This is a genomic window from Achromobacter spanius, from assembly GCF_039673305.1.
Classification (GTDB): Bacteria; Pseudomonadota; Gammaproteobacteria; order Burkholderiales; family Burkholderiaceae_B; genus Achromobacter; species Achromobacter spanius_F.
The window spans coordinates 1-52,427 of record NZ_JBDJLJ010000036.1; the positions used below are offsets into that span (position 1 = coordinate 1).

The following is a 52,427-nucleotide window of genomic DNA, read 5'->3' on the forward strand; positions in this document are numbered from 1 at the left end:
CCGTGGCTGCGAGCAACCTCGATGCGCCCGAGGGAATCTGAAGGAACGGCCGCAGGCCGTGACGAAGATGACGAGGGGGAAGTCCGGAGCGAACGCTCCGGACCGCAATCGTGGGCGCTCGCAGCCACGGCGCCCGCGACGCCGGGCGACCTACGAAGATCTCGGGCCTATGAAGACGCCACGCCCCGAAAGAACTCGGACCTAGACGAAGACCTCAAACCCACAAAATTCATCCGCACTTCATCAAGAATCGCCTAATTCACCTTGGCCCCCGACACCTCCACCGCCCGCTTCCAAGCCACAAGCTCCCTCTCGATATGCGCCTCAAAATCCCCAGGCGTAGACCCGACCACCTCATACCCATATCCCGCCAGCTGCCGCTTCACCTCCGGCGCCGACACCACCTCCGCAATCCCCTTGCTCAACGCATCCACGACCGCCTGCGGCGTGCCCGCCGGCGCCAGCACCCCGTACCAGCCGTTCACCACGAAGCCCGGCACGCTTTCCGCCACCGTCGGCACATCGGGCAGCAACGGCGATCGGCGTTCGCCGGTGACTGCGATCGCTTTCAGCTTGCCAGCCTGCACCTGGGGCAGCGACGTGGAGATGCTGTCAAACATCAGCGACACCTCGCCGCCCAGCAGGGCCACGACCGCGGGGCCGCTGCCTTTGTAGGGGACGTGCATCATGTCAGCGCCTGTCTGGTTCTTGAACATCTCGGCGGCGAGATGACTGGTGTTGCCGTTGCCCGCCGAGGCAAAGCTGAGCTTGCCGGGGTGGCTCTTGCCGTAGGCGATCAGTTCGGGAATCGTGTTCGCTGGCGTGCCCAGGGGTGCGGCCACCAGCATCGGAAGCGTGGCGACCAGCGAGACCGGCGCGAAGTCCTTGCGCGTGTCGTAAGGCAGCGAGGGATAGAGGCTGGGGTTGATGGTGTGCGCCGCCAGCACCATCAGCAGCGTATAGCCGTCGGGCTTGGCGCGCGCCAATTGGGCGGAGGCAATGGCGCCGCCCGCGCCGGGCTTGTATTCCAGCACCACCGGCTGGCCCCACTTCTTCTGCAATTCAGCACCCAGCGGGCGCGCCAGCATGTCGGCGCTGCCGCCGGGGGGATAGGGGATCAGCAGGGTAATGGGCTTGTCGGGGTAGTTCTGCGCGGCGTGCGCCGCGCCCAGGCACAGCATGCCCATCGAGACGGCGGCCAGGATCGATCGGATCATCGGAAGCTCCTTTGCCCGAAACCGGGCGCAAGACGTCATTCGTATCGCGGCACCCCCGCGCCATCCACCACGATGATGCGAGGCGCCTGCGGAAAATGCAGCGGCGCGTCGGTGACCGAGCGCAGGAACGCCTCGCTGACGCCCTGCTTCATCGCATGCACGTGCAGGCCGGCGGGCGTTACGTCGATGACGGCCAGGTCGGTGTAGATGCGCGACACCACGCCCTTGCCGGTCAGCGGATAGGTGCATTGCCTGAGCACCTTGGACGTTCCGTCGCGGCCGCGGTGCTCCATGGTGACCAGCACCTGCCTGGCGCCGACGGCCAGGTCCATCGCGCCGCCCACGGCGGGGATGGCGTCGGCGGCCTCGGTCTTCCAGTTGGCCAGGTCGCCCTGCTCCGAGACCTGGAAGGCGCCCAGCACGGCGTAGTCCAGGTGGCCGCCGCGCATCATGGCGAAGGACACGGTGTGCTCGGTGATGGAGGCGCCTTGCAGCAGGGTGATGGGCTGGCGGCTGGCGTTGATGAGGTCGGGATCGATCTGTTCGCCGACGGCGGCCGGCCCCATGCCGAGGATGCCGTTCTCGCTGTGCAGCAGGATTTCGCGGTCGGGCGGCAGGTAGTCGCCCACCAGGGTCGGCATGCCGATGCCCAGGTTGACGATGGCGCCGTCCGGGATGTCGCTGGCCAGCAGCTGCGCGATCTGCTGGCGGGTCAGGCCGATGGTCTCTTGCATGTCAGGCCTCCACGCGCGCCACGGATTTCACGAAGATGCCCTGCGTCATGATCTGCTCGGGCGCCATGGAGCCCAGCGGCACGATTTCGTCCACCTGCGCGATCGCATGGCGCGCCGCCATGCACATCACGGGATTGAAGTTGCGCGCCGCGTGGCGGTACATCAGGTTGCCCCAGCGGTCGCCCAGGTGCGCGCGGATCAGGGCGTAGTCGCCGCGCAGGGGCTGCTCCAGCACGTAGCCCACGCCGTCGATGATTTCCTGCCTGCGACCCTGCGCCAGCTCGGTGCCATAGCCGGTGGGCGTGTAGAACGGCCCCAGGCCCGCGCCCGCGGCGCGCAACCGTTCGGCCAGGGTGCCCTGCGGCACGCATTCCAGTTCCACCTCGCCCGCGCGGTAGGCCCGGGCGAAGGCTTCGGAGTTGGGCGGACGGGGGTGCGAGCAGATGATCTTCCTGACCTGCCTGCGTATCAACAGGGCGGCGATGCCGCGTTCGAACGTGCCCGCGTTGTTGGAGATGATGGTCAGGTCGCGCCGCCCCGATTCCGCCAGGCATTGCAGCAGTTCGTAGGGCACGCCCGCTTCGCCGAAGCCGCCGACCAGCACCGATGCGCCGTCCGGAATCACCGCCACGGCCTGCGCCATGGATGCCTGTATCTTGTCGATCACTTATTGCTCCTGCACGAGGCCCGCCGCATCCACGATGGACTTCCAGCGCGCGCGTTCCTGGTCGATGAAGGCGGTAAATTCGGCGGGCGTGTTGCCGCCGGCCTGCCCGCCCATGGCCCGGAAGCGTTCGCTGATCTCCGGGCTGCGCACCACGTCGCGCGTGGCGGCAAAGAGCTTGTCGATGGCTTCTGGCGGCGTGCCGGCGGGCGCGACCAGTCCGAACCAGGCGGTGACCACCATGTCCTTCACGCCGGCCTCGGCCATGGTCGGCACGTCCGGCAGCTCGGCCAGGCGCTTGTCGCTGGTGACGGCCAGCGCGCGCAGCTTGCCGGACTGGATGTACGGCATGGAGCTGGGCAGGTTGTCGATCATGAAGGTGAACTGCTGGCCCAGCAGCGCGGCCACGGCGGGGCCCGCGCCCTTGTAGGCGACGTGGGTGCCGGCGATGCCGGCGCGCTGCTTGAACAATTCGGCGGACAGGTGCGGCGATTGGCCCGCGCCCGAACTGCCGAAGGAAACCTTGGCCGGATCCTGCCTGGCCTGCGCCAGCAGGTCGGATACCGAGCGCGCCGCCGAGGCTTCGTTCACGACCAGCACGTTGGGCACCGAAATGACCAGCGTCACCGGCGCGAAGTCGGACGGTTTGTAAGGCAGCGTCTTGTAGAGCGCGTAGTTGATGGCGTTGGGGCCGATGTTGCCCATCAGCAGCGTGTAGCCGTCGGGCTTGGCACGCGCCAGCGCCTGCGCGCCGATGATGCCCGCCGCCCCCGCGCGGTTTTCCACGATGACCTGCTGCCCAAGCCTGGCGGACAGCTTGTCCGCGATCAGGCGCGCCGAGATGTCGGTGGTGCCGCCGGGCGCGGCGGGAATGATGAGGGTGATGGGCCGTTCAGGCCAGGCCGCCTGCGCCGGGTTCGCGATGGCGACGGCCACCGCGCCGGCTGCCAGCCAGCGATGCGCACACATCATGCTTGTCTCCCTGCGTGATCATTGATTGATCAACTTGTGAGCATGAGTGTGGGCGCGGCGCGGTCAAATGCCTATTCTGGAATCCGGAGGTGTGGGTTCGCCTGGGCTGAAGAGCGCGGACCCGCGCGGGGGTGCCGCCGCGTGGCCGGGCAGCCCGGGAAAAAGCGGCTACTCGCCCGCCCGCTCCCAGCGCCGCTGGATAGCCTTGGCCGCCACCACGCCGTCCGCCATCGACGTGACCACGCACGGATGCATGCGGTGCGCGACCTCGCCGATCGCGTAGATATCGGGCACGCTGGTCTCGGCGGTGGCGAAATCGGTGCGGATGTAGCCGCGTTCGTCCCGAGCCAGCCGCAGGCCATCGGCAAACGCCGCCTGGGGTTCCCAGCCGTAGAAGACCAGGATCAGGTCGTATTGCTGGCCGTCCACGCTGCGGGTGGCCGGGTCCACCTTGTACGGCCCGATGCGCACGCCCTCGCGGCCGGCGCGCGTGACCCACTGCTGCTGGGCACGCACGCTGCGCGCGTACAAGTGGACGGCGCGCGCGCCGCGGTTGCGCACGTAGACGTAGTTTTCGAAGGCGTTGTCGCCCCCGCCCAGCACCGCCACGGACAGGCCGGAATAGTCCTGGGCGACGATCGGCGACCCCGGGCCGATCAGCACGCCCGGCCAGGAGGCCCCCGCGGGATGGTCGGGCAGGCCCTTGGCGCGCACGCCCGAGGCGATGACCAGCGTGCGGGCGCGGACCAGGGATTCGTCGCCCGCCGGACCGGCCAGCGTGGCTTCGATGCCGCCTTTACAGGGTCTGACGCCCGTCACGCGGGTTTCCAGCCGCAGGGGCACGTTCGCGGCGCGCACGCTGGTGTCGATGTTGGCCGCCACCTGCTGCCCAGTCACCCCGGGCAGGACGGCAATCCAGTCGTCGGCGAACGGATTGTCATTGCCCAGGCCGCCCAGGCGGGGGCTGGCCTCGACCAGCAGCGGGGACAGGCCCAGGCGCGCCAGCCAAAGGGCGCAGGAGGCGCCGGCCGGGCCGCCGCCTACAATGACCGAATCGTGCATCTGTTGCATTTCACCCCTTAATGACAGCGCCGGCGCCTCGCGGGCGCCCGGACATGGCCGGATTGTAGCCAGCGCGCCCCCCTGTCCCGCCGCCGCCTTACAATTCCGGCTATTCCACCCAGGTTTTCATCATGCCCACTCGCCGCATCATTCTTTCCGGGCTTGCGCTCGACGCCCGCATCGGCATCCTCGAGCACGAGCGCCGCGCCACCCAGCCCCTGCATGTCGACGCCGACTTCGACGTGGACATCCAGCGCTCGGTCGACGACCACGACATCCACAGCGTGCTGGACTATCGCCGCCTGCGCGAGGCCATCGTCGAAGAATGCACGCAGGCGCACGTCAACCTGATCGAGACGCTGTCCGAACAGGTGGCTGCGCGCCTCCTGGCGGATTTCCAGGAAATCCGCGCGCTGCGCCTGCGCATCAGCAAGCCCATGGCCTTCTCCGACTGTGCGGCGGTGGGCGTGGAAATCCAGATTACCCGCTGACCATGAACGATATCGCTCCCCCCGGCGTGCAATTCCGCACGCCCGCCGACGAAAAGGCGCGCTTTGAAGCCAACAAGCTGACCAAGCGCCTGGCGCGCGAGACCACCCGCGCCCTGTCCGACTACAACATGATCGAAGGCGGCGACCGCGTGATGGTCTGCCTGTCGGGCGGCAAGGATTCGTACGCCATGCTGGACATCCTGCTCCAGCTGCAGAAGCGCGCGCCGTTCAAGTTCGAGCTGATCGCGGTCAACCTGGACCAGAAGCAGCCGGGCTTTCCCGACCACATCCTGCCGCAGTACCTGAAAGAACTGGGCGTGCCCTTCCACATCGAGACGCAGGATACGTATTCCATCGTCACGCGCGTGCTGGAAGAAGGCAAGACGATGTGCTCGCTCTGTTCGCGGCTGCGCCGCGGCATCCTGTACCGCGTCGCATCGGAACTCGGCGCCACCAAGATCGCGCTGGGCCATCACCGCGATGACATCCTGGGCACGTTCTTCCTGAACCTGTTCTACGGCGGCAAGGCCAAGGGCATGCCGCCCAAGCTGGTGTCCGACGACGGCCGCCACACGGTGATCCGGCCGCTGGCCTACATCCCCGAGACCGACCTGATCGCCTACGCGGAACTCAAGCAGTTCCCCATCATTCCGTGCAACCTCTGCGGCTCGCAAGAGAACCTGAAGCGCAAGGAAGTGGGCCGCATGATCAAGGAATGGGACCGGCAGCACCCGGGCCGTTCGTGGAACGTCTTCAATGCGCTGTCGCGCGTGGTGCCGTCGCACCTGATGGACCGCGACCTGTTCGACTTCGTGGGTCTCAAGCCCACGGGCGTGCCGGACGCCAATGGCGACACGGCGTTCGACGCGGTCGATCCCGACGACGACGCGGACGAGGCCTGCGGCGACACGCCGCAAGCGCTCGAGCCCGGCGCGATCATCGAGAAGAAGGTGGTGTTCTCGCGCGGCTGAGCACGACCGCCGACGGACGAAAAAAAAGGGCTGCCCGTGCAGCCCTTTTCATTGCGGCCGGCCTTGTCAGCCGTTCAGCACGCGGATCGGCTTGCCCGCCGCCCAGGCCTTCACGGCTTCCAGGCAGTTCTGGTAGAAGGCCTCGAAGTTCTCGCGGCTGACGTAGCCCAGGTGCGGCGTGAGGATCACGTTGTCCAGGTCGCGCACGCTGTCGGTCGGGGACAGCGGCTCTTCGGGATAGACGTCCAGGCCCGCGCCGGCGATGCGGAACTTCACCAGGGCGTCCATCAGCGCTTCCTGGTCGACCAGGCCGGCGCGCGACGTGTTCACCAGGTAGGCGGTGGGCTTCATGGAAGCCAGCGCCGTGGCGTCCACCACGTGGCGGCTGCGCTCGGACAGGATCAGGTGCAGGCTGACGACGTCGGACGTGGAAAACAGTTCGTGCTTGTCCACGCGCGTGACGCCGGCGGCCTGGGCGCGCTCGTCGGTCAGGTTGGGGCTCCAGGCCACCACGTCCATGCCGAAGGCCTGGCCGACCTTGGCCACCGCGGCGCCCAGCTTGCCCAGGCCCACCACGCCCAGGCGCTTGCCCGCCAGCGGTTCGGGCATGCCCGTCTGCCACATGCCGCGGCGCATGGCCGCGTCTTCGGCGGGCAGGTGCTTGAACAGCCCAAGAATGTGGGCCCAGGCCAGTTCGGCCGTGGCGGTGTTGGCGTCGGCGCTGCCTGGCGCGCCGGACACGGTGATGCCCTGTTCGGCGCACGCCTGCATGTCGATGGCGTTGTTGCGCATGCCTGTCGTGACCAGCAGGCGCAGCTTGGGCAGGGCCTTGATGCGGGCGGCCGGGAACGGCGTGCGCTCGCGCATGGCGACGATCACGTCGAAGGACTCGAGCGAGGCCTCGACCTGGTCGTCGGGAATGAAATTGTTGAAGATCTGAACCTCGGCGTCGCCGCCCAGCGAGGTCCAATCCGCATAGCGCCGGGCTACGTCGTGGTAATCGTCGAGTATTGCGATTTTCAAGTCTTGTCTCCGGGTGGGATGGCGCAATCCGCGCCACCCACCCGGGCCGGCGCGCGTTGCGCCGGTCAGTTCAAACGGGCCTTGAGCTGGTCCAGGGGCATCGCGCCGCTGATGCGCGAGCCGTCGGCAAAGAACAGGGTCGGCGTGCCGCGGACCATGAGCTGCTGCCCCAGGGCCAGCAGCTTGTCTTCGGGCACGTCGCAATTGGCGGTGGCGGGCTTCTGGCCGCGCAGCATCCAGTCGTCCCAGGCCTTGCCCGGGTCCTTGGCGCACCAGACGTCGCGCACCTTGACCTTGGAATCAGGCGACAGGATGGGATACAGGAAGGTGTAGACGGTCAGGTTGTCCACACCCTCGAGCGTCTTGCGCAGCTGCTTGCAGTAGCCGCAGTTGGGGTCTTCGAAGATCGCAACCTTGCGCGAGCCGTCGCCCTTGACCTGCTTGATGGCCAGATCCAGGGGCAGCTGGTCGAACGTGACGGCGCTGAGCTTTTCCTGGGATTCGCGCGTGACGTCGCGGCGCGTCATGGCGTCGATCAGCGGTCCTTCCATGACCCAGTTGACGCCTTCGTCGGTGTAGATCAGGTCCATGCCGAGCTGCACTTCGAACAGTCCGTACGGCGTGCGGCGGACAGTCGTGACGTTCATGCCGGAAAACCGCTGCTGGAAGCGCTCTTTGACGGCAGCCGACTGCGGATCCAGTTCGGTGGTGGAGACGCTTTTCTGACCCTTGTCCGCCTGGCCCACGGACGTCGTGGACACGGACTTGCCATCCTGGGCCGCGGCGGACGCGGACAGGCCCATGCCGGCGGCCAGGAAACATGCCGCCAGCGTGGCGGATATGCGGAATTTCATCAGTACTCCTGAACTTGTCTATCGTGTTCTCTGGCGGAAAGCGTAACCGATTCGGCGTTGCGTCCCCGGTGAGCAGTCCGGGTGGGCGATGTCTATCAGACGGCCGCCCACCCTTCAAGGTTCCGCCAGGCGCCCCGAGGGCGCGACTAGTTGGCGGATGCCCCGGCAATCAGGCGGCGCTTGATCAGCGGCGCCCGCTCGACCCAGTGCATGCCCGCGTTGCGCAGCCAGACCAGCGGCGTGGCCTTCGATCCGAACAGCTTGTGCAGGCCGTCGGTGGCCAGGCGCATGGCCAGCACCGGCTCGGCGCGCGCGCGCTGGTAGCGGTGCAGGACGCGCAGGTCGCCAGCCTGGCGGTAAGGCTCACGCCCCGCGACGATGCGGGCCAGCGTTTCGACGTCGCCCAGCCCCAGGTTCAGGCCCTGCCCCGCCAGCGGGTGCAGGCGGTGCGCGGCGTCGCCCGCCAGCGCGATGCCGGGCGCCACCATCTGGGCGCGCTCCAGCGTCAGCGGAAAGCCGTGCAGCTTGCTGCGCACTTTCAGGCGGCCCAGCCGGCCCTCGGCGGCCTCGGCCAGCAAGGCTTCCAGGCGGGCGGCCTGCGCTTCCTGCGGCAATGCCAGCAGTTCCTGCGCGCGTTCGCTGCGCATGGACCAGACCATCGACACCTGCGGACCGTCCGCGGTGTCGGGCAGCGGCAGCAGGGCCAGCACGCCGTCGTCGCGGAACCACTGGAAGGCCGTGCCATGGTGCGCGAGTTCCGCGTCCAGGTGCACCACCAGGCCGGTGTCGTCGTAGGACACGGATTCGTGCTTGAGCCCCGCGGCGGCGCGCAGCGGCGACGCGGCGCCGTCGGCGCCCACGAACAATTCGGCCTGGATGCGGGCGCCGCTTTCGGTCTGGATGGCGCCGGCGTCGTAGCCCGTGCAGCGATCTTCGAGCCAGGCGATGCCGAACATGCGCACGGCCTGGATCAGCACGCGCTCGATTTCGCCGGACTCCACGATCCAGGCCAGCTGCGGCAATGCCGCCTGCCAGGCGTTCAGGTTCACCTGTCCGTCGGCGTCGCCGTGGATTTCCATGGCCTGGACCGGCATCAGGCGCGACGCAGGCATCGCGTCCCACACGCCCAGTTCGGCCAGGAAGCGCTGGCTGGCGGGCGAAATGGCGTAGACGCGCGGGTGATAGCGGTTGGGATCGGCGGGGGGCACGGCGGCGCGCGGCGCCAGCACGGCCACGCGCTGGCCGCGCCGGGCCAGCGCCAGGGCGGTGGACAGGCCGACGATGCCGGCCCCGCAAACTACGATCTGATGGCTCATCTTGCGGAAGGCTCCCCGGCTTGTTTGGGCCACAGCAGCCACATCTGGCCGCGCTGCTTCATGCGGCCGGCCTGCTGGCCGGCTTCTTCGCCGTAACCCCAGTAGAAGTCGGCGCGCGCGGCGCCCCGGATGGCCGTGCCCGTGTCCTGCGCGAACACCAGGCGCTGCAGGGGCCGGTCGGAGGCCGGGAAGGTCGTGGCCAGGTACACCGGCGTGCCCAGCGGCACGAAGGTCGCGTCCACGGCCACCGAGCGCTTGGGCGCCAGCGGAATGGCATACGCGCCCTTGGGGCCCTGCTCGGGATCGATCACCGGCTCTTCGCGGAAAAACACCACGGCCGGGTTGGCACTGAGCATTTCGGGAACGCGCTTGGGATTGCGCTGCGCCCAGGCCCGGATGTTCTGCATCGACGCCTGGTCGGCGGTGAGCTCGCCGCGGTCGATCAGCCAGCGGCCGATGGACGCGTACGGCTGGCCGTTGTGGTCGGCGTACGCGACGCGGATGGTCTTGCCGGCGTCGGGGCCGTCGGTCAGCTGCACCCGGCCCGATCCCTGCACCTGCAGGAAGAAGTTGTCCACGGGGTCGTCCACCCACACCACCACTGGCGGACGGCGGCCGGACGAGGATTCGATGGCGGCGCGGGTGTCGTAGGGCACCACGCGCTTGCCGTCCAGCTTGCCGCGCACCCGCTTGCCGGCCAGGTCGGGATAGATCGAGCCCAGGTCGATCGTCAGGAGGTCGGCGGGCACCGCGTACAGCGGCCATTGGTAGGGTCCGCCCTGGCGGCGCGAGCCGCGCACCAGGGGCTCGTAGTAGCCAGTCACCGTATTGGCCGCCGGCTTGCCGTCGTCGGCGTTCAGGCGCCACGGTTGCAGATAGGTCTGGAGGAAGCGGCGCACGGCCTCGACGTCGCCGGCAGCGGGCGCGCGCGCCGGGTCGACGGCTGCGGCGCAAACCGGCTGCCAGGCGCGCGGCGTGGCGCGCGCGGGCGCAGCCAGGTTGCCGCTGGTGGGGCGCATCAGGCCCTTGCAGTTGCGCAGGAAAAGGGGCCAGAACTGGGAAAGGTCGTCCGCGGTCCAGCCGGGCATCTCGGACCAGTTTGCCGGCTTCAGTTTGCCCGCGAGCTTGCGCGGCGCGGTGTCCGGCAGCGCCGCCAGCGACGGCACCACGAGCGGACCGTCAGCGGCCGGCGTGCGGGTGCCGGGAGTGCCGGGAAGGCCGGATTCAGGGGGAATATCCGAGGGGGTGGAACATGCCGCCAGCAGGACCGACAGCACGGACAGGCTAAGAATGCGCTTCATGAGCAGATGGAAAAACGTGCAACGGGATGGCCGGGCCAGGCTCAGTGCAGGGTGCGCGGCATGGCCAGGACGAATTCGGAGATCGGCACTTCGAACGGGATGCCGTTCTCGCCGACGCAGTGATAGATGCCGCGCATCGTGCCCACCGGCGTGGGCAAGGGACAGCCGCTGGTGTATTCGAAGGTCTCGCCCGGCGCCAGCAGCGGCTGCTGCCCGACGATGCCCAGGCCGCGGACTTCCTGCACGCGCTGGTTGCCGTCGGTGATGATCCAGTGGCGGCTGATCACCTGCGCGGGATGTTCGCCGGTATTGGTGATGCGGACGGTGTAGGCGAACACGAACTGCTGTTCGCCGGGATCGGACTGTTCGGGCACGAAGCGCGGAGAGACGGTGACGCTCAGGTCGTAAGGTTTCACAGTCCTTCCCTGTGTGGCTGCAGGCAGGCGGCCGGATCCCGGCGCCGACGCTTGAAAAAACGCAGTTTTGCGGCCGCCGGAACGGGCCGTTCCCGATACCGCGGCTCAAACTGCAATAATGGCACATTATGCCCTTCCCGACCCCGAACATCATGTCCAAGCAAACGGCCTCCACCCGCATTACCCCCAGCATCCTGTCGGCTGACTTCGCCCGGCTGGGCGAGGAAGTCCGCAACGTCGTCGCCGCGGGCGCCGACTGGATCCACGTGGACGTGATGGACAACCACTATGTCCCCAACCTGACCATCGGCCCGATGGTCTGCGCGGCGATCCGCCCGCACGTCCAGGTGCCGATCGACGTGCATCTCATGGTCGAGCCCGTGGACGCGCTGGTGCCCCAGTTCGCCAAGGCCGGCGCCGACTACATCAGCTTCCACCCGGACGCCAGCCGCCACGTCGACCGCACGCTCTCGCTGATCCGCGAGAGCGGCTGCAAGGCGGGCCTGGTCTTCAATCCCGCCACCCCGCTGTCCTACATGGACTACGTGATGGACAAGATCGACCTGGTCCTGATCATGTCGGTGAACCCGGGCTTCGGCGGCCAAAGCTTCATCCCCGGCGCGCTCACCAAGCTGCGCGAAGCCCGCGCCCGGATCGACGCCTGGATGCAGGCCGGCGGCCAGGAAATCGTCCTGCAGGTGGACGGCGGCGTGAAAATCGACAACATCGCGGAAATCCGCGCCGCGGGCGCGGACACGTTCGTGGCGGGCTCGGCCATCTTCGGCAAGCCCGACTACGCCGGCATCATCAAGGCCATGCGCGATCAGATCGCCATCGGCGAAACCACCGCCATCTAAGCTCAGGAAACCGACATGACCGCCTTTCGCGCCGCACTGCTGGACCTGGACGGAACCCTGCTCGACTCCATTCCCGACCTGGCCTTTGCCGCCAACGCCATGCGCGTCGAACTGGGCATGATCTCGCTGCGCGAAGACGTGGTGGCCACGTTCGTCGGCAAGGGGGTGGACAACCTGGTGCGCCGCAGCCTGGCCGGCTCGCTCGACGCCGCCGACCCGTCCCCCGAGGAATTCAGCCGCGCCCGCGAGGCCTTCTACCGCCATTACCACCTGGTCAACGGCGAGCGCGCGCAGGTCTACCCCGGCGTCCTCGAAGGCCTGAAGCTCATGCGCGAACAGGGGCTCAAGCTTGCGGTGGTCACCAACAAGCCCACGGAATTCACCCTGCCGCTGCTGCAGCGCACGGGCCTGGCGGGCTTTTTCGACGCCGTGGTCTGCGGCGACACCTGCGAGCGCCGCAAGCCCGATCCTGACCAGGTGCACCACGCGTGCGACCTGCTGGGCGTGACCCCCGCCGAGGCCGTGACAATCGGCGATTCCATCAACGACGCGCAGGCCGGCCGCAGCGCCGGCACGCAGGTGCTGGTGGTGCCTTATGGCTACAACGAAGGCCGCGACGTGCGCGAGCTGGATGTCGATGGTATAGTTGACACGCTTGTCAACGCCGCCCAGTGGGTTGCGCTCTGGAATCAGAACCAGAACGCAGCAAAAATCCCCGCCTGAAGCGGCTGCGCAAACCGATACCGCGAATTCACTGAATACCCGTCAATGAACGTTTCCATCCAGAACCAAATGCTCGGCGCCTCGTGGCGCTGGTGGCGTTTGTCTTCCGGGTGGCGATGATTCCCTTCCCGGCCCTAGACGCGACCTTGCCGCCTAGCGCCGACACTGTGTAAACAGCGCCCAACCCGGAACCAGTTACCTGGACCGGGTTTTTTGTTGCGTGCCCGGTCCGAAAGCAAACACCGCTTACGAGACCCGACATGACCGAAATCGAATTCAAGGCCCTTGCGGCACAAGGCTACAACCGCATCCCGCTGGTCGCCGAGACGTACGCCGACCTGGACACGCCGCTGGGCATCTACCTGAAGCTGGCCCATTCGGGCCCCCTGGCCGGCCGCATGACCTGCCTGATGGAATCGGTGGTGGGCGGCGAGCGCTTCGGCCGCTATTCCTTCATCGGCCTGCCCGCGCGCACGGTGATCCGCGCCAGCGGCACCCGCACCGAAGTGCTGCACGACGGCAAGGTCGTGGAAACCTACGACGGCGATCCGCTGGCCTTCATCGAGCAATACCAGAGCCGCTTCAAGGTGGCGCTGCGTCCGGGCATGCCGCGCTTCTGCGGCGGCCTGGCCGGCTATTTCGGCTACGACACGGTGCGCCACATCGAGCCCTGCCTGGGCCCCGCGGTCAAGCCGTTCCCGGCGGGCATGGAAGGCGGCACGCCCGATCTGATGCTAATGCACGTGGACGAACTGGTCATCGTCGACAACCTGGCCGGCCGCATCTACCTGATGGTCTACGCCGATCCGGGCCAGCCCGAATCCTACAGCCGCGCGCAGCAGCGCCTGACGGACCTGCGCGCGCGCCTGCGACGCCCCGTGGAAATCCCCTACAGCCACGCCAGCATGCAGACCGAAGAGCGGCGCGACTTCAAGAAAGAGGACTACCTGGCGGCGGTCCTGCGCGCCAAGGAACACATCGCCGCCGGCGACCTGATGCAGGTGCAGATCGGCCAGGTCATCGCCAAGCCCTTCCGTGACTCCCCCCTCTCGCTCTACCGCGCCCTGCGGTCGCTCAATCCCTCCCCCTACATGTACTTCTGGAACTTCGGCGACTTCCAGGTGGTGGGCGCGTCGCCCGAGATCCTGGTGCGACAGGAGCGCACGGTGGAAAACGGCGAACCGAAGTCGCAGATCACCATCCGCCCCCTGGCCGGCACCCGCAAGCGCGGCGGCACGCCCGAGGAAGACGCGGCGCTGGCGGCCGAACTGAAGGCCGACCCCAAGGAGATCGCCGAACACGTCATGCTGATCGACCTGGCCCGCAACGACGTGGGCCGCGTCGCCCAGGTGGGCAGCGTGAAGGTCAGCGACACCATGGTCATCGAGCGCTATTCGCACGTGATGCACCTGGTGTCCAACGTCACCGGCACCCTGAACCCCGGCATGAGCAGCATGGACGTGCTGCGCGCCTCGTTCCCCGCGGGCACCCTGACGGGCGCGCCGAAGGTCGAGGCCATGAAGATCATCGATGAGCTGGAACCCGTGCGCCGCGGCATCTACGGCGGCGCGGCCGGCTACCTGAGCTACGGCGGCGAGATGGACGTGGCCATCGCCATCCGCACCGGCGTCATCAAGGACGGCACGCTGTATGTGCAGGCGGCCGCCGGCATCGTGGCCGATTCGAACCCCGAAGCCGAATGGGCCGAAACCGAAGCCAAGGCCCGCGCGGTGCTGCGCGCGGCCGAACAGGTGCAGCACGGCCTGGACGAACCCATCTGAGACTGGCGGCAACCGCCCCCCGCTTACCGCCCGGGCCGCAGGACGGCCCCGAGGAGAAAAAAATGCTGTTGATGATCGACAACTACGATTCCTTTACCTACAACCTGGTGCAGTACTTTGGCGAACTGGGCGTCGACGTGCGCGTGGCCCGCAACGACCAGATCACGCTGGAGGAAATCGACGCCCTGAACCCCGACCAGATCTGCGTGTCGCCCGGTCCCTGCTCGCCGGCCGAGGCGGGCATCTCGGTGCCGCTGATCCAGGCATATGCCGGCAAGAAGCCCATTCTGGGCGTCTGCCTGGGCCACCAGGCGATCGGCGCGGCCTTCGGCGGCGACATCGTGCGCGCGCAGCAAATCATGCATGGCAAGACCATTCAGCTCTCACACACGGGCACCGACATCTTCGAAGGCCTGCCCACGCCTTACACTGTCATCCGCTACAACTCGTTGACGATCGACCCGGCCACGCTCCCGGACTGCCTGGCCGTCACCGCCACGGCGCCGGATGGCGACATCATGGGCATCCGCCACAAGACCCTGCCGCTTTACGGGGTACAGTTCCACCCCGAATCCGTGCTGAGCGAGCATGGCCACGCCCTGCTGCGCAATTTCCTGAACCTCGCCTAAGAAGGACGCATCGTGACTATTTCCCCCACCGAAGCGCTGACGCGCTGCATTGAACACCGCGAAATTTTCCACGACGAAATGCTGCATCTGATGCGCATGCTGATGCGCGGCGAGATGTCGCCGCAGATCGCCAGCGCGCTGCTGATGGGCCTGCGCGTCAAGAAAGAAACCATCGGCGAGATCACCGCCGCGGCGCAGGTCATGCGCGAGTTCGCCACGCCCGTGGTCACGCCCAACCCGAATGACCTGCTGGACATGTGCGGCACGGGCGGCGACGGCAGCCACACCTTCAATATCTCGACCACCGCCATGTTCGTGGCAGCCGCGGCGGGCGTGCCCATTGCCAAGCACGGCAACCGCAGCGCCTCGTCGTCCAGCGGCAGCGCCGACGTGCTGGAAGCCCTGGGCGCCAATCTGGTGCTGACGCCCGAGCAGGTGGCCGAGTGCATCCAGGCGACGGGCATCGGCTTCATGTTCGCGCCCGCCCACCACGGCGCCATGAAGAACGTCGCCGCCATCCGTAAAGAGCTGGCCGTGCGCACGATCTTCAACATCCTGGGCCCGCTGACCAATCCGGCCGGCGCCGCCAACCAGCTGATGGGCGTGTTCCACCCCGACCTCGTCGGCATCCAGGTGCGCGTGCTGGAGCGCCTGGGCTCGCGCCACGTGCTGGTCGTGCACGGCAAGGACGGCATGGACGAAGCCTCGCTGGGCGGCGCCACCATGGTCGGAGAACTGAAGGACGGCAAGGTCCGCGAATACGAGATCCATCCCGAGGACTACGGGCTATCCATGATGTCCAACCGCAGCATCAAGGTGTCCAATCGCGAGCAGTCGCGCGAGCTTGTCATAGAGGCGCTGGAAAATGTCGAGGGCGCAGCCCGCGACATCGTCGCCCTCAATGCCGGACTTGCCATCTATGCCGGCAATAAAGCCGATTCCATTCCCGAAGCCTTAGCGCTAGCATTTGAACTAATTTCCACCGGCGCGGCGCGAGCCAAGCTGGAAGAATTCTGCGCATATACCCGGACTTTCCAGAAATGAACGATATTCTCGCGAAGATCCTCGCCGTCAAGGTCGAGGAAGTCGCCGCCGCCCGCCAGATGCGCAGCGAAGCCGAAGTCCTGCGCGAAGCGCAGGCGCGCCAGGACGTGCGCGGCTTCGCCCAGGCCATCGAAGACAAGATCTCGCAGGGCAAGGCCGGCGTCATCGCTGAAATCAAGAAGGCATCGCCTTCCAAGGGCGTCATCCGCGACGCCTTCGCGCCCGCCGAGATCGCGGCCACGTATGCCGTGCACGGCGCGGCCTGCCTGTCGGTGCTGACCGACGTGCAGTTCTTCCAGGGCTCGCACGACCACCTGCGCCAGGCGCGCGCGGCGTGCTCGCTGCCCGTGCTGCGCAAGGACTTCGTGATCGATCCCTACCAGATCATCGCCGCGCGCGCGATGGGCGCGGACTGCGTGCTGCTGATCGTCGCCGCGCTGACGCCCGCGCAGCTGCGCGAATACGAAACGCTGGCCATCGAGCTGGGCATGGACGTGCTGGTAGAGGTGCATGACGCCCAGGAACTGGAGATCGCGCTGACCCTCAAGACGCCGCTGCTGGGCATCAACAACCGCAATCTGCGCACGTTCGAGACCAGCCTGCAGACCACGCTGGATCTTCTGCCGCGCATTCCGGCGGGCAAGCGCGTCGTGACCGAAAGCGGCATCCTCAAGCCGGAAGACGTGAAGCTGATGCGCGATCACAAGGTCGACGCCTTCCTGGTGGGCGAAGCGTTCATGCGCGCCAAGGATCCGGGCGCCGAACTGGCCCGCCTGATCGGCTGATGCACTGAGCGGCACGCGCTGCCCAGGCGGGCAAGCGCCGCGCGCTGGCCTGGGGCCGAACCGCGGCAGTCAGCGCGGACGCGTCAGCCCCAGCGCTGCGGCGCGACGGTAAACCGTGCTGCGGTGCACGCCCAGCGCGCGCGCCGCGCGGCTCACGCTGCCGCCGTGTTCGGCCAGGGCGTTGCGGATCGCGGCGTCCGTCATGGCCTGCAGGTCGGCGCCGTCGCCTGCCGCGGGCGCGGCGGTTGCCGCACCGCGCAATTCCGCGGGCAGCATCTCGGCGTCCACCCTGCCGGCGGGACCCGCCAACACATGCAGGGTGCGCAGCACCGACACCAGCTGACGATAATTGCCCGGCCACGAATACGCGGCCAGCACGGCCTCGATGACCGGCGGCAAGGCCGGCCCCGCGCCCTGCGCGGCCCACAGGCCGCGCAGCAGCTCCAGCCGGTCCGCGCGCGCGCGCAGGGGTTCCAGCGTGACCGTGTACTCGGCGATACGGAAGTACAGGTCGGGACGCACCGGCGCGTCGGGTCCGTCATGGACCAGCGGCCGATGCGTGGCGCACACCAGCGTGAAATCGACCCGCACGGGCCGCGCGGCGCCCAACGGCGAGACCTCGCGCGTCTGCAGCACGCGCAGCAGGCGCGATTGCAGCAACAGCGGCATGTCGCCGATCTCATCGAGGAACAGCACGCCCCCATGCGCCTGGCGCAACAGGCCCTTGCTGCCCTGTCGGCGCGCGCCGGTGAACGCGCCTTCTTCGTAGCCGAACAGTTCCGATTCGATCAGGCTTTCGGGCAAGGCGGCGCAGTTCACCGCCACGAAGGGGCCTGACGCCCGCTGGCCGCGCGCATGCATCTGGCGCGCGAACACTTCCTTGCCCACGCCGGTCTCGCCCTGCAGCAAAATCGACACGCCGGCGTCGGACAGGTGCACCGCGCGCGCCAGCGCGCCCAGGGTGGCGGCGTCGAAGCTGAAGGTGGTCGCGGGCCCGGCGCCGACAACCGGCGGCGACGCCGGCACGGCCGGCGATTTCGGGGCCCGCGTGCGCGGCCAGCGCAGCCGGGCGTGATACACCGCGCCCAGCCGCGTGTGCACCCGCCCCGCCGCGTCGGGGCAGCGTTCGATCTCGCCGTCGAAGACATCGGCGTAGCGGTACACGCCCAAGGCGGTGGCGGCCAATCCCAGCGCCTGCAGCGCGTGGCGGTTCGCCCCCACCAGCAGGTCCCCCTGGAACGCCAGCAGCGCTTCGCCCGGTTCGCCCAGGCCGGAATGGTTCGCGTGCAGGCGCAGCACGGCGCACTGTTCATAAGACTGTTCGAACAGCTGGTGCTCGATGCGGTCCACGGCGTCGCGAACCAGCGCCAGGACATCGGGACGGATGTCGCGCGCCTGGCTGGACAGGTCCAGCACTCCCAGCGTGCGTCCCTCGCTGTCGGTAATGGGAACGGCCGCGCAGGTCAGGATGCGGTTGGGTTCGAAATAGTGTTCCGCGCCGTGCACGGCGATCGGCCGGCCTTCGACCAGCGCGGTGCCGATGGCGTTGGTGCCGGCGGCGGCTTCGTCCCAGGGCGCGCCCGGCATCAGCGCCACCCGGGAGGCTCGATGCGCGAAGCCGGTATCGCCATCCGAATCCAGCACCAGGCCCTGCGCGTCGGACAGGATGACCAGGTTGCCGCTGCCGCCGGCCTGGCGGCGCAGGTACGACATGGCGGGTTCGGACATCCGGCGCAGCGCTTCATTGCGCTGCTGGGCCTCGCGCAGCTCGCCCTGCGTCATGAGTTCGGCGCGGCGCACGCCGCGCATGTCGAAGCCCAGGTCGGCGCAGCGGCGCCACGAGCGCAGGATGGGTTCGGCGACCATGCCGCCGGGCACCGCGCCCTGCTGGTTGAACAGCAGGCGCGCCTGCGTCAGCGTCTGCCGACGGGAATGAGAGGCCATGCATGTCTCCTTGGACGGGCGTTCTGCGACACCTGTTCCGCGACACCGTCGCAAAAAGCGACGATGAGGGTGCGGGCCTGACAGGGAGCTGCTGTGCCCAAGGGGGCTGCCTGCCTTGGGGCGGCCCGGCGGCAAAGCCTTCCGCACACGGAAGCCTACTTTCGCACGCGTGCGGCACGCTGTCCAGCGGGGTTGGCCCGACTGGCATGCGGTTTGCTTGATACAGGGCAGGCAGCCCACTGCCGCCATCCCAACAATACGGAGACAAGCATGGACATCGCGACCCGCGTTACCCCGGAAACCTATGGCACCCGCCTGGACCTCAAGACGCAGTACGACAATTTCATCGACGGAAAATGGCAGTCGCCCGCGGATGGCGAATACTTCGACAACGTCACGCCCGTCACCGGCCAGACCCTGACCCGCAACGCCCGCTCCAAGGAGCGCGACATCGAACTGGCGCTAGACGCCGCGCACCGCGCCGCGCCGAAATGGGGTTCGACCCCGGCGGCCGAACGCGCCCGCATGCTCATGAAGATCGCGGACGTGATGGAAGCCAACCTGGAACGCCTGGCCACGGCGGAAACCTGGGACAACGGCAAGCCCATCCGCGAAGCCCGCGCCGCCGACATCCCCCTGGCCATCGACCACTTCCGCTACTTCGCCTCGTGCATCCGCAGCCAGGAAGGCTCGCTGTCCGAGATCGACCACGACACGGTGGCCTATCACTTCAATGAACCGCTCGGCGTGGTCGGCCAGATCATTCCGTGGAACTTCCCCATCCTGATGGCCGCATGGAAGCTGGCGCCTGCCCTGGCCGCCGGCAACTGCGTGGTGCTCAAGCCCGCGGAGCAGACGCCGCTGGGCATCCTGCTGCTGATGGAACTGATCGGCGACATCCTGCCCCCGGGCGTGGTGAACGTCGTGACCGGCTTCGGGCTGGAAGCCGGCAAGCCGCTCGCCTCCAGCAAGCGCATCGCCAAGATCGCCTTCACCGGAGAAACCACCACCGGGCGGCTGATCATGCAGTACGCGTCGCAGAACATCATCCCGGTCACGCTGGAACTGGGCGGCAAGTCGCCCAACATCTTCTTCGCGGACGTGGCCGCGCAGGATGACGACTTCCTGGACAAGGCCGTCGAAGGGTTCGTCATGTTCGCGCTGAACCAGGGCGAAGTGTGCACGTGCCCCAGCCGCGCGCTGATCCAGGAATCGCTCTACGACAAATTCATGGAGCGCGCCCTGAAGCGGGTCGCCGAAATCAAGCAGGGCAATCCGCTGGATGCCGACACCATGCTGGGCGCGCAGGCCTCCACCGAGCAGCTGGAAAAGATCCTCTCGTACCTGGACATCGGCAAGCAGGAAGGCGCCGACGTGCTGGCCGGCGGATCGCGCGCGCAGATGCAGGGTGCGCTGGAAGGCGGCTACTACGTGCAGCCCACGGTCTTCAAGGGCCACAACAAGATGCGCGTGTTCCAGGAGGAAATCTTCGGACCGGTCGTGGCGGTGACGACGTTCAAGGACGCCGACGATGCGCTGGCGCTGGCCAACGACACGCTCTATGGACTGGGCGCGGGCATCTGGTCGCGCGACGCCAACACGTGCTACCGGATGGGACGCGCCATCAAGGCCGGCCGCGTGTGGACCAACTGCTATCACGCCTATCCCGCGCATGCGGCGTTCGGCGGCTACAAGCAATCCGGCATCGGACGCGAAAACCACAAGATGATGCTCAACCACTACCAGCAGACGAAGAACCTGCTGGTGAGCTATTCGCCGAAGAAGCTCGGGTTCTTCTGATCCGCGATTTGCGGCAATCCGCGCGCCGGGCCCCGCCCGGCGCGCCTGCGAGGAATCCGTCCATGCCAGAGCACACGCCACGCGTGGTCGCGACCGACGAGGCGCGCCACCTGATCGATACCTTGCGGGCCAAGCACGGCCCGCTGATGTTCCACCAGTCCGGCGGCTGCTGCGACGGCAGCTCGCCCATGTGTTATCCCCAGGGCGAATTCATGGTGGGCGGCTCGGACGTGCTGCTGGGCGAACTGGAAGGCTGCCCGTTCTACATGGGCGAGGACCAGTTCGCGTATTGGGAGCACACCCAGCTCGTCATCGACGCCGTGCCGGGTCGCGGCGGCGCCTTTTCGCTGGACAGCGCCGAAGGCAAGCGCTTCCTGCTGCGATCGCGGCTGTATTCGGATGAAGAGTGGGCGAACATCGCGCCCGTGACGAAGGGATGAACGCCTGATGCGGACGGCGGGCGCCCGCAGCGGCGTTCCGCCGTCACCCGCGCTTGCCGTGGCTGACGCGCTTGGGCAGGCCGTCATCCTGATCGCCGGCGCGATCCGCCTGCTTCCACTGGAACGACACCCGCCGGATGCGGGCGGCGCGGAATTGCGTGAACGAGCGGCCGCCCGGCATGGGCGCGCCGCGATAGGCGCTGCTTGCGTTTTTCATTGCTGAACTTGCGTTGACGAAAAAACCTGCGATGCGTGGGAGTTCAAGCGCGGGCGGCCGGCGCCCAGGCGCTGGAGGGCGCCGCGCGGCGCGTCCAGTCCAGCGCGTCCTCGAGCCGGTCATTGCCCCAGAACATTTCACCTTCCACGAAAAAGGTGGGCGCGCCGAACAGGCCCAGGTTGCGCGCGCGGTCCACCTGGCGGCGCAGCGCTTCCTTGGCGGCTTCGGACTTGCCGCGCGCAATCAGCGCATCGGCGTCCAACGACAGTCCGGTCAGCAGCTGGTGCACGACGTCTTCCGCCTGGATGTCCAGGTCGTCCTGGAAATTGGCGCGGAACACGGCCACGCAGAAATCCCGGCCCCAGGGTTCATCCTGACCCAGCAGCGCGATGCGCGCGGGCAGCACGCTCATGCGCGGGAAGAGGCGCGGGCGGTTGTAGACCACCCCGTACTTGTCGGCCAGGCGGGCGATATCGCGCATCATGTAGGCGCCCTTGCCGGGGAACAGGCGAAACGGCGTGTCGTTCCAGCCCTGCGCCTGGAAGATCGGGCCCAGCAGGAAGGGCCGCAGGTCGACGCGCACGCCGGCCGCCCGCGCAAGGCTGTCGATGCGCTCGATCGCCAGGTAGCTGTAGGGGCTGGCGAAATCGAACCACATTTCGATGCGGGGCGAATCGGGCAAGGACGCGGTCATGACTGGAACTCCGGATGGCCTGCGGGGCCAGGGCAAGGACGCTTCGACATCGGGTCGCGCCCGCCCTGGGAAAGTAGCGCGACCTGCGCATCCGGCAGGCCGCTGAGGACGACGTCGCGATTGCTGCCGATGGTCAGGGATTCGCCCGCCTGCAGCACGCTGTCGTCCAAGCGGCGGTATTCGGATATCCACAAGGCGCCGGCGTGACACACGATGCGGACGCCCGAAGCGCGCTTGAGCAGCATAGTCGAGCCGCCGGCCAAACGGAATGACATTCCCGCAGTGCAACATAACTGGATCATGGCGCGCCTCCTGGCCGCGGCAGCGGCTATCGCGGCGAATCAGAGTCATATTGGACGCCTCGTCGTACTATTGCTCAAGCGACATTTCCGCCCGACTCGCATGAGTTTTACGAATGCCATATCCCCTTGCGAAGCTCCCCCCGCTTGATCTCGTCCGCGGCTTCGTCGCCGTCGGCCGCCGCATGAGCATCACGCTGGCCGCGCAAGACCTGCACGTCACGCAATCCGCGGTCAGCCGCCAGATAAGGGCGCTGGAGGCGCACCTGGGGGTGCCCCTGCTGGTGCGCGGCTTTCGCAGCGTGACCTTCACGTCCGAAGGGGCGCAACTGTTTCGCATGGCCGACGTCTGGCTCAGCCAGCTCGGGGACCTGACCGAACAGTTGCGCGCGCCCGAACGGCGCACGCCCGTCACCGTCACCACCACCATCGGCGTGGCCTCGTTGTGGCTGCTGCCGCGGCTGGGCGATTTCCAGGCGGCCCATCCGCAGATCGACGTGCGCGTGGCGGCCGACAACCGGCTCATCGACATCGACCGCGAGGCCGTGGACATCGCCATCCGCTATAGCGAGCGAGCCACCGTGCCCGACGGGGCGGTGTGGCTCTTCGGGGAATCGGTGGTGCCGGTGGCGCATCCGTCGCTCAAGGCGCGCGAACTGGATGCGCGCGAACTCCAGCGCCACGTGCTGCTGGAATTCGACGACCCCACGCGCCCGTGGCTGCAATGGTCGGAATGGCTGAGCGCGCGCGGACTGGGCCGTGTGCGCGCCAAGGGCATGCTGCGCTTCAACCAGTACGACCAGATCGTGCATGCCGCGCTGGCGGGCCACGGCATCGCGCTGGGCAGGCTGGCTCTGATCGCCCCCATGCTGGCGGACCGGCGGCTGGATATCGTCGGCAGCCAGGAGGCCAGCGCCACCGAACACGCCTACTGGCTGGTGCGCAATGCGCGCCGCAGCACGCCCGACGCGGACGTCGTCACGCAATGGCTGGTGGCGCAGGCGGCCGGCACGGCGCGCGACTTGAGCAACTGAGGCGGGGCAGTCGCCGCGCGTCAGTCCACCCGCACCTGCGGGTCGCCTGCCGTCATCTCGCCGATCACGGCCGCCTGGTCAAAGCCCTGGCTGTGGAAGATCTCCAGCACCGCGTCGGCCGCCTCCGGCGCGCACGACACCAGCAGGCCGCCCGACGTCTGCGGGTCCGTCAGCAACGCGCGCTGCGTGTCCGACACGCCCGCCCCCAGCCGCACGGACTCGCCATAGGACGCCCAATTGCGGCCCGACGCGCCGGTGATCACGCCGTCCGCGGCGAACTCCTGCACGCCCGGCAGCCAGGGCAGCGCATCGAGCCGCAGCCGGGCCGTCAACGTTGCGCCGCGCGCCATCTCCAGCGCATGGCCCAGCAGGCCGAAGCCCGTCACGTCGGTGATCGCGTGGACGCCATCCAGCGCGGCCAGCGCGGGCCCCGGCCGGTTCAGGCGGGTCGTCGTGTCGATCATCACGCGGTAGCCGTCGACATCCAGCCGGTTCTTCTTCAGCGCCGCCGACAGGATCCCCACGCCCAGGCCCTTGCCCAGGATCAGCACGTCGCCCGCGCGCGCATCCGCATTGCGCCGCACCTTGGCCGGATGCACCAGCCCCATTGCCGCCAGCCCGTAGATGGGTTCGACGGAATCGATGCTGTGCCCGCCGGCCACCGGAATGCCCGCGTCCGCGCAGACCGATTCGCCGCCCCGCAGGATCTCGGCGATGACGCTGTGCGGCAACACGTTGATCGGCATGCCGACGATGGCCAGCGCCATGATGGGCGTGCCGCCCATCGCGTACACATCCGACAGCGCGTTGGTCGCCGCGATGCGTCCGAAGTCGAACGGGTCGTCCACGATGGGCATGAAGAAGTCGGTGGTGGCGATGAGCGCCTGCTCATCGTTCAGCCGGTACACCGCCGCATCGTCGGCGGTTTCCGTGCCCACCATCAGGTTGGGATAGCTGGCCGCCGGCCCGAAGCGCGCCAGCAGCGCCGACAGCACGCCCGGCGCGATCTTGCAGCCACAGCCGCCGCCATGGGAAAGCGAGGTCAAGCGCGGCGCGGCCGCGGACGCAACATCCTGGGTCATCTGAGTCTCCATGGGTCAGTCGAAAAAGGATAGCACCGCCCCCGGAATTGGCCCTATGATGAATCGCAGCAAGCAGCAACGGACGGCCGCCCGGCCACGGGCGTACCGACAGCCAAACTTCACCGTGCGTGAGGGCTCTATGGACCGCCGACACTTCCTCCGTTTCTCGGGCGCCCTGTGCGCCGCCACCGCCGCGCTGCCGCACGCCGCGCGCGCCCAGCAAACCCCCGTCACCACGGCGTGGCGCGCCTTCGAGCTGACCACCACCGTCAGCGTCAAGGACCCCGGCGCCCACACCCGCATCTGGCTGCCCGTGCCCTACGCCACCGACACGTCCTACCAGCGGGGCGTTCGCAACACCTGGCAGGTCAGCGGCGGCGGCGCCGCGCAACTGACGCAGGCGCCCGGCTACGACGTGCAGATGCTGGCGGTGCAATGGCCCGACGCGCAGGCGCCGCGCACCGTCACGATGACCAGCCAGGTCCAGACCCGCAACCGCCGCATCGACCTGACGCAACCGCCAACCGCCGGGGCCGGAGCCGAAAGCCCCGCCGCGCTGCGCGAATTCCTGCAGCCCACGGCGCTGCTGCCCACCGACGGCATCGTCAAGACCACCGCCGACCAGATCACGCGCGGCCACCAGGGCGACCTGGCGCGCGCCCGCGCCATCTACGACTGGGTCGTGGAAAACACCTGCCGCACCGCCTCTACCCGCGGCTGCGGCGTCGGCGACGTGCGCTACATGCTCACCGCCAACGACCTGAACGGCAAATGCGCCGACATCAACGCCCTGTTCGTGGCGCTGGCCCGCGCCGCCGGCATTCCCGCGCGCGACGCCTACGGCCTGCGCGTGGCCAATTCCGAACTGGGCTACAAGAGCCTGGGCAAGGCCGGCGATGTCACTCGCGCCCAGCACTGCCGCGCCGAGTTCTACGCCGCGGGCTATGGCTGGATTCCGGTGGACCCGGCCGACGTGCGCAAAGTCATGCTCGAAGAGCCTCCCGGCGAACTGCCCCTGACCGACGCCAAGGTGCGCGCCGCGCGCGTGATGCTGTTCGGCGCGTGGGAAATGAACTGGGTCGCCTACAACCATGGCCACGACGTCGCCCTGCCCGGGTCGGCGCACGACCCGGTGCCCTTCCTGATGTACCCGAACGGCGAAACCGCGGACGGCCGCCTGGACAGCCTGGATCCCGACGGCTTCAGCTACAGCATCGCAGCGAAACCCCTCTCCATCTGATCCCCATCCGCGCAGGGACACGCCTTGTTCAGTCGCCGCCGCCTCCTGCAATCCGGCTTGTCGCTGGCGGCCCTGCCTCTCTGGGCCCGGGCCGCCAGCGACTCCGCCCTCAAGACCGCCACCGGCCCCGACTGGGCGCCCTGGACCGGCCCCACGCCGCCCCTCGCCCTGCCCGACTTGTCCGGCCGCGAACAGAAGCTCTCGGCCTGGCGCGGCAACGTCGTCATCGTCAGCTTCTGGGCCACCTGGTGCGACCCCTGCCGCGACGAAATCCCCATCATGTCCACCATGGCCAAACGCCACCGCGAAGAAGGGCTGCGCCTGGTCGCCGTGAACGTCGGCGAATCGCAGGCCAAGATCTCGGCCTTCCTCAAGAAGTGGCCCGTCGCCGGCACGGTCCTGCACGACCGCAACAGCGCCGTGTCAAAGAAATGGGAGGCCTTGGGGCTGCCGGCCAATTACCTGGTGGATCGAGGCGGGTCGATCAGGTATTGGCACCTGGGTGAGCTGGACTGGAAGTCGAATTCCGTGGGCGGGGTGGTGACGCGGATGCTGCGCAGTTGAGGTGTGCAGCGGCGCCGGCACACCGGCCGGTGTCTGACACCCGGGCAGGGATGCGGTGACTCGGAAAAGTGTCTCGTCAGGGTGTCAGACACCTGCGCAGACACCAGTAGAGCGCGCACACTCTATGACGCAAGACACCACGTAAGCCAAAAGCGGCGGCTGGGAGGGCCGCCGCTTTTGGCGGGCGACGCACACTTTCTCCATCAGCAGACCTTCCGCCCACAAGAATGCCAAGCACACCGCTCGCCCCGGCAATCGGGCAAGTGAACGCCGACCGAGCCCGCTGTGTCGCGGGGGCTGCGTTGCGGGCCGTTCAGATAGCGCCCGACGGAATCCGAAGGAGTCGCCGAAGGCGAGGACGAGGATGAGGATGGGGCAGTCCGGAGCGAAGGCTCCGGACCGATATCGGAGGCCCGCAACGCAGCCCCCGCGACGCAGCGGGCGGCCCAAGAACTACGCCCGTCCCATAACAGCGGGCGGCCCAAGAACCACGCCCGTCCCACAGCAGCGGGCGGCCCAAGAATCAGCCCGTCCCAAAGCACCCGACATCCCAAAAGAAACTGGCGGAAGGCAGCAGGAGTCGAACCTACCTGGGAACGTCTGACGCCCCCAACCGGGTTTGAAGCCCGGCCGTGCCGCCGGGCACGAATGCCTTCCGTGGCGGACCGCCTATGATACCGGCTCGGCGGGCCGCTGCATCGCCGCGTAGGCGCTGTCCGCGCGCAGCACATGCGTATCCCGCACCCGCCGCGTATATCCCACGCGATCGAAGAACTCCAGGATCTGGATCGCCCGCTTGCGCCCCAGTCCCGTCGCATCCCGGAACACCGCCGCGTTCAGGCCTTCCGGCCGTCCCGCCAGGTCCGCCGCCAGCGCCGCCAGCGTGCGCACCTGGTCCCGGTGATAGAACAGATCCTTCACTACCTGCGCCACCTCGCCGCGCCGCAGCAGCTTGCGCAGCAGCTGACGCACCGCGTCTTCCGGTTCGCCCTGCGCCCGCGCCAGGTCCCGCACCCACGGCGGATCGAACGCGCCCTGCTCCAGCAGCGGCAGCAGCCGCGCCGCCAGCGCCGACTCCGCATCGGCCAGCGTCGACGTATGCGACGGCAGATGCAGCCATGGGCCATTGCGCACGATCCGCCCGTCCCGTTGCAGCTGATCCAGCACCGACGTCCAGAGCGCGTCCGGCCCCGCGGGCATCGCCATCCGGCGCAGCCGCGCGCTGTCCGGGCCGGGTTCGTCCGGCGCCCCCTGGTGGAAAGCCGCCAGCGCCTGTTCAACGCGAGCGCGCAGCGCGTCCCACTGCGCGCCCAGCATCAGCGTGCGAGGCGCCTGCGCATTGCGCGGTTCGATCCACAACGCCCCATGCGGCGCCGCGATCTCGCTCACCGGCCTGCCCGTCAGCCGCTGCAGGGCCGCTTCATCCAGGCCCAGCGGCGCATGCTCCAGCACGGGATACAGCCCGCCGCCGTCCAGCATGTCCGTCAGCGCCTGCAGGCCCTGCAGGCGCGCCGCCGCGCGCCGCTTGCGGTCGGGCGCGTTAGGGTCCAGCACCCGGCCGCCGCCCACCGTGCGCGTCGCCTGCGCATTGCGCACGATGTAGCGGTCGCCCGGCATCGCGCACACGGGTTCGTCGAACACCAGTTGCGCCCAGCCCGACTGCCCCGGCGCCAGCGACTCCGCGCTGATCGGCACCACGTGCGCCACATGGCGCGCCGCGCCGATGTGCACATGCAACGGCGCCCAAGCGCGCACCGGCGCATCGGCCGAAGGCAGCAACGTCAATGCCACGTCCACATGCCGCGACGGCAGGAAGCAGCGCGCGTCGGCAATCCAGTCCCCGCGCGCGATCGCGTCCTTGTCGATGCCCGCCAGGTTCAGCGCGCAGCGCTGCCCGGCCGCGCCCGTCTCGCTTTGCCGGTTCTGCGCGTGGATGCCGCGCACCCGCACCCGCGTGCCGGCGGGCATCAGCCGCAGATCGGCCGTGTCGTCCGCGGCCCGGACCTGCCCGGCGTGCGCCGTGCCGGTCACCACCGTGCCGTGGCCCGTCAGCGTGAACACGCGGTCCACCGCCAGCCTGAAGAGGCCCGTCGCATCGCGCCGCGCCAGCGCCTGGGCCTCGTCGTGCAGATAGGCCTTGAGTTGCGCCACGCCCGCATCGTCCGCCTGCGACGCGCTCGTACCGAACACCGGCGCGCCTTGCAGGAACGTGCCGGCCGTCAGCGCCGCGATCTCGCCCCGCACCGCCGCCTGTTGCGCGGCATCCGCGCGGTCGGCCTTGGTCAGCGCCACCGCCCCCCGCGCCACGCCCAGCATCGACAGGATCGCCAGGTGCTCGCGCGTCTGCGGCATCACGCCGTCGTCCGCGGCCACCACCAGCAGCCCGAAATCGATGCCGCTCGCGCCGGCCGCCATCGTGTGCACCAGCTTTTCATGGCCGGGGACGTCAATGAAGCCCAACACATCGCCGTTGGCCAGCGGCGTATAGGCGTAGCCCAGTTCGATCGAAATGCCGCGCGCCTTCTCTTCCTTGAGCCGGTCGGTGTCCACGCCCGTCAGCGCGCGCACCAGCGTGGTCTTGCCGTGGTCGATATGGCCGGCGGTGCCGATGATCATGCCAGGGGCTCCGCCAGTTGACCGGCGAAGGCGGCTTCGTCGCGCGTTTCCAGGCAGCGCAGGTCCAGCCACAGCGTATCGTCCGCGATGCGGCCGATCACCGGCACCGGCAGCCGCCGCAACTGCGTCTCCAGCTTGTCCAGGTGGCGCCCGGGGCGACCGCTGCCCGCGTAGCGCACGGCCAGGCCATGGCTGGGCAGCTGGTCGACGGGCAAGGCGCCGCTGCCGATCTGGCTGAACATCGGCACCGCCTCCACCGCGTAGTTCGGCCCCGCCGCATGCGCCAGCGCGCCGCGCAGCCTTTCGGCCTGCGGCTGGATGTCGCGCTGCGGGCGCGTCAGCAGGCGCAGCGTGGTCAGCCGCTGCGCCAGGAACTCGGGCGCCCGGTACAGGTTCAGCACCGGCTCCAGCGCGGCCAGCGTCAGCTTGCCCACGCGCAGCGCGCGCTTGAGCGGATTCTTCTTGATCTTGCGGATCAGGTCCGCGCGCCCCACCAGCAGGCCGGCCTGCGGCCCACCCAGCAGCTTGTCGCCGCTGAACGTGACCAGGTCCGCTCCCGCCGCAATGGTCTCGCGCACGGTGTCTTCCTTGGGCAGGCCGTGCTGCGTCAGGTCCACCAGCGTGCCGCTGCCCAGGTCCACGGTGGCCGGCAGGCCGCGCGCATGCGCCAGCGCCGCCACCTCGGCGATGCCGACGCTCTTGGTGAAGCCCGTCACGGCGTAGTTGCTGCAATGCACCTTCATCAGCATCGAGGTGCGCGGACCGACGGCGTTTTCGTAGTCGGCCGCATGCGTGCGGTTGGTGGTGCCGACCTCGACGAGCTTGGCGCCCGCGCGTTTCATGATGTCGGGAATGCGGAACGCGCCGCCGATCTCGACGAGCTCGCCCCGCGACACCACGACCTCGCGGCGGTCCGCCAGCGCGTTCAGCATCAGCAGCACGGCGGCGGCGTTGTTGTTGACCACGGTGGCGGCCTCGGCGCCGGTCAGCTCGCACAGCAGGTCGTCGATCAGGTCGTCGCGGTCGCCGCGCCCGCCGGTATCGAGGTCGAACTCCAGGTTGGCGGGCGAGGTCAGCGCGCGCAGCACCGACGCCACGGCCTCGTCCGGCAGCAGGGCCCGGCCGAGGTTGGTGTGCAGCACCGTGCCCGTCAGGTTGTAGACGGCGCGCAGGCGCGGCTGCGCGGCCTTGTCCAGCGCCGCCGACGTACGCGCCGCCACGGCGGCGGCGTCCAGTTCGCCGCGGGCGACCCCGTCGTCCAGCGCACGCCGGCGCAGCGCGTCCAGGTCGCGGCGCAGCGCCGCGACCACCTGGGTGCGGCCGTGCGCCTCAAGCGCCGGACGCAGCGCCTCGGCATTGAGCAGGCGGTCGAGCGAAGGAATGTCGGACGCGGCCGCCGGGCCGGCGTCGGACGAGTGATCTGCCATGCAAGACTCCGTAGTCAACTTGGGAGGCAACCGACCTGCGCCCACGGGTTCTAGTCCTGGTCCCCGTGCCACAGCAGCGGATTGCCGCTGGAACGCGAATAGCCGGCCTCGCCCACCAGCACGTCCAGCATCAGGCTGGCCAGGTCGTCCGCCACCGGCTCCACGTACAGGTCCTTGTCCTGGTAGAAGATCTTGCGGTAGGTGTGGCAGTGGTCGCAGGTTTCCGCCTTGATGGCGGGCGAGCGACCCTCGATGGCCTGGTAGGCGACATGCTCGACGTCCTCGCAGTGCGAGCATTTCACGCGCACCATGTGCCACTGGGTCGAACAGAGGCTGCAGCACAGGTAGCGGTAGCCTTCGAACTGGCCGCCCACGCGCACGATGCTGGCGACCGGCAGGCTGCCGCACACGGGGCACACGCCGAACGGGCTGGCGACGGGAAGCTGCCTGGGATCGAAGCGGCTGGCCAGGTCCGTCCAGTACACCTGCAGGGCCGCCATGACGAACGGGGCGGCGGCGCTGTCCACGCCCTGGTCCTGTTCGGACAGCACGGCTTCGGCCAGGTCTTCAAGGGATTCCGTGTCCTGGTCCAGCGCGCGGCGCAGCGCGGCGCAGACCTCGACGGCTTCGGCGGGCACGCCCTGGGCGCGCGACACGTCATCCACCAGTTGGCCCAGGATGCGCCGCCACAGCGCGTCGCGCGGCCAGCCCACGGCCTGCAGCGGCGGCATGCCGTGCGCCTGGGCCAGCGAAATGCGGTCTTCGGAGGCTGGCGGCGCCGCGCAGTCCGCCAGGGCCCGGTGCTGGGCATCGACCAGGTGCGCCATCAGCAGCAGGTAGTCGGCGACGGGATTGCCGTCCGCCAGCTTGCGCAGGCGCGCAGCCCGCGCGGCAAAGACTGTCTGGCGCTCGGGCAGGGCGATGCGGGGAATGGCGTTGTGGTCTAGCGCTTCGATTTCGCCGCGCGGAAGAATTCGCTGCAAGTCTCGTCTCCAGAGAAACAAACACGGCTGCCAGCCTCGGAAAGAGGATAGCAGCCGTGCGATCACTACAGGACGGCCCGGAAAAAAGGGCCGTTTGGGGCAAAGCGCGCCCGCGCCGTTTGCGGACTGACGTGCGGACGAGATACGCGGGCTATTTCTTCACCTGCTCCCGGAACCAGGCGCGGTGGTGCTTCCACGCCCAGCCGGCGGTGACGTAGCCACGCAGCATCGCCGTCAGCGAACCCTTTACCCAGATCGCCGCGTAAATATGCACAATGATCGCGCAAATCAGCACCAGCGCACAAACCGCGTGCAGCACCGAAGCGGCCCGGACTACCCAGATCGGGAAATAAAACGCGAAGTACTCGCGCCAGATCACGATGCCGCTGACCATCAGCCCCAGCATGCACAGGATCAGCACATAGAACAGCAGCTTCTGGCCGGCGTTGTACTTGCCGACCTCGGGCAGCTTTTCCTCGCGGTTCTCGACCACGTCGTCGAGCTGCCTGAGCCACTGGCGGTCTGCCTTGGTCATGAGGTTGTGGCGCCACATATGGCCGGCGAACACGGCGAAGCAGGCGAACATCACCACGCCGATGAACGGATGCAGGATCCGCGTCCAGGGTCCGCCCCCGAACAGGTTGGACAGCCAGTACATGGCCGGGTGGAACAGCGCCAGTCCCGACAGCGCGAGCAGGATGAACGTCAGGGCGATGATCCAGTGGTTGGTGCGTTCGCCCGGCGTATAGCGCCGGATGCGGCGATAGTGGCGGTCTTCATTCATGGCGCGCCTCCTCTTCGGCCCTGCGTTCGTCTTCCTCGGTGACCTCGTTGCGGCCGACCCGGGCGTAGTGGAAGAAGCCCGCCAGCGCGGTCAGCGCCATCGCGGCCAGCCCCAGCGGCTTGGCCAGCCCCTTCCACAGCGACACCATGGGGCTGATCTGCGGATCGGCCGGCAGGCCGTGGTACAGCCCTGGCTGGTCAGCGTGATGCAGCACGTACATGACGTGGGTGCCGCCCACGCCCGGCGGGTCGTACAGCCCGGCCTGCTCGAAGCCGCGCGACTTCAGGTCCTCGATGCGTTCGGCGGCATGCTGGTGCATGTCGTCCTTGGTGCCGAAGACGATGGCGCCGGTGGGACAGGCCTTGACGCAGGCCGGCTCCATGCCCACGGCCACGCGGTCGGAGCACAGGGTGCACTTGTACGCCTTGTGGTCCTTCTTGGAAATGCGCGGCACATTGAACGGACAGCCGGTGATGCAGTAGCCGCAGCCGATGCAGTTTTCCTCGTGGAAATCCACAATGCCATTGGTGTACTGGATGATGGCGCCGGGCGAGGGACAGGCCTTCAGGCAGCCCGGGTCCTCGCAGTGCATGCAGCCGTCCTTGCGGATCAGCCATTCCAGGTCGCCGGCGGGATTCTCGAATTCCGAGAAGCGCATGACGGTCCAGGAATGCTCGGTGAGGTCGGCCGGGTTGTCGTAGACGCCCACGTTGAAGCCGATCTCGTCGCGCAGGTCGTTCCATTCCATGCAGGCGCTTTGGCACGCCTTGCAGCCGATGCACTTGGAGACGTCGATCAGCTTGGCCACCGAGCCCGTGACAGGCTCACGGATGCCAGGCGGCGGCGTGGTCGTGGCGGAGCGCCGCCGGATGTCTAGGGATTGCATGGACATGTCGGTTCTCCTATGCCTTCTCGACCTTGACCAGGAACGACTTGAATTCCGGCGTCTGGGAATTGCCGTCGCCCACGAACGGTGTCAGGGTGTTGGTGAGGAAGCCGGGCCTGGCGACGCCCACGAAGCCCCAGTGGATGGGAATCCCCACCTGATGCACCGTCTTGCCTTCGATGGTCAGGGGACGAAGCCGCTTGGTGACCAAAGCCACCGCCTTGATGTAGCCGCGGTTGGAAGACACCTTCACGCGCGATCCGTTGGGGATGCCGATTTCCTTGGCCAGCGCCTCGCCGATTTCGACGAACTGCTCGGGCTGCAGGATGGCATTGATGCGGACGTTCTTGGTCCAGTAGTGGAAGTGCTCGGTCAGGCGATAGGTGGTGGCTACGTGCGGGAAGTTTTCCACGGTGCCCATCGCGGCCAGGTCATCCTTGAAGATGCGCGCGGCCGGATTGCTGGTGACGCCCTTTGCCTTGGGGTGCAGCGGGTTGTAGCCCAGCGGGTTCTCGAAGGGTTCGTAGTGTTCCGGGAACGGTCCTTCGGCCATGCCCGCCCGCGCGAAGAAGCGCGCCACGCCTTCGGGGTTCATGATGAACGGACCCATGCCGCCCGCGGGATTTTCATCGCCCTTGAAGTCGGGGATGTCCGCGCCGGCCCAGATCTTGCCGTTCCAGGAGATGAGCTTGCGCCGCGGATCGAACGGCTTGCCTTCCAGGTCGCACGAGGCGCGGTTGTAAAGAATGCGGCGGTTGGCCGGCCACGCCCAGGCCCAGTTCAGGGTCTGGCCGATGCCGGTGGGGTCGCTGTTGTCGCGGCGCGCCATGAGGTTGCCGCCCGGGCCCCAGGCGCCGGCGAAGATCCAGCAGCCGCTGGACGTGGAACCGTCGTCGCGCAATTCCGCAAAGCCCGCGAGCTGCTCGCCGCCCCTGCGCGTGATTTTCGTGGGGTCCTTGGGATCGACCAGGTCCACGAGCGCCCTGCCCGCGTATTCCTTGGCCAATTCCTCGGCGGAGGGGTTTTGCGGATTGGAGTAGGGCCACGACAGATTGACGATCGGGTCGGGGTACTTGCCGCCCTCGTCCTGGTACATCTTGCGCAGGCGCGTGAAGATGAGCGCCATGATTTCGATGTCGCTCTTGGCTTCGCCCGGGGGTTCCGCGCCCTTCCAGTGCCATTGCAGCCAGCGGCCGGAATTGACCAGGGCGCCGTCTTCCTCGGCGAAACAGGTGGTGGGCAGGCGGAAGACCTCGGTCTGGATCTTGGCGGGATCCACGTCGTTGGCCTCGCCGGCGTTGCGCCAGAATTCCGAGGTTTCAGTGACCAGCGGGTCCATGATGACCAGGAACTTCAGCTTGGCGAAGCCGTCGTTCAGCTTGGCCTTGTTGGGCGCCGCGGCCAGCGGGTTGAAGCCCTGCGCGATGTAGCCGTTCATCTTGCCCTGGACCATGAGCTCGTAGACTTGCAGCATGTCGTAGAGCTTGTCCAGCTTGGGCAGGTAGTCGAACGCCCAGTTGTTCTCGGCCGTGGCGGCGTTGCCCCACCAGGCCTTCATCAGGCTGACGTGGAACTTGTTGTAGTTCTGCCAGTAGCTGAGCTGGTTGGGGCGCAGCGGCTTGAGCGTGCGCGACTCGATGTACTTGCCGAAGTCCTGCTCGGGTTCGTTGGGCAGCGTCATGTAGCCCGGCAGCAGGTTCGACATCAGGCCCAGGTCGGTCAGGCCCTGGATGTTCGAGTGCCCGCGCAGCGCGTTCATGCCGCCGCCTGCGATGCCGATGTTGCCCAGCAACAGCTGCACCATGGCGCCCGTGCGGATGATCTGCGATCCGATCGAATGCTGCGTCCAGCCCAGGGCGTACAGGATGGTGGCCGCGCGGTTGGTTGTGGCCGTGGAAGCGAGCATGTCGCACACCGTCAGGAACTTGTCCTTGGGCGTGCCGCAGACGCGCTCGACCATTTCAGTCGTGTAGCGCGAGTAGTGCTTCTTCAGGAGCTGGTAGACCGTCCGCGGATGCTGCAGCGTGGGGTCGGTCTTGACGAAGCCGTCATCGCCGCGCTCGTAGTCCCAGCTTGCCTTGTCGTAGGTGCGCTTTTCGGCGTTGTAGCCGGAGTAAAGCCCCGCGTCGAACGTGAAGTCCTCGCGCACGATGAAGGAAAAGTCGGTGTAGTTGCGCACGTACTCGTGCTGGATCTTGTCGTGATCCAACAGGTACTTGATGACGCCGCCCAGGAAAATGATGTCGGTGCCGGTGCGTATGGGCGCGTAGAAGTCCGCCACGGATGCCGAGCGCGTGAAGCGCGGATCCACGACGATCAGCTTCGCCTTGTTATGGGCCTTTGCTTCCGTGACCCATTTGAACCCGCAAGGGTGGGCCTCGGCGGCATTGCCGCCCATGATCAATACTATGTCCGCGTTCTTGATGTCGACCCAATGGTTCGTCATCGCTCCACGGCCAAACGTCGGGGCAAGACCTGCCACCGTCGGGCCATGTCAGACACGGGCTTGATTGTCGAACGCCAGCATCCCCATGCTGCGCACGGTCTTGTGCGTGATGTAGCCGACCTCGTTGCTGCTTGCCGAGGCCGCCAGCATGCCGGTGGTGAGCCACCGGTTGACTGTCTTGCCGTCCGCGGTCTTCTCGACGAAGTTGGCGTCGCGGTCGGCTTTCATGAGCTTGGTGATGCGGGTCAGGGCGTCGTCCCACGACATCCGCACCCACTTGTCCGACCCGGGCGCCCGGTATTCCGGGAACTTGAGGCGGTTGGGGCTGTGGATGAAGTCGATCAGGGCCGCGCCCTTCGGACAGAGGGTGCCGCGGTTGACGGGGTGGTCCGGATCGCCCTCGATGTGCATGATGCTGGCGCGGGCATTCTTCGAGCCGTCGCCCAAGCCGTACATCAGCAGACCACAGGCGACCGAACAGTAGGGACAGGTGTTGCGCGTTTCTGTCATGCGCGCAAGCTTGAACTGGCGTACTTCGGCCATGGCCGTGCCGGGGGCAGCCCCCAGCAAAGCCAGGCTGGAGCCTGCCAGCGTCGCACCGGTCACCTTGAAGAACTGGCGGCGATTCATGTTGACCATGAAGCACTCCTCTCCTGGTGAATGAAGAAAGCCGGACCCGAATTCAGGAAAGGCCCTACGGCTTCCACGGATATGGAAGCTAGTATATGCCCACGATTCGGCGCGCGCCATGCGGCGTCCGGCTGACGCAGTCTGAAATCTGGCGTCAAAATCCGCTTTTTTCGGGGATTTTGCGCGAATGCCGCGCTGCTACCATGGCGGGCGGCGATGCCATTGCGGCGGCGCCGCACTGCCCGGGCCGCCGCTGCCGCCGCCCCTTGTCTATGCATGACCGTTGGAGCGCCGATGCGCCGCCTTGCCCCCCTGGCCCTGTTCCTGGCCTGCGCCATGCTGGCGTTGACGTCCCCTGCCGCGCTGGCGGCCCCCGCCGCGCTGACGCCGGCCGCCGCGGCGACCGAGTCTGCCCAGCAGGCGGCCATGGAGGGCTACCTGTACTTCTATCCGCTGGTCGCCATGGACCTGACCCGGCGCCAGTTCACGCACCCGGCCCGGGGAGCCCAGGGCGCGTCCGCCAATACCTTCCTGCATGGGCGCACCCTGCCCCAGGCCGGCGCCGCCACGCCCTGGGCCAATCCGGACATGCTGCGCAGCACGGCGTGGGTGGACCTGACGGACGGGCCGGTCGTGCTGTCCGTGCCGGATACGCAGGGGCGGCTGTACACGCTGACGCTGCTGGACATGTGGACGGACGTATTCGCCACGCTGGGTAAGCGCAGCACGGGCACCGGCAAGGGCAACACCGTGATCGTGCCGCCGGGCTGGTCGGGCACCCTGCCGTCGGGCATGGCGCGTCTGGACGCGCCCACCACCCACGTCTGGGCCAAGACCCTGATCCAGGCCGCCGGCGCCGCCGACTTGCCGGCGGTCAACGCGCTGCAGGACGGCTTCGTCCTGACCCCGCTGGCGCAGTGGAACCTGCCCGCGCAACCGCCGCGCGTGAGGCCGGACCCGTCGCTGGACCTGAAGATCCCGGTGCGCGAGCAGGTGGACTCCATGCCCACCGAAGCGTTCTTCACCTATGCCGCGGAGCTGCTGCGCAAGCATCCGCCCCACGCCACGGACCAGCCGGTGCTGGCCCAGCTGCGTCGCGTGGGACTGGTCCCGGGCCGCAATTTCGAAGTCGACAAGCTCGACCACGCCGCCACGCAGGGCATGCGGCGCGGCGTGCGCGCCGCGCGCGAACGCATGGACGCCGCCGCCGGCAACTCCCTGCGCGGCGCGAACGGCTGGCAGCAGGAAACGGCCAGCATCGGCGTCTATGGCAACGCCTGGCTGCGCCGCGCGCTGACGGCCCAGGCGCAGCCGGGCGCCGGCCTGCCCGAAGACCTGACCGTGTTGCTGCTGGCTGCCGACAGCCAGGGCGCGCTGCTCGATGGCGCGCATCGCTATGCGCTGCATTTCGAGCGCGAACAGTTGCCGCCCGCGGACGCGCTGTGGTCGCTGGCCGCCTATGACCCGCAGGGCATGCCCGTGCCCAATCCGGTCAACCGATACGCGCTGGGCGACCGGGATCCGCTGCGCTACAACCCCGACGGTTCGCTGGACCTGGTGTTCAGCCATGCCGCGCCCGCGCCCGATGAGCAGTCGAACTGGCTGCCGATCCCCGCGGCGGGGCCGGTGGGCGTGCTGCTGCGCGTCTATTCGCCCGGTCCGGCCGTGGTGGACGGATTATGGGCGCCGCCCGCCGTGCGCCGGGACGAACCGGAAGCGGCGGCGGATACGGCGCCCGCGCCGCAGGCTCCGGCCGAATCGCCAGCCGCCGCGACTCCCTCGCCCCCTGCCGCTGCCCCGGCATCCGCTGCTTCGGCCGCTGCCGCCCCCGCCCGCGCCGCGCCGGCGGCGGCCGTCAAGAAACCCTGAACACCGCCCAGGAGTTGGCGCCATGTCAGGCGCCAGCCGCTAACATTGGCGTTTTATTCAAGAATGAGCCGCCCGCCATGGACGACGCCTTTAGCCACCAATTGTCGATGACCATCCTGATGACGCCGGACATGGCGAATTTCTCGGGAAATGTGCACGGCGGAACCATCCTCAAGTATCTGGACCAGGTGGCCTACGCCTGTGCCAGCCGGTACGCCGGCCAATATGTCGTGACCCTGTCGGTCGACCAGGTGGTCTTCCGCGAACCGATCCACGTCGGCGAACTGGTGACGTTCCTGGCGGCCGTGAACTACACGGGCCGCACGTCGATGGAAATCGGCATCAAGGTGGTCACCGAAGACATCCGCAAGAAGCTGGTGCGCCACACCAACAGCTGCTACTTCACGATGGTGGCGGTGGACGAACAAGGCGCCCCCACCGCCGTGCCGCCGCTCGAGCCCCGCACGCTGGAAGAGAAGCAGCGCTTCAAGGCGGCCGGCCTGCGCCGCGAACTGCGCCAGGAAATGGAACGCCGGCACGGCGAGATCAAGCGCGAAACCACGCACGACGCGCCCGACGCCTGAGTCCGCGGCCGGAATGAAGCTTCCGGCCTGCCCCAAAAAAAAGAAGGCTGGATCACGTCCAGCCTTCTTTTTTTTCAGGCGCGTTCCACGCCGGCGGGCGGCGCGGGCGGGGCTGCGGCGGGTTCGCGGTCGCGGCCCAGCATGCGCTTGATGCCCAGCCACTGCTGCGACCAGAAGCCGCGGCCGTAGTCGCGTCCGCCCAGTTCGGCCTGCTGGTCGTGGATGCCGGTGGGACCGTAGCCCACGCCGAAACGGGCCGTGCGGAACAGGACGTCCCAGATGGGGAACAGCGCCGCAAAGTTGTAGCCCCCCACCGGCCCCGGCGACGAGGCGTCGTAGGCGATGGAGTGGTGGTGGCGGTGAAAGCGCGGGCTGACCAGCAGGCGTTCGCCCAGCGCGCCGAAATGCATGCGCAGGTTGGCGTGCGAGAAGCTCTGCGCCAGCTGGGTGATGGCCACCACCATGACGAACTGCGCGGGCGGCACGCCCACCAGCTGCGACACGAATACGACCAGCACGTCGCGCAGCATGTCGTCCAGCAGATGGTTGCGGTCGTCGCTCCAGATGGTCATCTGGCGCTGGCTGTGGTGCACGGCGTGCAGCGCCCAGAGCCAGCCGAAACGGTGCTGCGCCCGGTGGTAGAAGTAGTCCACCGCGTCGAACAGCAGCAGGTAGATGATGAGGCTGACCCAGGCCTTGTCCGTTACGCCGGGCCAGTACTGGTCCAGCTGGAACGGCGCGAAGCCCCAGACGTGCAGCTGGCCGAAGATGCTGTCCCAGAACGGATCGATGGTAAAGAACAGCACCAGCCGGAACGCGCCCAGGCGGTGGATCAGGGTGTACAGGACGTCGATGCCGATCTGGCGGCGGTCGGTGACGGGTTCGACCGGACGCAGGCGCTGCAGCGGGCCGAACACCAGCACCAGCACCGCGACCTGCAGCAGCCCGACCAGCAGCCACATCGTGGCGTCATAGCCGTCTTCGATGAAGTTGCTCAGGCCCAGGTGGAACAGCGCGGGCTGAATCGCCGTCTCGAAGAGCCATTGCTGGCAGTCCCCGAAGAGTTGGCTAAGCGTATCCATGATCAATGATGCGTGGCGATCCAGTCGCGATAGGCCGGATGGGTGTTCAAGGTAGCGAAACAATAGCCCTTGCGCTGCAAACCTACAATCAGCGGCTCGAGCACGGCGGGCGCCCAGGGATCCTGGCGCGACCAGATGCCCAGGTGGGCCAGCAGGATGTCGCCTGGCTTGATGGTGCGCAGCGCCTGGTCCAGCAGCTTGGCGTTGGGGTATTTGTCGCTGGGCAGTTCGTCGCCCAGGAAGCCGGCCTGGGCCCAGCCCACGTGCTCGAAGCCGCAGGCCTTGGCCGCCTTGAGCAGGGCCGGCGAGGTCTTGCCTCCGGGTGCGCGGTACAGCGGCAGCATGTTCTGGCCCGTCATCTGGTGAAAGCGGCTGACGGAGCGCTTGATCTCGGCGCAGTACTGTTCAGCGGTCCATTCGGCCCGCTTGCCGGCATCGGGACCCGCGCTGGGCTTCACGCGGAATTTGCCGCCCGGCAGGTCGCCCTGCCAATAGACGTGGTCGTAGGTGTGCGAGCCGAAGGCATGGCCTTCCGCGGCGCGCGCCTTCCACCAGGGCGCCCACACGTCGTCCAGGCTGGACCCGTCGGTCAGCGTGCGCTCGTTGGCCAGGAAGAAGGTGACCTTGACGTGATGCCGGGCCAGCACGTCGGCGATCAGCGGCGCGACGCCCATGTGGCCGGTATCGAACGTCAGGTAGACCGGCTTGTCGCAGGTGGCGGCCGCAGGGGCCGCGCCGGCGGTTGCGGTTGCCGTCGCCAGCGTCAGGCACAGGGCCGCGTGGGGGATCCTACCGGGTAGGCGCATGGTTCAGCGTCCAGACGCCATGCGGCGACTTGCCCACGGAAACCTGATTGACGACCTTCTTTTGCTCCAGGTCGACCACGGTGAGCTTGCGCGCCCAGCGCGAGGTGACCAGCAGCGTCTTGCCGTCGGCCAGCACGTCCATGCAGTCGGGGCCGCCAGGCACCGGGAAGGTGTCGACGACGGCGAGCGTCTGCAGGTCGATGCGGCTGATGGAGTTGGCGGTGCGGTTGCTGACGAACAGGTGGCGGTGATCGCCTTGCGCGCGGAACGCGTGCGCGCCGGCGGCGGTCTGGATGCGCTTGACCAGCTTGGCCGGGCCGTTGCTGACGTCGTAGGCCTCGACGTAGGAATCGCCGGTCAGCGCCACCAGCAGGGTCTTCTGGTCGGGCGTGAGGAACACGTCGGCGGGCGTCTTGCCCACGGACACCGTCCATTTGGGCGTCTGCGTGGCCAGGTCGATGGCGATCAGCTGGTCGCTGTCCTGCAGCGTGACGTAGGCCGTCGTGCTGTGCTTGTCGATCATGATGTGGCTGGGCGTCTTGCCCGCCTGGATGCGTTTGACCAGCTTCAGGTCAAAGCCTTTTTCCAGCGGCTTCCAGGCATAGATGTCGATGTGGTCCAGGCGGTTGGCCGCCGTGACGAACCACTTCATGTCCGGCGAGAACTGCAGCTGGTAGGGATCGACGATGCCGGTCAGCGTGCGCTGCACTTCGCCCGTCTTGGGATCCATCAGGGTGATCGTATCGCCGGTGGCGTTGGCCACCATGAGCGACTTTTCATCGGGCGTCAGGTACAGGTGATGCGGCTCTTTGCCGGTGGGCACGCGCCGCAGTTCCTTGTAGGTGGCCGGATCGATGATGCTGACGTTGGCGTCCAGGGAATTCAGGACGAAAATCGGGGCGGAGGCCGCCGCTGCGCTAAGCGCCATCCCTACGCCGAAAAGGGCGTAGCGGACAAAATGCATGGGGTTCAATTTGAAGATCCGGCAAGGGGAAATCGGGCGGGGTCCCGGTGCTCGCCATTTTATGCACAGCCGCCTGACAAATGGGCCACAACGGCGACCCAAAACAGGCTTTGGCGACAAACGCACACGCCTGTTGCGAGGTCGCAACAGGCGTGCAATTCGGCCCTGATCAGGCCCCCATTCAAGCCCGCAAAATCAATTGGCGGCGGCGGCTTGCGCGTTCGCGTCGACCCAGCTTCCGTCGCGGATGTCGCGGTCGCGCAGCGCCGCCGCGCGCGCGGCGGTGGACGGGCCCAGATCGCTTTCCAGAACGGCGCCGTCGGGGCCGACGACGAAGGTTCCGATTCCTGTCTGGCCATACCGCGCGGGCCAGGCGACGATGCGGTACGAATTATCCTGTGCGCCCGGAATCACCTTGTAGCGGTAGCCGTAGTAGGCATCGTCCAGCGGCACGTCCGGCCCCATGGCCAACGCGTCCGGACCGAAGGCCTGCTCCGGCGCGCCGGGCAGCTCGGGCCAGTAAAGGCCGTCCCGGTAGCCGGGGCGGCTGACCAGGCGGCCCGCATAACGGCCCTGCCCCACGCCATCCCGATAGCGGGTCTGGGCGGCCTGAAGCTTCTCCAGGGTTTCAATGGCGGTGAGCTCGTTGCGGTCGATGGCGCGGCGGCGGATTTCCGCTTTGCCCGCAACCGGATCGAAGCGCCATCCCTGGCCGGCGCGCACGATCGGCACTGGCAGCGTCCATCCGGAATCGCCGACCGCCACCCAGGAGCGGCCATCGTCGGCCACGATGTCGTGCTTGCGCGACCAGGCCGCGAGGTACTTGTAGATATCTTCCTGGTCCACGCCGCCCGGCACGATCTGCCGGTGGTTCGGGCCCAGCACCTTGGCCAGGGCGTCGACGTCATTGAGGGCCAGCGCGTCGGTGAATGCCTGCGCGGCCGCCTGGGCGCTGGGATACACGCTTTGCGCCATGACGGGGGCCGCGAAGCCGAGCGCAAGCACCGACGCGGCGCAAAGCGCGCGTAAACGAGCAATCGTCATAGGAACTCCGTTGTCCATGGTGCTTATCTCCGGCCGCCGCCACCGCCCCGTCCGCCGCCGCCGCCGCGATGCGCCGCGCCGCCGCCGCGAGATGGCGCGCTCATGCCCGTGCTGCGATGGGAACCGCCGCCCCGGCTCATTTCGCCGCGCTGGTTCTGCTGCCGCATGCGGTCGCCATCGCCGGCGCCGCTCAGCGCGTTATGGCTGTTGGAGGCGCGGGCACGGTCGCGCGCGGCCGATTCGTCGGCGCGCTGGCGCTGGGCCGCGGCCTGCCGGTCCTGTGTGGAGACGCCGGAGGCGCGGTCGCCGGCCCGGTCCTGGGTGGACGTGCCGGTCGACCGGCCTTGCGCCCTGTCCTGGGTGGAAACGCTGGATGCGCGGTCGCGGGCGCCCTGGCCGCCCTGCGGCCCCTGGCCCTGCCCCCGGCCAGCCGCGCCTTCGCCCCTGCCCGCGCCCTGTCCGCGCCCGCCATCCGGACCGCTGTGGCCGGCAATGGGTTGCCCGGTCCGGCCTTCGAAGGACTGCGCGGCGCGCTGGCGTGCGGCGTCGCGCGAACCCGCTGCAGGCGCCGCGCCAGCCGCACGTCCGCCCTGTCCCGCCACCTGCGAACGGTTCTGCAGACCGGCCTGCCGCTGACTGTCGAAACGCTGGCGGCTGGCCTGGTCGGCATAGGGCGTATTGCCGCGATTGGCGGCATTGTGCTGCCAGGTGGACCGGTTATTGGTGACGTTGTTGCGGTCCATGCGGTTGTTGACATTGATGTTGTTGTAGCGGTCGACGTCGATATCGATGTCGCCATGTCCCCAATTGACGTCGCCCCACATGGAGTTGATGGCCGCGACGCCCAGCCCGAATCCGATGCCGGCGACCAGCGAGGTCGCGAACATCGACCCCGGCGGCGGCGGATAGTAGTAAGGGGGATAAGAGGGATACGCCCAGGCTCCGTAGACCACCGTCGGGTTGTAGCTGGGCACGTAGACCACCTGCGGGTCCGCGGGCTCGATCACCACGACGGTCTTTTCGTTTTGGGTCGTGGTCTTGACCGTCTGCTGCGGCGTGCTCTTCAGGTTGCCCGCCTTCTGGGCCTGCGTGCGCAGCCGCTGGACGGAATCCATGACGCCGTCGGGCTGCGCCAGGAAGGCGTCGCCGACGGACTTCACCCAGGCCGGCTCGCGGCCCATCATGTCCATGACCGAAGGAAAGGCGACCAGCGACTTGACGCTGGGATCCCAGGCTTCGCCTTCGGCCGCCTTGACGGCGTCGTCGCCCGATTGGCTGGTGTGCGCGGCCGACCATTTGGCGGCGGCCGCGATGTCGTCCGGGTAGGTGGCGCCCATGAGGATCTGCGACAGCAGCGAATCCGGGTAGAGCGCCACGGGCGCCATCAGCTGGTCCAGTTGCGCGTTGGTCAGCTTGGTTTGCGCCGCGGCCGGGAAGCAGACCGCCAGCCCCAGGCACATCAAGCCGATGAACCACTCTTGCAGTCGCCGCATTTCCGTTCTCCGTTCGCAAAGCATGTAACTACAAGCCAGGAGGAAACCGCCGGATATCGCGAAGACAATATATGCCTAACGCCGGCGCTTTGGAAGCGCCGACGGGGTACAACTTTCCTGCGCTTTTCGGCCTACAGCTTGGCGACGGACACTTCGGTCGCCTTGACGAAGGCCAGGACTTCGGTGCCCACCTGCAGGTCCAGCTCCTTGACCGAACGCGTGGTGATCACGGACGTGACGATGCCCGCCGGGGTGTCGACGTCCACCTCGGACACCACCGGTCCCAGGATGATTTCCTTGATCTTGCCGCGGAACTGGTTGCGTGCGTTGATGGATTGGATGCTCATGGTCTTGCTCCTGAAGTGAAGGGCGGCGCCGGGAATGGCGCCTGGATGGGTGAGCCGGCCCGCGACCTCACACCGCGAGCCTCAGATGACGGATCTGGATGACCGGCGCCAGGGGCCTGTCCGGGTCCGGAGTGTCCTGCTGGCGCAGCGCGGCACGCAGCACCCGTGCTTGCAGCGCCGCGAACGCGGCGGAACCGCGCGCGCGCGGCCGCGCCAGATCGACGCGTTCGTCCAGCACCACGCCGCCCTCGTCCAGCACCAGGATCCGGTCCGCCACGGCCACGGCCTCGCCGGCATCGTGGGTCGCCAGCACGGCCGTAAAGCCCTGCCCGCGCCAGGCGTCTTCCAGCACGCGCTGCATGCCGATGCGAGCCAGCGCGTCCAGGCCGGCGAGCGGCTCGTCCAGGAGCAGCAGGCCGGGACGGTGCGCCAGCGCGCGGGCCAGCGCCACGCGCTGGCGCTGCGCTTCGTTCAGGCTGGCGGGCCAGGCGCCGCCCAGCCCGGCCAGGCCCACCTGCTCCAGCGCGGCGCCGGCCAGGGCCTGGTCGGGCAAGCCCAGCGCGACGTTGTGCAGCACCCGCTTCCAGGGCAGCAGGCGCGCGTCGGGCAACAGCGTGCGCACGCGATGGTCGGGCGCCCATTGCGGAAAGTTGTCGAACAGCACCGGCGCCCGGGTGGGCGCGCCGCCCTGTTCGCCGCTGGGCGTTTCCGTGCCGGCCAGCAGACGCAGCAAGGTGCTTTTGCCGCTGCCGCCAGCGCCGACCACGGCCACGAATTCGCCGGCGGCGATCTCCAGGTCCAGCGCCTGCAGCGCATTGCGGCCGCCGTAGCGCTTGGCCAGCCCGCGCAGGGTCACGCGCAGCGCGGCGGGACGCGCGCCGCCGCCCTCGTGATCGTGATCCGGCGTGCCGCGACCTGGCGCTTCCAGGTGCTGCAGCAGCTCGAATTCGTTGGGGTGGATGAACATGGCAGCGGTTGAGCGCGCAGGCCGGCGGCCGGCCCTAGCGCGCCGCCTCCAGCTTCTGCTGATAGTCGGTCTTCACGAAGCCCGCGAAGGACTTTTCGGTGACGGCCAGGAACTCCGGCGACGCATAGGCCGCCGCGATGTCCTTCACATAGGGCTTGTCGCGGTCCGCCGTGCGCACCGCCACCAGGTTCTGGTAGGTGGGCGTGGTCTTTTCCAGCGCCAACGCCTCGGTCAGCTTCAGGCCCGACGCCAGCGCGAAGTTGCCGTTCACGAACGAGTAGTCGGTGTCTTCCAGCGAACGGGGCAGCTGCGCCGCTTCCAGCGGAATCAGCTTGATCTTCTTGACGTTGACCGCCACGTCCTTTTCGGACACCTGCAGCGGGTCGTAGCCGTCGCGCAGCTTCACCCAGCCCAGCTCCTGCAGCACGACCAGCGCGCGCGCCTGGTTGGTGGGATCGTTGGGCACGGCCACGCTCACGCCGTCGGGCGCCGCGTCGACGCTCTTGTACTTCTTGCTGTAGATGGCGATGGGCGCGGTGGGCACCTTCACCAGTTCGGACAGTTCCAGCTTGTTCTTGGCTGCGAAGTTCTTCAGGTACACGACGTGCTGGAACGCATTGGCGTCCAGCGCGCCCTGCGCCAGCGCGAAGTTCGGCTGCACGTAGTCGTTGAACTCCACGATCTTGACCGTGTAGCCCTGCTTTTCCAGGATGGGCTTGATGCCCAGCTTGATCTGGTCGCTGTAGGGGCCGGCGGTCGCGCCGAACACGATTTCCTTCTTGGCGGGATCGGCCGCCTGGGCGGCGCCGGCGAAGGTCAGCGCGGCCAGCGCCGCGCCCAGGAGATTGCGGTAGTGCGTCATGGTGGTCCTTTGGTGTCAGCGTTTGTCGATGCGTCGCGCGACGGTGTTGCCCGCGAACTGGATGATCTGCACCAGCACGACGAGCAGCGCCACGGTCAGCACCATCACGTCGGTCTGGAAGCGGTAATAGCCGTAGCGGATGGCCAGGTCGCCAATGCCGCCGCCGCCCACCACCCCGGCCACGGCCGAGTAGGACAGGAAGCTGACGGCCAGCACCGTCAGGGCCAGCACCAGCCCCGACCGCGCCTCGACCAGCAGCACGCGGCGCACGATCTGCAGCTCCGATGCGCCCGCGGCATGGGCGGCCTCGATCACGCCGCGCGGCACTTCGCGCAGGCATTGCTCGACCAGGCGGGCGAAATACGGAATGGCCGCGAAGGACAGCGGCACGGCCGCCGCGACCGGCCCGATGGAGGTGCCGGCGATCACCCGCGTGAACGGCACCAGCGCCACCAGCAGGATGATGAACGGAAAGGACCGCACCGTATTCACGGTCCAGCTGAGCAGGCGATGCGTCACGGGCCGGTCCAGCGACTGGCCCGGCCCGGTCAGGAACACCAGGATGCCGAGCGGGCCGCCCAGCAGGATGGACGCCGCGAGCGCGATCGCCAGCATCAGGAAAGTCTGCCCGACCGCCACGCCCAGCTCGGGCAGCAACTGCACAAAGGTTTCCAGCATCATGCGACCTCTTCATAGGGGTGGGTGGCCTCGCGGATCAGCTCGCGGCCCAGCGGCGAGGACAGGTGCACGTTGGCGCCCGAGATCTCGGCCTGCTCCAGCACCTGGCCGTTCTCCATCACCGCGACGTGGCGGCACAGGGCGCGCACCACGGCCAGTTCGTGCGTGACGATCACGATGGTCACACCCAGGCGCTTGTTGATGTCACGCAGCACGCTGAGCACCGAGCGCGTCGTCTCGGGATCCAGCGCCGAGGTGGGCTCGTCGCACAGCAGCACGGCGGGTTCGCTCGCAAGCGCGCGCGCGATCGCGACGCGCTGCTTCTGGCCGCCCGACAGCTGCGCGGGATGGCTGGCGGCCTTGTCCGTCAGCCCCACGATTTCCAGGCAGTCGCGCACCCGGGCGGCGACCTGCTGCCGGTCGCGTCCGCCGTGCACGCGCAGCGGGAAGGCCACGTTCTCGAATACCGTTTCGTTCTGCAGCAGGTTGAACTGCTGGAAGATCATGCCGATGTTCTGGCGCGCCGAACGCAGGTCGCGCTTGGACAGCGCGGTGAGCTCGGTGCCGGCCACCCGCACCGCGCCTTCGTCCGGACGCTCCAGCAGGTTGATCAGGCGCAGCAGGGTGGACTTGCCCGCGCCGCTCTTGCCGATGATGCCGAACGTGTCGCCCGCGCGGATCGACAGCGACACGTTGCGCACGGCGTCGAACCGCCCGGCGCGCGTGGCGAAGGACTTGCTCACCGCATCCAGGCGGATGACCGGCTGCGGCACGGCGGGGATATCGGACAAGGCGGAAATATCGGTCATTGCTCGGGCCATCACGAGTAGGCAGTGGGTTCGGGCACCTGGTCCAGCAGCGCGTAGCGCCCCAGGTCGCGGATCTTGTAGGACACGGGGTCGTGCAGGGTGTGCACGCGGGCGTTGCGCCAGTAGCGGTCGTAGCCGTAGCGCGCCGCGGTGGAACTGGCGCCCGTCACGTCGAACAGTTCCGATCCCACCGCCAGCGCGGCGCGATGCGCCAGCACCTTGGCCTGCGCGCCGGCCACGGCGACCTGCCCGCGCTCCTCGGCGGTCACGGACGGTCCGCGCGCCAGCGCGGCATCCAGCTTCAGTCCGGCCTGGTCGGCCAGGGCCTGCGCCGCCTGCACGCGCAGCCAGAATTCACCGAAGCGCTCCTGCACGTAGGGATCGTCCGCATGGCGCTGCACGCCCGAGGCGAACCACGGCTTGGCGTCTTCGCGCACGTAACGGCGCGCCTCCAGGTAGGCGCCGCGCGCGATGCCCAGGTAGAGATTGGTCATGATGAGCTGCGCCACCTGCGATCGCAGCGTGGCCCGCGCGGTGGGCGCGACGCCCGGCGCCTGCAGGACCTGGATGGCTTCGAGGCGGACATGGTCGAAACGCACGGTTCCGCTGTCCGTCTGGCGCTGGCCGAAGGCATCCCAGTCGGGATTGACCGTGATGCCGTCCGCGCGCGTCGGCAGCGCGGCGATCAGCGCCGTGCCGGACGGCTTGTGCCACGCGGAGAAGGTCAGCAGGTCGGATCCGATGGAACCCGAGCTGAAGCTCTTCACGCCGTCGATGCGGTAGCCGTCCAGTTCGGCGCGGGCGATGACGCGCCTGTCCAGCGGATTGAGCGCGTTGCCCCAGAAGAGCTGGCGTTCGGCGGTGGGCTGCAGGAAGTACGCCTGCTGCTCAGGCGTGCCATACAGCAGCACGCCGGCCACCTGCAGATGATGAAAGCCGAACACGTGCGCAAGCGCGCTGTCGACTTCGGCCAGCCGGCGCACCGCGGCCAGCACCTCGGACCAGCTTGCGCCCGCGCCGCCGTAGGCGGTGGGCACCGACAGCCGCAGCAGGCCGCTGGCGCGGATCAGTTCGCGCTCGTCCGCCGCGTGCCCGCCTGCGCGGTCGCGCGCGACGGCCGTGGCGGCAAGCCGGGCCGCCAGGGTTTCCAGCGGCGTGGCGACGCCGCTGGCGCCGGCCTGGGCGGGACTGGCGCCTTCGCCATGGCGGGCCTCTTGCCATGCAGGGATCTTGGCCATCAATGTATTCCTGAAAAGAGTTCCGGGCGCTGCGCCGGACTCCAGCGCAGCAGGTAGCGCCGCAGCGCATGGACTGCCGCAAAGGACGCCGCGCTCAGCAGGGCATACAGCACGATGGCCAGCACCGCGAGGTCGGTGCGCGCGGTTTCGTGCGCCTGCGCCGCCAGTTGCCCCAGGCCCGACGGAGCCGGAAAGCGTTCCAGCGCGACGAGAACCAGCCACACAAGAACCAGTCCCTGGCGCAACCCCGCCAGAATGGTTGGCAATGCGCCGGGCAAGAGGACGTGCAGCCACAGGGGCCAGCCCTGCAGGCCGTGTTCGCGGCCGGTTTCGAGCAGGCCCGCATCGACGCCGCGGATGCCGCGGACGGTGTGCAGGTACACCGGAAAAAACGCGCTCAGCGAGAGCAGCGCCAGCCTGGCCGCTTCGCCCACGCCCACCCACAGCAGGATCAGCGGCGCGAACGCCAGCACCGGCACCAGGCCCAGCGCCTGCAGCAGGCTGTCGGCCTGCGCGCCTGTCCTGCGCGCGACGCCGGCCAATGCGCCCAGGACCACGCCCGCTCCGCCGCCCAGCAGCACGCCGGTCAGCGCGCGCAGGCCGCTGACGCCTGCCTGTTCCCAGAGCGCTCCGGAACGCGCAAGCGCCGCGCCCGCCGCCGCCACCGACGAGGGCGCGGGCAGGATGCGTTCGGGCAGCCAGCCCGCCTGCGCGGCGGCCTGCCACGCGGCCAGGACCAGCAACGGCGCCAGCCAGCGTGCGGCGGGCAGGTCCGGACGGCCAAGGGTGCGTGCCGCGCCCATCAGCTTGCCGATTCCTTGGGAACCAGCTCGGTCGCCATGACTTCGCCGAAGGGTCCCGTCAGCACCGTGTTGCCGGGCTTGCGCTGGCCCTTTCCGGGCAGGAGCGGAAACACCAGTTCGGCGAAGCGGTACGACTCTTCCAGGTGCGGATATCCGGAGAAGATGAAGGTATCGATGCCGAGGTCCGCGTATTCCTGGATGCGCGCGGCGACGGTTTCGGGGTCGCCCACCAGCGCGGTGCCGGCGCCGCCGCGCACCAGGCCGACGCCCGCCCACAGGTTGGGCGATATTTCCAGGTGCGAGCGCCCGCCGTTGCCGTCGGAGAGCTGGCCGCCGTGCAGCGCGGCCATGCGGCGCTGGCCTTCGGAATCCATCTTGGCGAACGCCGCCTGCGCGGCCGCGACGGCGTCTTCGCTGAGATGGCTGATGAGTTCATCCGCGGCCGCCCACGCCGCTTCCGCGGTTTCGCGCACGATGACGTGCAGCCGGATCCCGAAGCGCACGCTGCGGCCATGGCGCGCGGCGCGTTCGCGCACATCGGCGATTTTCCGGGCGACGGCGTCGGGCGGTTCGCCCCAGGTCAGGTACACGTCGAGCTGTTCGGCCGCGAGTTCATGCGCGGCCTCGGACGAGCCGCCGAAGTACAGGGGCGGATAGGGTTTCTGGACCGGCGGATAGATCACCTTGCCGCCCTTGGACACAAGCTGCTCGCCCTCGAAGCTGAAGCCTTCGGCCTGGTGGCTGTTTTCGAGGATACCGCGCCAGATCTTCAGGTAATCGGCCGTGATGGCGTAGCGCTGGTCGTGGCTGACGAAGACGCCGTCGCCTTCGAGCTCGCCCGGATCGCCGCCGGTGACCACATTGACCAGCAGGCGTCCTTCGGACAGCCGGTCGAAAGTGGCGGCCATGCGCGCGGAGACCTGCGGCGAGCTGACGCCGGGGCGGATCGCGACGAGGAATTTGAGGTTGCGCGTGGCGCCGATCAGGCTGGACGCCACGACCCATGCGTCCTCGCAGGACCGGCCCGTGGGCAGCAGCACGCCGTCATAGCCCAGGGTGTCGGCGGCCACCGCGACCTGGCGGAAATAGTCATAGCTGGCGGCGCGCGCGCCGCGGCTGGTGCCGAGATAGCGGGAATCGCCGTGCGTGGGAATGAACCAGAAAACATCCATCGGAAAACTCCAGGTCAGACGCTGAACCCGCCCGCCAGCGCGAGACGGCCCAGGTCGTAGGCTTCGTTGACGGCGACGCCGCGCGGCAGCACCTGTTCGGAAAGGCGTTCGACCGAATCCTCGAGCCGTCCGCGCACGTCGTCATCGATGTCGGCGTTGCCTTCTTCGTCCAGGCGCACCTGCTTGTCGGTGGCGTAGACGCCGGCCAAGATGTGGCGCGCGCCAAGCGCCGACAGGACGGGCTTCAGGCCGTATTCCAGCGCCAGCAGATGCGCGGGACTGCCGCCGGTCGCGATCGGCAGCACGACCTTGCCGGCCAGCGCCTTTTCATCCAGCAGATCCAGCACGGCCTTCAGCCCGCCCGAGAACGAGGCTTTGTAGACCGGCGTGGAAATCAGCACCGCGTCCGCGGCCGCTACCCGCGCACGCAGCGCCCCGGCGGCCGCGCCGCTGTAGTGGCCTTCGATCAGCTCTTCGGCGGGGATGTCGCGCAAGCCCAGCTCGCTGATCCTCAGGCCGCGGCTGCGCAGGATCTGCGCGGCGTGGCGCAACAAGGCGGAAGAACGGGAACGCTGCGACGGGCTGCCCGCCAGGGTGAGGATGCTCATGATGAATCGTGGGTGCGTGCGTTAGAAGGCGGGAACGAGCGAGCCTTTGAATTCGCGCTCGATGTAGGCGCGCACTTCAGGCGACTGGTAGGCGGAGACGAGCTTCTTGACCCAGGGCTGGTCGCGGTCCTTGGTGCGCACGGCGATCAGGTTGGCGTAGGGGCCATCGGCGGCCTCGCGCCCGATGGCGTCGCGCGCGGGCACAAGACCCGCCTGTTCGGCGTAGTCGTTGTTGATGGACGCGGCGGTCAGGTCATCTAGCGAACGCGGCAACTGCGCGGCATCCAGCGCGACCAGCTTGAGCTTGCGCGGGTTGGACACGACGTCCAGCGGCGTGGCGTTGTTCTTCTGTTCGGCCTCGGGCTTGAGGGTGATGAGCTTGTAGGCGGCCAGCAGGCGCAAGGCACGGTTGCCGTTGGACGGGTCGTTCTGGATGCCGACCGATGCGCCTTCGGGCAGGTCATCCAGCGCTTTGATCTTGCGGGAGTAGAAGCCGAGCGGCGCGGTGACCGTCAGGCCCACGGGCACGATGTCGAAGCCGCGCGCCTTGATCTGGTTGTCGAGGAAGGGCTTGTGCTGGAAGGCGTTGGCATCGAGGTCGCCGGCATTCAAGGCGGCGTTGGGAAGCTGATAGTCGTTGAATTTGACGAGCTTGATCTGGAGACCGTCGCGGGCGGCGACTTTCTGGACGACATCGAAGATCTTTTCGGCGGTGCCGACGGAGATGCCGACAGTGATCGAAGACTTGTCCTGGGCCTGGACGGTTGCGGCGAATGCGAGCGTCAGTGCGGCGGTGGAGAGAAGGCGAGTAAGCGGTGACAACATGATGTCGTTTCCGGGTGCGTGAATGGTGGAGACGAGGTGATTCTGTCAGCGCGGGAGTGGGGGAAGAAATACTTAGTCGATATGAGGTTATGGGGGGAGGTGGGTTTGATTTTTTTTGGAAATATGCGGGTATTACTGGGGGTTTTGTTTATTGATCTATGAGTTGTTTGTGCGGGGGGTTGCGTGGAGGTTTAGGTTGGGTTCTTGAGGCGCCCGGTGCGGCGTGGGCCTGGGGTGGCGGGGCTACGATTGCGGTCCGGAGCGTTCGCTCCGGACTGCCCCTTCGTCATCCTCGTCACGGCCTTCGGCCGCTCCTTCGGATTCCCTCGGGCGCATCTACACGCCCCGCC

General features: G+C 68.1%; 51 protein-coding genes and 1 tRNA gene. 15 read left to right on the plus strand and 37 right to left on the minus strand.

The window, feature by feature from the left end:
* Positions 1-254: 254 nt before the first annotated feature.
* The 5 genes from ABE485_RS22100 to ABE485_RS22120 form a co-directional block, all read right to left on the minus strand.
* Positions 255-1,217, minus strand: coding sequence for a Bug family tripartite tricarboxylate transporter substrate binding protein (locus ABE485_RS22100; protein WP_346517405.1), 963 nt, complete (start codon positions 1,215-1,217; stop codon positions 255-257).
* Between the two features lie 35 nt (positions 1,218-1,252).
* Positions 1,253-1,951, minus strand: a complete 699-nt coding sequence (locus ABE485_RS22105) for a 3-oxoacid CoA-transferase subunit B (protein WP_346517406.1) — start codon at positions 1,949-1,951, stop codon at positions 1,253-1,255.
* A 1-nt stretch (position 1,952) separates the two neighbouring features.
* Positions 1,953-2,618, minus strand: coding sequence for a 3-oxoacid CoA-transferase subunit A (locus ABE485_RS22110; RefSeq protein WP_346517407.1), 666 nt, complete (start codon positions 2,616-2,618; stop codon positions 1,953-1,955).
* Positions 2,619-3,587: a Bug family tripartite tricarboxylate transporter substrate binding protein gene (locus ABE485_RS22115; RefSeq protein WP_346517408.1), complete on the minus strand. Its 969-nt coding sequence runs from the start codon at positions 3,585-3,587 to the stop codon at positions 2,619-2,621.
* 168 nt (positions 3,588-3,755) lie between these two features.
* The gene (locus tag ABE485_RS22120; RefSeq protein ID WP_346517409.1) at positions 3,756-4,658 is read right to left on the minus strand and encodes an NAD(P)/FAD-dependent oxidoreductase; all 903 of its coding nucleotides are present in this window, start codon (positions 4,656-4,658) and stop codon (positions 3,756-3,758) included.
* Between the two features lie 122 nt (positions 4,659-4,780).
* Here ABE485_RS22120 and folB point away from each other — a divergent pair, with 122 nt between their 5' ends.
* Together folB and ttcA are read left to right on the plus strand one after the other, a co-directional pair.
* Positions 4,781-5,140 carry a dihydroneopterin aldolase gene (gene folB / locus ABE485_RS22125; protein WP_008164827.1) on the plus strand — a complete coding sequence of 120 codons (360 nt, stop codon included), beginning with the start codon at positions 4,781-4,783 and terminating at the stop codon, positions 5,138-5,140.
* A 2-nt stretch (positions 5,141-5,142) separates the two neighbouring features.
* Entirely contained in the window at positions 5,143-6,111 is a 969-nt protein-coding gene (ttcA, locus tag ABE485_RS22130; protein WP_346517410.1) for a tRNA 2-thiocytidine(32) synthetase TtcA, read from the plus strand.
* Positions 6,112-6,177: 66 nt separating this feature from the next.
* Here ttcA and ABE485_RS22135 read toward each other — a convergent pair whose 3' ends face one another.
* From ABE485_RS22135 to apaG, 5 genes are all read right to left on the minus strand, one after another.
* Positions 6,178-7,134: a D-2-hydroxyacid dehydrogenase family protein gene (locus tag ABE485_RS22135; RefSeq protein ID WP_346517411.1), complete on the minus strand. Its 957-nt coding sequence runs from the start codon at positions 7,132-7,134 to the stop codon at positions 6,178-6,180.
* 65 nt (positions 7,135-7,199) lie between these two features.
* The gene (locus tag ABE485_RS22140) at positions 7,200-7,988 is read right to left on the minus strand and encodes a DsbC family protein (RefSeq protein WP_346517412.1); all 789 of its coding nucleotides are present in this window, start codon (positions 7,986-7,988) and stop codon (positions 7,200-7,202) included.
* Between the two features lie 146 nt (positions 7,989-8,134).
* Positions 8,135-9,304 carry a UbiH/UbiF family hydroxylase gene (locus tag ABE485_RS22145; RefSeq protein WP_346517413.1) on the minus strand — a complete coding sequence of 390 codons (1,170 nt, stop codon included), beginning with the start codon at positions 9,302-9,304 and terminating at the stop codon, positions 8,135-8,137.
* Entirely contained in the window at positions 9,301-10,605 is a 1,305-nt protein-coding gene (gene mltA, locus ABE485_RS22150; RefSeq protein WP_346517414.1) for a murein transglycosylase A, read from the minus strand. The genes ABE485_RS22145 and mltA overlap by 4 nt, the downstream gene beginning before the upstream one ends.
* Positions 10,606-10,646: 41 nt before the next feature.
* Positions 10,647-11,021, minus strand: coding sequence for a Co2+/Mg2+ efflux protein ApaG (gene apaG, locus ABE485_RS22155; RefSeq protein ID WP_008164816.1), 375 nt, complete (start codon positions 11,019-11,021; stop codon positions 10,647-10,649).
* Positions 11,022-11,149: 128 nt separating this feature from the next.
* Here apaG and rpe point away from each other — a divergent pair, with 128 nt between their 5' ends.
* From rpe to trpC, 6 genes are all read left to right on the plus strand, one after another.
* Positions 11,150-11,878 (plus strand): ribulose-phosphate 3-epimerase, encoded by a 729-nt coding sequence (gene rpe / locus ABE485_RS22160; RefSeq protein ID WP_346517415.1) that lies wholly within the window; start codon positions 11,150-11,152, stop codon positions 11,876-11,878.
* A 15-nt stretch (positions 11,879-11,893) separates the two neighbouring features.
* Positions 11,894-12,601 (plus strand): phosphoglycolate phosphatase, encoded by a 708-nt coding sequence (locus ABE485_RS22165; RefSeq protein WP_346517416.1) that lies wholly within the window; start codon positions 11,894-11,896, stop codon positions 12,599-12,601.
* A 260-nt stretch (positions 12,602-12,861) separates the two neighbouring features.
* Positions 12,862-14,382 (plus strand): anthranilate synthase component I, encoded by a 1,521-nt coding sequence (gene trpE / locus ABE485_RS22170; RefSeq protein ID WP_346517417.1) that lies wholly within the window; start codon positions 12,862-12,864, stop codon positions 14,380-14,382.
* A 62-nt stretch (positions 14,383-14,444) separates the two neighbouring features.
* Complete coding sequence (locus tag ABE485_RS22175) at positions 14,445-15,011, plus strand: anthranilate synthase component II (protein ID WP_346517418.1); 567 nt, start codon at positions 14,445-14,447, stop codon at positions 15,009-15,011.
* Between the two features lie 12 nt (positions 15,012-15,023).
* Positions 15,024-16,055, plus strand: a complete 1,032-nt coding sequence (gene trpD / locus ABE485_RS22180) for an anthranilate phosphoribosyltransferase (protein ID WP_346517419.1) — start codon at positions 15,024-15,026, stop codon at positions 16,053-16,055.
* Positions 16,052-16,840 carry an indole-3-glycerol phosphate synthase TrpC gene (trpC, locus tag ABE485_RS22185; protein WP_346517420.1) on the plus strand — a complete coding sequence of 263 codons (789 nt, stop codon included), beginning with the start codon at positions 16,052-16,054 and terminating at the stop codon, positions 16,838-16,840. The genes trpD and trpC overlap by 4 nt, the downstream gene beginning before the upstream one ends.
* A gap of 69 nt (positions 16,841-16,909) precedes the next feature.
* On the opposite strand, the gene ABE485_RS22190 is transcribed toward trpC, so the two are convergent.
* Complete coding sequence (locus ABE485_RS22190) at positions 16,910-18,784, minus strand: sigma-54-dependent Fis family transcriptional regulator (RefSeq protein ID WP_346517421.1); 1,875 nt, start codon at positions 18,782-18,784, stop codon at positions 16,910-16,912.
* A 270-nt stretch (positions 18,785-19,054) separates the two neighbouring features.
* Here ABE485_RS22190 and adh point away from each other — a divergent pair, with 270 nt between their 5' ends.
* Together adh and ABE485_RS22200 are read left to right on the plus strand one after the other, a co-directional pair.
* A complete protein-coding gene (gene adh / locus ABE485_RS22195) occupies positions 19,055-20,584 on the plus strand; it encodes an aldehyde dehydrogenase (protein WP_346517422.1) in 1,530 nt (509 codons plus the stop codon).
* Positions 20,585-20,646: 62 nt separating this feature from the next.
* The gene (locus tag ABE485_RS22200) at positions 20,647-21,024 is read left to right on the plus strand and encodes a DUF779 domain-containing protein (RefSeq protein ID WP_057286281.1); all 378 of its coding nucleotides are present in this window, start codon (positions 20,647-20,649) and stop codon (positions 21,022-21,024) included.
* A gap of 43 nt (positions 21,025-21,067) precedes the next feature.
* Here ABE485_RS22200 and ABE485_RS22205 read toward each other — a convergent pair whose 3' ends face one another.
* From ABE485_RS22205 to ABE485_RS22215, 3 genes are read right to left on the minus strand one after another with little or no spacing between them, the layout of a single operon-like run.
* Positions 21,068-21,241, minus strand: a complete 174-nt coding sequence (locus ABE485_RS22205; RefSeq protein ID WP_346517423.1) for a hypothetical protein — start codon at positions 21,239-21,241, stop codon at positions 21,068-21,070.
* Between the two features lie 43 nt (positions 21,242-21,284).
* Positions 21,285-21,935 (minus strand): 2-hydroxychromene-2-carboxylate isomerase, encoded by a 651-nt coding sequence (locus ABE485_RS22210; protein WP_346517424.1) that lies wholly within the window; start codon positions 21,933-21,935, stop codon positions 21,285-21,287.
* Positions 21,932-22,210, minus strand: a complete 279-nt coding sequence (locus ABE485_RS22215; RefSeq protein ID WP_346517425.1) for a DUF2917 domain-containing protein — start codon at positions 22,208-22,210, stop codon at positions 21,932-21,934. The genes ABE485_RS22210 and ABE485_RS22215 overlap by 4 nt, the downstream gene beginning before the upstream one ends.
* Before the next feature lie 140 nt (positions 22,211-22,350).
* On the opposite strand from ABE485_RS22215, the gene ABE485_RS22220 reads away from it, so the two are divergent.
* Complete coding sequence (locus ABE485_RS22220) at positions 22,351-23,268, plus strand: LysR substrate-binding domain-containing protein (protein ID WP_346517426.1); 918 nt, start codon at positions 22,351-22,353, stop codon at positions 23,266-23,268.
* 20 nt (positions 23,269-23,288) lie between these two features.
* Here ABE485_RS22220 and selD read toward each other — a convergent pair whose 3' ends face one another.
* Positions 23,289-24,350 carry a selenide, water dikinase SelD gene (gene selD, locus ABE485_RS22225; protein WP_346517427.1) on the minus strand — a complete coding sequence of 354 codons (1,062 nt, stop codon included), beginning with the start codon at positions 24,348-24,350 and terminating at the stop codon, positions 23,289-23,291.
* Between the two features lie 139 nt (positions 24,351-24,489).
* Between selD and ABE485_RS22230 the strand changes: the two genes are divergently transcribed.
* Both ABE485_RS22230 and ABE485_RS22235 read left to right on the plus strand, forming a co-directional pair.
* On the plus strand, positions 24,490-25,590 hold the full coding sequence (locus ABE485_RS22230) for a transglutaminase-like domain-containing protein (RefSeq protein WP_346517428.1): 1,101 nt from the start codon (positions 24,490-24,492) through the stop codon (positions 25,588-25,590).
* A gap of 24 nt (positions 25,591-25,614) precedes the next feature.
* The gene (locus ABE485_RS22235) at positions 25,615-26,154 is read left to right on the plus strand and encodes a TlpA disulfide reductase family protein (RefSeq protein WP_346517429.1); all 540 of its coding nucleotides are present in this window, start codon (positions 25,615-25,617) and stop codon (positions 26,152-26,154) included.
* A 561-nt stretch (positions 26,155-26,715) separates the two neighbouring features.
* On the opposite strand, the gene ABE485_RS22240 is transcribed toward ABE485_RS22235, so the two are convergent.
* The 7 genes from ABE485_RS22240 to fdnG all read right to left on the minus strand — a co-directional run bounded on the left by ABE485_RS22240 (position 26,716) and on the right by fdnG (position 35,935).
* Positions 26,716-26,811: transfer RNA gene (locus ABE485_RS22240), tRNA-Sec, on the minus strand.
* A 12-nt stretch (positions 26,812-26,823) separates the two neighbouring features.
* Positions 26,824-28,770, minus strand: a complete 1,947-nt coding sequence (selB, locus tag ABE485_RS22245; protein ID WP_346517430.1) for a selenocysteine-specific translation elongation factor — start codon at positions 28,768-28,770, stop codon at positions 26,824-26,826.
* Positions 28,767-30,197, minus strand: coding sequence for an L-seryl-tRNA(Sec) selenium transferase (gene selA / locus ABE485_RS22250; RefSeq protein WP_346517431.1), 1,431 nt, complete (start codon positions 30,195-30,197; stop codon positions 28,767-28,769). Before selA ends, selB begins: the two co-directional genes overlap by 4 nt.
* Positions 30,198-30,247: 50 nt before the next feature.
* Positions 30,248-31,180 carry a formate dehydrogenase accessory protein FdhE gene (fdhE, locus tag ABE485_RS22255; protein ID WP_346517432.1) on the minus strand — a complete coding sequence of 311 codons (933 nt, stop codon included), beginning with the start codon at positions 31,178-31,180 and terminating at the stop codon, positions 30,248-30,250.
* Between the two features lie 151 nt (positions 31,181-31,331).
* Positions 31,332-31,964, minus strand: a complete 633-nt coding sequence (locus ABE485_RS22260) for a formate dehydrogenase subunit gamma (protein ID WP_346517433.1) — start codon at positions 31,962-31,964, stop codon at positions 31,332-31,334.
* On the minus strand, positions 31,957-32,856 hold the full coding sequence (fdxH, locus tag ABE485_RS22265; RefSeq protein WP_346517434.1) for a formate dehydrogenase subunit beta: 900 nt from the start codon (positions 32,854-32,856) through the stop codon (positions 31,957-31,959). Before fdxH ends, ABE485_RS22260 begins: the two co-directional genes overlap by 8 nt.
* Before the next feature lie 10 nt (positions 32,857-32,866).
* Positions 32,867-35,935 (minus strand): formate dehydrogenase-N subunit alpha, encoded by a 3,069-nt coding sequence (fdnG, locus tag ABE485_RS22270; RefSeq protein ID WP_346517435.1) that lies wholly within the window; start codon positions 35,933-35,935, stop codon positions 32,867-32,869.
* Between the two features lie 285 nt (positions 35,936-36,220).
* Here fdnG and ABE485_RS22275 point away from each other — a divergent pair, with 285 nt between their 5' ends.
* Positions 36,221-37,795, plus strand: coding sequence for a DUF1254 domain-containing protein (locus ABE485_RS22275; RefSeq protein ID WP_346517436.1), 1,575 nt, complete (start codon positions 36,221-36,223; stop codon positions 37,793-37,795).
* A gap of 77 nt (positions 37,796-37,872) precedes the next feature.
* Positions 37,873-38,379, plus strand: coding sequence for an acyl-CoA thioesterase (locus ABE485_RS22280; protein ID WP_346517437.1), 507 nt, complete (start codon positions 37,873-37,875; stop codon positions 38,377-38,379).
* Positions 38,380-38,453: 74 nt separating this feature from the next.
* On the opposite strand, the gene ABE485_RS22285 is transcribed toward ABE485_RS22280, so the two are convergent.
* The 15 genes from ABE485_RS22285 to ABE485_RS22355 all read right to left on the minus strand — a co-directional run bounded on the left by ABE485_RS22285 (position 38,454) and on the right by ABE485_RS22355 (position 52,077).
* The gene (locus ABE485_RS22285) at positions 38,454-39,461 is read right to left on the minus strand and encodes a sterol desaturase family protein (protein ID WP_346517438.1); all 1,008 of its coding nucleotides are present in this window, start codon (positions 39,459-39,461) and stop codon (positions 38,454-38,456) included.
* A gap of 2 nt (positions 39,462-39,463) precedes the next feature.
* On the minus strand, positions 39,464-40,267 hold the full coding sequence (locus ABE485_RS22290; RefSeq protein ID WP_346517439.1) for a polysaccharide deacetylase family protein: 804 nt from the start codon (positions 40,265-40,267) through the stop codon (positions 39,464-39,466).
* Positions 40,251-41,231, minus strand: a complete 981-nt coding sequence (locus ABE485_RS22295) for a YncE family protein (RefSeq protein ID WP_346517450.1) — start codon at positions 41,229-41,231, stop codon at positions 40,251-40,253. Before ABE485_RS22295 ends, ABE485_RS22290 begins: the two co-directional genes overlap by 17 nt.
* 195 nt (positions 41,232-41,426) lie before the next feature.
* Positions 41,427-42,275 carry a DUF2950 family protein gene (locus ABE485_RS22300; RefSeq protein WP_346517440.1) on the minus strand — a complete coding sequence of 283 codons (849 nt, stop codon included), beginning with the start codon at positions 42,273-42,275 and terminating at the stop codon, positions 41,427-41,429.
* A gap of 23 nt (positions 42,276-42,298) precedes the next feature.
* Positions 42,299-43,768 (minus strand): DUF3300 domain-containing protein, encoded by a 1,470-nt coding sequence (locus ABE485_RS22305; RefSeq protein WP_346517441.1) that lies wholly within the window; start codon positions 43,766-43,768, stop codon positions 42,299-42,301.
* 131 nt (positions 43,769-43,899) lie between these two features.
* Positions 43,900-44,115, minus strand: a complete 216-nt coding sequence (locus tag ABE485_RS22310) for a TOBE domain-containing protein (protein WP_006227327.1) — start codon at positions 44,113-44,115, stop codon at positions 43,900-43,902.
* A 67-nt stretch (positions 44,116-44,182) separates the two neighbouring features.
* Positions 44,183-45,082 carry an ATP-binding cassette domain-containing protein gene (locus ABE485_RS22315; RefSeq protein ID WP_346517442.1) on the minus strand — a complete coding sequence of 300 codons (900 nt, stop codon included), beginning with the start codon at positions 45,080-45,082 and terminating at the stop codon, positions 44,183-44,185.
* A gap of 34 nt (positions 45,083-45,116) precedes the next feature.
* Entirely contained in the window at positions 45,117-45,944 is an 828-nt protein-coding gene (locus ABE485_RS22320; protein WP_346517443.1) for a MetQ/NlpA family ABC transporter substrate-binding protein, read from the minus strand.
* Between the two features lie 15 nt (positions 45,945-45,959).
* Complete coding sequence (locus tag ABE485_RS22325; RefSeq protein WP_346517451.1) at positions 45,960-46,622, minus strand: methionine ABC transporter permease; 663 nt, start codon at positions 46,620-46,622, stop codon at positions 45,960-45,962.
* A complete protein-coding gene (locus ABE485_RS22330) occupies positions 46,622-47,431 on the minus strand; it encodes a methionine ABC transporter ATP-binding protein (RefSeq protein ID WP_346517444.1) in 810 nt (269 codons plus the stop codon). The genes ABE485_RS22325 and ABE485_RS22330 overlap by 1 nt, the downstream gene beginning before the upstream one ends.
* Positions 47,432-47,442: 11 nt before the next feature.
* The gene (locus tag ABE485_RS22335) at positions 47,443-48,669 is read right to left on the minus strand and encodes an acyl-CoA dehydrogenase family protein (protein ID WP_346517445.1); all 1,227 of its coding nucleotides are present in this window, start codon (positions 48,667-48,669) and stop codon (positions 47,443-47,445) included.
* Positions 48,669-49,472: an ABC transporter permease subunit gene (locus ABE485_RS22340; protein WP_346517446.1), complete on the minus strand. Its 804-nt coding sequence runs from the start codon at positions 49,470-49,472 to the stop codon at positions 48,669-48,671. The genes ABE485_RS22335 and ABE485_RS22340 overlap by 1 nt, the downstream gene beginning before the upstream one ends.
* Positions 49,472-50,644, minus strand: a complete 1,173-nt coding sequence (ssuD, locus tag ABE485_RS22345; protein ID WP_346517447.1) for an FMNH2-dependent alkanesulfonate monooxygenase — start codon at positions 50,642-50,644, stop codon at positions 49,472-49,474. The genes ABE485_RS22340 and ssuD overlap by 1 nt, the downstream gene beginning before the upstream one ends.
* Before the next feature lie 14 nt (positions 50,645-50,658).
* Positions 50,659-51,252 carry an NADPH-dependent FMN reductase gene (ssuE, locus tag ABE485_RS22350; RefSeq protein ID WP_346517448.1) on the minus strand — a complete coding sequence of 198 codons (594 nt, stop codon included), beginning with the start codon at positions 51,250-51,252 and terminating at the stop codon, positions 50,659-50,661.
* Positions 51,253-51,273: 21 nt separating this feature from the next.
* The gene (locus ABE485_RS22355) at positions 51,274-52,077 is read right to left on the minus strand and encodes a MetQ/NlpA family ABC transporter substrate-binding protein (RefSeq protein ID WP_346517449.1); all 804 of its coding nucleotides are present in this window, start codon (positions 52,075-52,077) and stop codon (positions 51,274-51,276) included.
* Between the last annotated feature and the right edge of the window lie 350 nt (positions 52,078-52,427).

Excerpts from the sequence above, each read along its gene's own strand:
- mltA (WP_346517414.1), bottom strand. The coding sequence starts at position 10,605 with ATGAAGCGCATTCTTAGCCTGTCCGTGCTGTCGGTCCTGCTGGCGGCA.
- ABE485_RS22205 (WP_346517423.1), bottom strand. The coding sequence starts at position 21,241 with ATGAAAAACGCAAGCAGCGCCTATCGCGGCGCGCCCATGCCGGGCGGC.
- ABE485_RS22140 (WP_346517412.1), bottom strand. The coding sequence starts at position 7,988 with ATGAAATTCCGCATATCCGCCACGCTGGCGGCATGTTTCCTGGCCGCC.
- fdxH (WP_346517434.1), bottom strand. The coding sequence starts at position 32,856 with ATGTCCATGCAATCCCTAGACATCCGGCGGCGCTCCGCCACGACCACG.
- selD (WP_346517427.1), bottom strand. The coding sequence starts at position 24,350 with ATGACCCAGGATGTTGCGTCCGCGGCCGCGCCGCGCTTGACCTCGCTT.
- folB (WP_008164827.1), top strand. The coding sequence starts at position 4,781 with ATGCCCACTCGCCGCATCATTCTTTCCGGGCTTGCGCTCGACGCCCGC.
- ABE485_RS22280 (WP_346517437.1), top strand. The coding sequence starts at position 37,873 with ATGGACGACGCCTTTAGCCACCAATTGTCGATGACCATCCTGATGACG.
- ABE485_RS22300 (WP_346517440.1), bottom strand. The coding sequence starts at position 42,275 with ATGACGATTGCTCGTTTACGCGCGCTTTGCGCCGCGTCGGTGCTTGCG.
- selB (WP_346517430.1), bottom strand. The coding sequence starts at position 28,770 with ATGATCATCGGCACCGCCGGCCATATCGACCACGGCAAGACCACGCTG.
- ABE485_RS22210 (WP_346517424.1), bottom strand. The coding sequence starts at position 21,935 with ATGACCGCGTCCTTGCCCGATTCGCCCCGCATCGAAATGTGGTTCGAT.
- ABE485_RS22330 (WP_346517444.1), bottom strand. The coding sequence starts at position 47,431 with ATGACCGATATTTCCGCCTTGTCCGATATCCCCGCCGTGCCGCAGCCG.
- ABE485_RS22190 (WP_346517421.1), bottom strand. The coding sequence starts at position 18,784 with ATGGCCTCTCATTCCCGTCGGCAGACGCTGACGCAGGCGCGCCTGCTG.
- ssuD (WP_346517447.1), bottom strand. The coding sequence starts at position 50,644 with ATGGATGTTTTCTGGTTCATTCCCACGCACGGCGATTCCCGCTATCTC.
- trpE (WP_346517417.1), top strand. The coding sequence starts at position 12,862 with ATGACCGAAATCGAATTCAAGGCCCTTGCGGCACAAGGCTACAACCGC.
- ABE485_RS22325 (WP_346517451.1), bottom strand. The coding sequence starts at position 46,622 with ATGCTGGAAACCTTTGTGCAGTTGCTGCCCGAGCTGGGCGTGGCGGTC.
- ABE485_RS22260 (WP_346517433.1), bottom strand. The coding sequence starts at position 31,964 with ATGAATGAAGACCGCCACTATCGCCGCATCCGGCGCTATACGCCGGGC.
- ABE485_RS22120 (WP_346517409.1), bottom strand. The coding sequence starts at position 4,658 with ATGCAACAGATGCACGATTCGGTCATTGTAGGCGGCGGCCCGGCCGGC.
- ABE485_RS22290 (WP_346517439.1), bottom strand. The coding sequence starts at position 40,267 with ATGCGCCTACCCGGTAGGATCCCCCACGCGGCCCTGTGCCTGACGCTG.
- ABE485_RS22165 (WP_346517416.1), top strand. The coding sequence starts at position 11,894 with ATGACCGCCTTTCGCGCCGCACTGCTGGACCTGGACGGAACCCTGCTC.
- ABE485_RS22115 (WP_346517408.1), bottom strand. The coding sequence starts at position 3,587 with ATGATGTGTGCGCATCGCTGGCTGGCAGCCGGCGCGGTGGCCGTCGCC.
- ABE485_RS22175 (WP_346517418.1), top strand. The coding sequence starts at position 14,445 with ATGCTGTTGATGATCGACAACTACGATTCCTTTACCTACAACCTGGTG.
- ABE485_RS22230 (WP_346517428.1), top strand. The coding sequence starts at position 24,490 with ATGGACCGCCGACACTTCCTCCGTTTCTCGGGCGCCCTGTGCGCCGCC.
- ABE485_RS22145 (WP_346517413.1), bottom strand. The coding sequence starts at position 9,304 with ATGAGCCATCAGATCGTAGTTTGCGGGGCCGGCATCGTCGGCCTGTCC.
- ABE485_RS22215 (WP_346517425.1), bottom strand. The coding sequence starts at position 22,210 with ATGTCATTCCGTTTGGCCGGCGGCTCGACTATGCTGCTCAAGCGCGCT.
- ABE485_RS22305 (WP_346517441.1), bottom strand. The coding sequence starts at position 43,768 with ATGCGGCGACTGCAAGAGTGGTTCATCGGCTTGATGTGCCTGGGGCTG.
- ABE485_RS22355 (WP_346517449.1), bottom strand. The coding sequence starts at position 52,077 with ATGTTGTCACCGCTTACTCGCCTTCTCTCCACCGCCGCACTGACGCTC.
- ABE485_RS22315 (WP_346517442.1), bottom strand. The coding sequence starts at position 45,082 with ATGTTCATCCACCCCAACGAATTCGAGCTGCTGCAGCACCTGGAAGCG.
- trpC (WP_346517420.1), top strand. The coding sequence starts at position 16,052 with ATGAACGATATTCTCGCGAAGATCCTCGCCGTCAAGGTCGAGGAAGTC.
- ABE485_RS22200 (WP_057286281.1), top strand. The coding sequence starts at position 20,647 with ATGCCAGAGCACACGCCACGCGTGGTCGCGACCGACGAGGCGCGCCAC.
- ABE485_RS22295 (WP_346517450.1), bottom strand. The coding sequence starts at position 41,231 with ATGCATTTTGTCCGCTACGCCCTTTTCGGCGTAGGGATGGCGCTTAGC.
- ABE485_RS22340 (WP_346517446.1), bottom strand. The coding sequence starts at position 49,472 with ATGGGCGCGGCACGCACCCTTGGCCGTCCGGACCTGCCCGCCGCACGC.
- rpe (WP_346517415.1), top strand. The coding sequence starts at position 11,150 with ATGCCCTTCCCGACCCCGAACATCATGTCCAAGCAAACGGCCTCCACC.
- ABE485_RS22285 (WP_346517438.1), bottom strand. The coding sequence starts at position 39,461 with ATGGATACGCTTAGCCAACTCTTCGGGGACTGCCAGCAATGGCTCTTC.
- ttcA (WP_346517410.1), top strand. The coding sequence starts at position 5,143 with ATGAACGATATCGCTCCCCCCGGCGTGCAATTCCGCACGCCCGCCGAC.
- ABE485_RS22100 (WP_346517405.1), bottom strand. The coding sequence starts at position 1,217 with ATGATCCGATCGATCCTGGCCGCCGTCTCGATGGGCATGCTGTGCCTG.
- ABE485_RS22320 (WP_346517443.1), bottom strand. The coding sequence starts at position 45,944 with ATGACGCACTACCGCAATCTCCTGGGCGCGGCGCTGGCCGCGCTGACC.
- adh (WP_346517422.1), top strand. The coding sequence starts at position 19,055 with ATGGACATCGCGACCCGCGTTACCCCGGAAACCTATGGCACCCGCCTG.
- ABE485_RS22310 (WP_006227327.1), bottom strand. The coding sequence starts at position 44,115 with ATGAGCATCCAATCCATCAACGCACGCAACCAGTTCCGCGGCAAGATC.
- ABE485_RS22220 (WP_346517426.1), top strand. The coding sequence starts at position 22,351 with ATGCCATATCCCCTTGCGAAGCTCCCCCCGCTTGATCTCGTCCGCGGC.
- selA (WP_346517431.1), bottom strand. The coding sequence starts at position 30,197 with ATGGCAGATCACTCGTCCGACGCCGGCCCGGCGGCCGCGTCCGACATT.
- ABE485_RS22275 (WP_346517436.1), top strand. The coding sequence starts at position 36,221 with ATGCGCCGCCTTGCCCCCCTGGCCCTGTTCCTGGCCTGCGCCATGCTG.
- ABE485_RS22335 (WP_346517445.1), bottom strand. The coding sequence starts at position 48,669 with ATGGCCAAGATCCCTGCATGGCAAGAGGCCCGCCATGGCGAAGGCGCC.
- ABE485_RS22105 (WP_346517406.1), bottom strand. The coding sequence starts at position 1,951 with ATGCAAGAGACCATCGGCCTGACCCGCCAGCAGATCGCGCAGCTGCTG.
- ssuE (WP_346517448.1), bottom strand. The coding sequence starts at position 51,252 with ATGAGCATCCTCACCCTGGCGGGCAGCCCGTCGCAGCGTTCCCGTTCT.